Source organism: Ruthenibacterium sp., from assembly GCF_017421385.1.
Taxonomy (GTDB): Bacteria; Bacillota; Clostridia; order Oscillospirales; family Ruminococcaceae; genus Ruthenibacterium; species Ruthenibacterium lactatiformans.
The window spans coordinates 1-57671 of sequence record NZ_JAFOIN010000089.1 but is presented as its reverse complement, the minus strand read 5'-3'; the positions used below and the strand labels follow the sequence as shown (position 1 = coordinate 57671).

At 58.8% G+C, this 57671-nt stretch carries 49 protein-coding genes and 2 pseudogenes (1 of these 51 running past the window's edge); 39 read left to right on the top strand and 12 right to left on the bottom strand.

Features of this window, described 5'->3' with window-relative positions:
• The 5 genes from IIY41_RS10650 to IIY41_RS10625 all read left to right on the top strand — a co-directional run.
• Positions 1-434, top strand: the 3' portion of a protein-coding gene (locus IIY41_RS10650; RefSeq protein WP_123158451.1) for an ABC transporter ATP-binding protein. Its footprint begins 379 nt before the window's first position; the window shows 434 of its 813 coding nt (coding positions 380-813); its start codon lies off the left edge, out of view; its stop codon occupies positions 432-434.
• Positions 431-1150, top strand: coding sequence for an ABC transporter permease (locus IIY41_RS10645; RefSeq protein ID WP_318268094.1), 720 nt, complete (start codon positions 431-433; stop codon positions 1148-1150). The genes IIY41_RS10650 and IIY41_RS10645 overlap by 4 nt, the downstream gene beginning before the upstream one ends.
• A 1526-nt stretch (positions 1151-2676) precedes the next feature.
• Positions 2677-3786: a THUMP domain-containing class I SAM-dependent RNA methyltransferase gene (locus tag IIY41_RS10635; protein ID WP_009323586.1), complete on the top strand. Its 1110-nt coding sequence runs from the start codon at positions 2677-2679 to the stop codon at positions 3784-3786.
• Between the two features lie 40 nt (positions 3787-3826).
• Positions 3827-4573 (top strand): hypothetical protein, encoded by a 747-nt coding sequence (locus tag IIY41_RS10630; RefSeq protein ID WP_058723092.1) that lies wholly within the window; start codon positions 3827-3829, stop codon positions 4571-4573.
• A gap of 40 nt (positions 4574-4613) precedes the next feature.
• Positions 4614-4826, top strand: a complete 213-nt coding sequence (locus IIY41_RS10625) for a DUF6199 family natural product biosynthesis protein (RefSeq protein WP_058723091.1) — start codon at positions 4614-4616, stop codon at positions 4824-4826.
• 148 nt (positions 4827-4974) lie between these two features.
• Here IIY41_RS10625 and IIY41_RS10620 read toward each other — a convergent pair whose 3' ends face one another.
• Both IIY41_RS10620 and IIY41_RS10615 read right to left on the bottom strand, forming a co-directional pair.
• The gene (locus tag IIY41_RS10620; RefSeq protein WP_158555367.1) at positions 4975-5937 is read right to left on the bottom strand and encodes a hypothetical protein; all 963 of its coding nucleotides are present in this window, start codon (positions 5935-5937) and stop codon (positions 4975-4977) included.
• A gap of 10 nt (positions 5938-5947) precedes the next feature.
• The gene (locus IIY41_RS10615; RefSeq protein WP_287400675.1) at positions 5948-6841 is read right to left on the bottom strand and encodes a radical SAM protein; all 894 of its coding nucleotides are present in this window, start codon (positions 6839-6841) and stop codon (positions 5948-5950) included.
• A 105-nt stretch (positions 6842-6946) separates the two neighbouring features.
• On the opposite strand from IIY41_RS10615, the gene IIY41_RS10610 reads away from it, so the two are divergent.
• The 7 genes from IIY41_RS10610 (at position 6947) to IIY41_RS10580 (ending at position 14755) form a co-directional block, all read left to right on the top strand.
• Positions 6947-8932, top strand: coding sequence for a fructose-bisphosphatase class III (locus tag IIY41_RS10610; protein WP_009323591.1), 1986 nt, complete (start codon positions 6947-6949; stop codon positions 8930-8932).
• A 44-nt stretch (positions 8933-8976) separates the two neighbouring features.
• On the top strand, positions 8977-9765 hold the full coding sequence (locus IIY41_RS10605) for a tyrosine-protein phosphatase (RefSeq protein ID WP_009323592.1): 789 nt from the start codon (positions 8977-8979) through the stop codon (positions 9763-9765).
• A 36-nt stretch (positions 9766-9801) separates the two neighbouring features.
• Positions 9802-10515: a purine-nucleoside phosphorylase gene (gene deoD, locus IIY41_RS10600; RefSeq protein WP_009323593.1), complete on the top strand. Its 714-nt coding sequence runs from the start codon at positions 9802-9804 to the stop codon at positions 10513-10515.
• Positions 10516-10520: 5 nt separating this feature from the next.
• Positions 10521-10946 carry a cytidine deaminase gene (locus IIY41_RS10595; RefSeq protein ID WP_082432071.1) on the top strand — a complete coding sequence of 142 codons (426 nt, stop codon included), beginning with the start codon at positions 10521-10523 and terminating at the stop codon, positions 10944-10946.
• A gap of 326 nt (positions 10947-11272) precedes the next feature.
• Positions 11273-12367 carry a BMP family lipoprotein gene (locus tag IIY41_RS10590; RefSeq protein WP_009323595.1) on the top strand — a complete coding sequence of 365 codons (1095 nt, stop codon included), beginning with the start codon at positions 11273-11275 and terminating at the stop codon, positions 12365-12367.
• Positions 12368-12523: 156 nt separating this feature from the next.
• A complete protein-coding gene (deoC, locus tag IIY41_RS10585) occupies positions 12524-13192 on the top strand; it encodes a deoxyribose-phosphate aldolase (protein ID WP_050005155.1) in 669 nt (222 codons plus the stop codon).
• A 186-nt stretch (positions 13193-13378) separates the two neighbouring features.
• On the top strand, positions 13379-14755 hold the full coding sequence (locus IIY41_RS10580; protein ID WP_050005138.1) for a citrate/2-methylcitrate synthase: 1377 nt from the start codon (positions 13379-13381) through the stop codon (positions 14753-14755).
• A 63-nt stretch (positions 14756-14818) separates the two neighbouring features.
• Here the strand turns inward: IIY41_RS10580 and IIY41_RS10575 are convergent, their stop codons facing one another.
• Positions 14819-16039, bottom strand: a complete 1221-nt coding sequence (locus IIY41_RS10575; protein WP_119980327.1) for a GNAT family N-acetyltransferase — start codon at positions 16037-16039, stop codon at positions 14819-14821.
• A 191-nt stretch (positions 16040-16230) separates the two neighbouring features.
• Here IIY41_RS10575 and IIY41_RS10570 point away from each other — a divergent pair, with 191 nt between their 5' ends.
• From IIY41_RS10570 to IIY41_RS10555, 4 genes are all read left to right on the top strand, one after another.
• A complete protein-coding gene (locus tag IIY41_RS10570; RefSeq protein WP_009323599.1) occupies positions 16231-16407 on the top strand; it encodes a hypothetical protein in 177 nt (58 codons plus the stop codon).
• A 2-nt stretch (positions 16408-16409) separates the two neighbouring features.
• Positions 16410-16568: a hypothetical protein gene (locus IIY41_RS10565; RefSeq protein WP_287400669.1), complete on the top strand. Its 159-nt coding sequence runs from the start codon at positions 16410-16412 to the stop codon at positions 16566-16568.
• Between the two features lie 216 nt (positions 16569-16784).
• Entirely contained in the window at positions 16785-17222 is a 438-nt protein-coding gene (locus IIY41_RS10560; protein ID WP_009323601.1) for an RrF2 family transcriptional regulator, read from the top strand.
• 428 nt (positions 17223-17650) lie between these two features.
• Positions 17651-18025 (top strand): metal-dependent transcriptional regulator, encoded by a 375-nt coding sequence (locus tag IIY41_RS10555; RefSeq protein WP_050005135.1) that lies wholly within the window; start codon positions 17651-17653, stop codon positions 18023-18025.
• A 209-nt stretch (positions 18026-18234) separates the two neighbouring features.
• Here IIY41_RS10555 and IIY41_RS10550 read toward each other — a convergent pair whose 3' ends face one another.
• The 6 genes from IIY41_RS10550 to IIY41_RS10525 form a co-directional block, all read right to left on the bottom strand.
• Entirely contained in the window at positions 18235-20763 is a 2529-nt protein-coding gene (locus tag IIY41_RS10550) for a putative bifunctional diguanylate cyclase/phosphodiesterase (protein ID WP_287400665.1), read from the bottom strand.
• Positions 20764-21133: 370 nt separating this feature from the next.
• The gene (locus tag IIY41_RS10545) at positions 21134-21562 is read right to left on the bottom strand and encodes a flavodoxin (protein WP_287400663.1); all 429 of its coding nucleotides are present in this window, start codon (positions 21560-21562) and stop codon (positions 21134-21136) included.
• Between the two features lie 41 nt (positions 21563-21603).
• A complete protein-coding gene (locus IIY41_RS10540) occupies positions 21604-22173 on the bottom strand; it encodes a DUF3793 family protein (RefSeq protein WP_058723088.1) in 570 nt (189 codons plus the stop codon).
• A 222-nt stretch (positions 22174-22395) separates the two neighbouring features.
• Complete coding sequence (locus tag IIY41_RS10535) at positions 22396-23778, bottom strand: MATE family efflux transporter (RefSeq protein WP_040910016.1); 1383 nt, start codon at positions 23776-23778, stop codon at positions 22396-22398.
• A 248-nt stretch (positions 23779-24026) separates the two neighbouring features.
• The gene (locus tag IIY41_RS10530) at positions 24027-24665 is read right to left on the bottom strand and encodes a helix-turn-helix domain-containing protein (RefSeq protein WP_082432074.1); all 639 of its coding nucleotides are present in this window, start codon (positions 24663-24665) and stop codon (positions 24027-24029) included.
• A gap of 369 nt (positions 24666-25034) precedes the next feature.
• On the bottom strand, positions 25035-26210 hold the full coding sequence (locus tag IIY41_RS10525; RefSeq protein WP_158557668.1) for a GGDEF domain-containing protein: 1176 nt from the start codon (positions 26208-26210) through the stop codon (positions 25035-25037).
• A 122-nt stretch (positions 26211-26332) separates the two neighbouring features.
• Here IIY41_RS10525 and IIY41_RS10520 point away from each other — a divergent pair, with 122 nt between their 5' ends.
• From IIY41_RS10520 to IIY41_RS10510, 3 genes are all read left to right on the top strand, one after another.
• The gene (locus IIY41_RS10520) at positions 26333-26497 is read left to right on the top strand and encodes a hypothetical protein (RefSeq protein WP_167541527.1); all 165 of its coding nucleotides are present in this window, start codon (positions 26333-26335) and stop codon (positions 26495-26497) included.
• A gap of 43 nt (positions 26498-26540) precedes the next feature.
• A complete protein-coding gene (gene lacZ, locus IIY41_RS10515; protein ID WP_058723086.1) occupies positions 26541-29516 on the top strand; it encodes a beta-galactosidase, LacZ type in 2976 nt (991 codons plus the stop codon).
• 66 nt (positions 29517-29582) lie between these two features.
• Entirely contained in the window at positions 29583-30077 is a 495-nt protein-coding gene (locus IIY41_RS10510) for a hypothetical protein (RefSeq protein ID WP_278886024.1), read from the top strand.
• 249 nt (positions 30078-30326) lie between these two features.
• Here IIY41_RS10510 and IIY41_RS10505 read toward each other — a convergent pair whose 3' ends face one another.
• Positions 30327-31856: a YifB family Mg chelatase-like AAA ATPase gene (locus IIY41_RS10505; protein ID WP_117473164.1), complete on the bottom strand. Its 1530-nt coding sequence runs from the start codon at positions 31854-31856 to the stop codon at positions 30327-30329.
• A 224-nt stretch (positions 31857-32080) separates the two neighbouring features.
• Here IIY41_RS10505 and IIY41_RS10500 point away from each other — a divergent pair, with 224 nt between their 5' ends.
• The 11 genes from IIY41_RS10500 (at position 32081) to rpoC (ending at position 47920) form a co-directional block, all read left to right on the top strand.
• On the top strand, positions 32081-33793 hold the full coding sequence (locus tag IIY41_RS10500) for a phospho-sugar mutase (RefSeq protein ID WP_009323194.1): 1713 nt from the start codon (positions 32081-32083) through the stop codon (positions 33791-33793).
• A gap of 179 nt (positions 33794-33972) precedes the next feature.
• Entirely contained in the window at positions 33973-34176 is a 204-nt protein-coding gene (rpmE, locus tag IIY41_RS10495; RefSeq protein ID WP_009323193.1) for a 50S ribosomal protein L31, read from the top strand.
• Between the two features lie 68 nt (positions 34177-34244).
• Complete coding sequence (locus tag IIY41_RS10490; protein WP_050004479.1) at positions 34245-34784, top strand: P-loop NTPase family protein; 540 nt, start codon at positions 34245-34247, stop codon at positions 34782-34784.
• A complete protein-coding gene (locus IIY41_RS10485) occupies positions 34768-35391 on the top strand; it encodes an IMPACT family protein (RefSeq protein WP_009323191.1) in 624 nt (207 codons plus the stop codon). The genes IIY41_RS10490 and IIY41_RS10485 overlap by 17 nt, the downstream gene beginning before the upstream one ends.
• Before the next feature lie 135 nt (positions 35392-35526).
• Complete coding sequence (locus IIY41_RS10480) at positions 35527-36525, top strand: deoxyguanosinetriphosphate triphosphohydrolase (protein ID WP_154521914.1); 999 nt, start codon at positions 35527-35529, stop codon at positions 36523-36525.
• Positions 36526-36543: 18 nt separating this feature from the next.
• Positions 36544-36750 (top strand): DUF6440 family protein, encoded by a 207-nt coding sequence (locus IIY41_RS10475; RefSeq protein ID WP_009323189.1) that lies wholly within the window; start codon positions 36544-36546, stop codon positions 36748-36750.
• A 48-nt stretch (positions 36751-36798) separates the two neighbouring features.
• Positions 36799-38553 (top strand): DNA primase, encoded by a 1755-nt coding sequence (gene dnaG / locus IIY41_RS10470; protein WP_009323188.1) that lies wholly within the window; start codon positions 36799-36801, stop codon positions 38551-38553.
• Positions 38554-38616: 63 nt separating this feature from the next.
• A complete protein-coding gene (gene rpoD / locus IIY41_RS10465; protein ID WP_009323187.1) occupies positions 38617-39705 on the top strand; it encodes an RNA polymerase sigma factor RpoD in 1089 nt (362 codons plus the stop codon).
• Positions 39706-39913: 208 nt separating this feature from the next.
• Complete coding sequence (locus IIY41_RS10460; RefSeq protein ID WP_009323186.1) at positions 39914-40333, top strand: RrF2 family transcriptional regulator; 420 nt, start codon at positions 39914-39916, stop codon at positions 40331-40333.
• 256 nt (positions 40334-40589) lie between these two features.
• Entirely contained in the window at positions 40590-44303 is a 3714-nt protein-coding gene (gene rpoB / locus IIY41_RS10455; protein ID WP_009323185.1) for a DNA-directed RNA polymerase subunit beta, read from the top strand.
• A gap of 83 nt (positions 44304-44386) precedes the next feature.
• Complete coding sequence (gene rpoC / locus IIY41_RS10450) at positions 44387-47920, top strand: DNA-directed RNA polymerase subunit beta' (RefSeq protein ID WP_009323184.1); 3534 nt, start codon at positions 44387-44389, stop codon at positions 47918-47920.
• A gap of 125 nt (positions 47921-48045) precedes the next feature.
• On the opposite strand, the gene IIY41_RS10445 is transcribed toward rpoC, so the two are convergent.
• On the bottom strand, positions 48046-48726 hold the full coding sequence (locus IIY41_RS10445) for a pirin family protein (RefSeq protein ID WP_009323183.1): 681 nt from the start codon (positions 48724-48726) through the stop codon (positions 48046-48048).
• A 375-nt stretch (positions 48727-49101) separates the two neighbouring features.
• Between IIY41_RS10445 and rpsL the strand changes: the two genes are divergently transcribed.
• The 9 genes and pseudogenes from rpsL to guaA (IIY41_RS10405) form a co-directional block, all read left to right on the top strand.
• Positions 49102-49530, top strand: a complete 429-nt coding sequence (gene rpsL / locus IIY41_RS10440; RefSeq protein ID WP_009323182.1) for a 30S ribosomal protein S12 — start codon at positions 49102-49104, stop codon at positions 49528-49530.
• A gap of 126 nt (positions 49531-49656) precedes the next feature.
• The gene (gene rpsG / locus IIY41_RS10435) at positions 49657-50127 is read left to right on the top strand and encodes a 30S ribosomal protein S7 (RefSeq protein WP_009323181.1); all 471 of its coding nucleotides are present in this window, start codon (positions 49657-49659) and stop codon (positions 50125-50127) included.
• A 28-nt stretch (positions 50128-50155) separates the two neighbouring features.
• Entirely contained in the window at positions 50156-52282 is a 2127-nt protein-coding gene (gene fusA, locus IIY41_RS10430; RefSeq protein WP_256290363.1) for an elongation factor G, read from the top strand.
• Positions 52283-52390: 108 nt separating this feature from the next.
• Positions 52391-53593: an elongation factor Tu gene (gene tuf, locus IIY41_RS10425; protein ID WP_009323179.1), complete on the top strand. Its 1203-nt coding sequence runs from the start codon at positions 52391-52393 to the stop codon at positions 53591-53593.
• A 156-nt stretch (positions 53594-53749) separates the two neighbouring features.
• On the top strand, positions 53750-54121 hold the full coding sequence (locus IIY41_RS10420; RefSeq protein WP_009323178.1) for a DUF3796 domain-containing protein: 372 nt from the start codon (positions 53750-53752) through the stop codon (positions 54119-54121).
• Positions 54122-54124: 3 nt separating this feature from the next.
• On the top strand, positions 54125-54325 hold the full coding sequence (locus IIY41_RS10415; protein WP_009323177.1) for a helix-turn-helix transcriptional regulator: 201 nt from the start codon (positions 54125-54127) through the stop codon (positions 54323-54325).
• Between the two features lie 143 nt (positions 54326-54468).
• Positions 54469-56010 carry a glutamine-hydrolyzing GMP synthase gene (gene guaA / locus IIY41_RS10410; protein ID WP_055081064.1) on the top strand — a complete coding sequence of 514 codons (1542 nt, stop codon included), beginning with the start codon at positions 54469-54471 and terminating at the stop codon, positions 56008-56010.
• Between the two features lie 148 nt (positions 56011-56158).
• Positions 56159-56354, top strand: a pseudogene (locus tag IIY41_RS14155) (glutamine amidotransferase-related protein); the annotation flags it as partial.
• A 95-nt stretch (positions 56355-56449) separates the two neighbouring features.
• Positions 56450-57448, top strand: a pseudogene (gene guaA, locus IIY41_RS10405) (glutamine-hydrolyzing GMP synthase); the annotation flags it as partial.
• 37 nt (positions 57449-57485) lie between these two features.
• Here the strand turns inward: guaA (IIY41_RS10405) and IIY41_RS10400 are convergent.
• A partial coding sequence (locus IIY41_RS10400; RefSeq protein WP_287400638.1) for a hypothetical protein occupies positions 57486-57671 on the bottom strand: 186 nt, incomplete at its 5' end.

The window sequence follows — 57671 nt, the reverse complement described above, 5'->3', positions numbered from 1 at the left end:
ATCTTGCACTTGCGCTCACCGGAAGGCCGGACGTGGTATTTCTGGATGAACCCACAGCCGGGCTGGACGTGGAGGGGCGGGTGGCGCTCCACGCGCAGATCCGCGCACTGCAGGCGCAGGGGAAAACCATCGTCCTGGCCAGCCATGATATGGCGGAGGTGGAAAGCCTGTGCAGCCGCATCGGCATCCTGAACCGCGGAGAGTTGGTTTTTCTGGGCACTGTGACGGAACTGACCGCGCATATCGGCAGCCGATACCTTGTGTGCGTCCGGACAGCGCAGGGTGAGGAGCGTTTTGAGGCTGACGACGTAGGGGAGGCCCTGCTGCCGTTGCTGGAAGCTTACAAACGGTGCGGCGTCGCGGTTCTGGATGTTACAGTAGGACGGGGAACACTGGAGCAGCATTTTATGGATATTGCGAAGGAGGATGTATGATGGGGGCGTTTTTGTATGGCACGGCGCTGCAATGGCGTCTGGACATCCGCAGCAGGACGCTGCTCATTACCTGCTATGTGGTGCCGCTTTTGTTTTTTGCAATGATGGGAGGGATTTTTACATCGGTCAACCCGTCCGCGCGGGAAACGCTGGTTCCGTCCATGACGGTGATGGGTGTCTCCATGGGGGCGCTGATCGGCCTGCCGCCCTCGCTGGTGGAGATCTACGGCGGCGATATCAAAAAAATGTACAAAGCCAACGGTGTGCCGCTGTACTTCGGTCTCATCCCGGCGCTCTTGTCCACATTTCTGCATCTGATGCTGATGAGCGCGGTAATCTATTTGGCTGCGCCGCCTGCATTCGGCGCGGCGGCGCCTGCCGACCCGGCAGCGTATTTCGGTGCCCTGGCGGTTTTTACTGCCGCGTCGCTGAGCGTGGGCGGCGTGCTTGGGGTGGCAGTAAGGGATCAGGCGAAGCTGACCATGTTTTCCCAGCTCGTTTTTCTTCCCTCCATTCTTCTGTCGGGCATTATGTTCCCGTCGGAGCTGCTGCCCGGCGTTCTTGGTGCGGCGGGACGGATATTTCCTGCGTCATGGGGCTTTTGCCTGATGAAGGACGGCGGATTTTCCGCTGGGAACCTGTGGCCGCTGGCTCTGGTGATGGCAATGTCGTCCGTTCTCTGCATGCTGCTGCTCAAGCGCTTGGAGAAAGAGTAAGGCGGAACCGACCGGATAAAATGTTCTGGGATAAAGCGGTTCTTTTCATTGAAGCGCCGACAGCGTGAAGGAGCAAAACATCCTGCCCGCATAAATTCCGGGCAGGATGTTTTTAGACTATCGAAAAAGGCAAAGAAGGAAAAGAAGCGTCCGGGGAAAAAGCTTGAAAAAGGGATGGCGAACCCCTTTTTCATTTAAAATAATCCCGCGCCGTGCGCGGCGAACGGGGCCGCAGGCCCTGTTCGTAGGCAGCTTGGCGCAAAAGCGTAGCTTTTTCGACAAGCTGCAAAACATCCTGCCCGTATAAATTCCGGGCAGGATGTTTTTGTGCGGCCGGCGCCGGGAACAGGGCCTTCCGCAGGTGATGTATGATGGTCAAGCAGGCGGTCTATAACAAGAGCTTGTCCAATTCTATGTTCAACTGTGTCTTTAAAGCTGCCAATTCTTCTGAGGAGGGACGATATTTCTCCGACGACAATTCCTTCCCCAACTGCCAAACAGGGCCGGGGCGGGGCGTATCGCCGTTTCTTCTGGAAAATATATGCCGTGCATATGGACGCCGCCTACGCGCAGAAGTTCATAATTCAGCTTTTCCGGCTTAAACGCTTTTATAAACGGCTTCAGCTGCGATAGACATTTCTGTCAGAAAGCCATATCTGAATTCAGGTGCTAAAAGATGCAGCTCAGAGACGCATTGCTTGCATAGAAAAAGAGAATGTCTTTTTATGCGCTGATTGTCACCGATAACGACGTAACCGGTTTTTGATTCTCTGACAAAATATGGGGCCTTCTGCTTTTTGATCAACTCGATTCTTTCACAGTCGCTGCAGCTATCTGCCATTTGCCTTTTCGCCCCAAACGGCGGCTTCCTGTTGTTTCACGGACAATATACCATTTTCTAAGCTCGCACTTCGGGTGCCGCTCGTGTTCACTAAGAAACATGGTATCTATGCCGCTAAGCGCATGCTTCACCTGCGGCTTACATTCGCCAACCGGACATATTATACCATGGCGCCGCGAAGCGGCCACAACAAAACCGCATCCATTGCGGTTTTGCATGGTTCAATGTTCTCAAAGCAATGCGCGATAAGCGCATCAGCGCACGAAGTGCGCGCAGCCGCGCAAGCGGCGGGTTTGAGGTTATTATACCATATATGAAAGAACAATGCGGCGTATTTGCAGGGTGCCTTTAAGGTACGGCGCGACCGGATGGAGACATCGGTACCAAAAGCTGTTCTGTGAATTACTTTGCTCCCGAACCGGGAGGTGTTGCAGTTCATGTTCCGTCCGGCCGTCGGCTCGGTAAGGGAAGGGGGACAGGTGCCGGGCGCCGCACCGCCGGATCATTTCATTCAGAAAACAGCCGCCGCTTGTGATGCGGCCGGGCTTGTGCTATACTTAAACCGATAACACACGTTGTACGGCTGGTACGGGCTTTATCGCCCCCAAGCCGTCACGGCGGTCCCGGCCTGCGGAATGCCGGGGCGCTGCCCTGACACGATTTTAAAAAGACGAGGAAAACAATTTTGAAATATGATTTGATCGCACCCTGCTATTTTGGCACAGAGAGCGCCGCGGCGTTCGACTTTAAGCGCATCGGCGCAGAGGATGTCGCTGTCACAGATGGACGCGTGGCGTTCCGCGGCGGGCCGGACATCATCGCAGCCGCCAATCTGTGGAGCCGCTGTGCCGAGCGCGTGCTCATCCTGCTTAAGACCTACAAGGCCGTTACCTTTGACGAGCTGTTTGACGGCGTATCGGCCATTCCCTGGGAAGAGCTGCTGCCCGCGGACGCGGAGTTCCCGGTGAAGGGCAGCAGTCTGTCCAGTACGCTTTCCAGCGTTCCGGCCTGTCAAAGCATCGTGAAAAAGGCTGTGGTGGAGCGGCTCAAGCGTGGGCACCGGGTGCAGGTTCTGCCAGAGGACGGCGCGCTGTACAAAATACGTTTTTCCATCCGCAAAAATATGGTGGAGGTAATGCTGGATACCTCCGGCGACGGCCTGCACAAGCGCGGTTACCGCAAAAACAGTATGGAGGCGCCCATCAAGGAGACGCTGGCCGCGGCCATCATTGACCTGGGCCGCATCTATCCCGACACACTGGCGCAGGACCCGTTCTGCGGCAGCGGTACGCTGATGATCGAGGCCGCGATGAAGGCCATGAACATGGCCCCCGGCCTGCGGCGCCGCTTTACGGCGGAGCACTATGCGTTTCTGCCTGCCGCCGTCTGGAAAGAGCAGCGGGAGAAAGCCCTTTCGGAGATCCGGCGGGGCGTGGAATTCCAAGGCGTAGGCTTTGACATTGACCCTGCGGCGGTGGCGTTGGCTGCGGCCAATGCAAAGCTGGCGGGAGTGGAAAAGCACTGCAGGTTCTTTACGGCGGATGTGAAGGATTTTTCCCCTGCCCCCGGCGCAATGGTGTTCACCAATCCGCCTTATGGCGAGCGCCTGGGCGACCTTGCCGCCGCCGCGGAGCTGGAGCGCATGTTGGGCCGTCGGCTGGAGGAAAACCCCGTGCGCAGCGCATACATTATTACGGCGGACGCGGATTTTGAGCAGCATTTCGGCAAAAAGGCCAAACGCCGCCGCAAGCTGTACAATGGTATGATCCCCTGCCAGGTATATATGTATTTTTGACCGCAGGCCCCATGGGGTGCGCGGAAAGGAGCGTTTTGCAATGGCAAAAAACTTTTGTCCTATCTGCGGCACGGCGCTTGTGCCGGGCCTGGACGCATGCCCGAACTGCGGGCGTAGGATCGAACCCGATGAGCCGGACCGGATGGCGGAGCCGCCGCAGGTTCAAGCGCAGGACGGCACCCGCGATGCAGGGCAGTCCGGGCAGGAAAGCGGAGGCGCGCCCGCAGCCGACTTGCCGGAGTCCCCCGTGCGGGAGGCGGGAGCGGGTGAACCACGGCAGGCCGGACGGCTGGATGAGCCGCCTGTGACGGTCCCCGCGGGGGAAATCCCGACGCAGCCCGGACCGGGTGCGCCCGTGCCTCCCATCCACGGGCAGGAGGAGGCATATCCGTATCCGCCGCAGGGCGGCAGCCCTGTGGGGGCTGCGCCGCGGCCCATCTATATGCCGCCGCGGCCTGAGGGAACACCCGGTCCGGGCGTTCCGCCGCCCGCTTATGCGCAGCGGCCTGCCTATTATACGCCCGGCATGCAAAGCTACGGACAGCCGGAACTGCCCGAACCGATATCCATGGGCTCCTATCTCGGAATGTCCCTTTTGGGAATGGTGCCGGTGATCGGGCTGGTGTTCCTGCTCGTCTGGGCGCTGGACAGCCCGGGCCGCCCCAACCGCCGCAACTTTGCGCGGGGCTTTCTGGCTGCGCGTGTCATCGCATGGGCTGTGTTTTTTGTATTGACGTTTGTGCTGTTTTTGATAATGGCGGTGGCGTCCCCGGCTTTTTACTACTGAGGCAGGGAAAGAAACGCAACGGAATGGAGAGAGGCGGAGAATGGTATATTGTATGATCCTTTCGGCGGTTTGTATTGCGCTGGGGCTGCTGTGCCTGCTTCGTCCGGCGCTGGTTTGGAAATGGACCGAGCAGTGGAAATCGTACCGCGCCGGTGAGCCGTCGGAGTTATACAGGTTCGGCATCCGTTTTGGGGGCGCACTGTTCCTCGTTTTCGGCGTTGTCCTTCCGTTTCTGCCGCTGCTTTTGAAATGAGCGCGGTCCGGCGCGGAATACCCGGATGCGTACAATAAAAAGCGTCCCGCCTGCGGCAAGATGCAGACGGGACGCTTTTTGTTTCCGAAAAGAAGGAGAGAAAGCTCAGCGTGCCCGGCGGGAAAGCCGGGCTGTTTCCTGAGGATGCTTACACCTCGAAGGAATAGCGCAGAGAACTTCCACGCTGAGCATGGATGCCTGCCAGCGCCATATGTACCGCGCCGCCCTGCGCGCCGCGCAGCCAGCCGCAGGCTGCGCGTGGCTTTGTGCCGTGCGGGCCGGGGCCGCTGTCGCTCAGCGCTACGCCAACCGGTCCGGTGCATTCGATGGGCGGCAGGCCCGTTTCCATCAGCTCCGGTTCCTCGCCGGCGGGCAGGGGCGGCACGATCTCGTAGGCGATCACCGGCAGCCAGCCCTCCTCCAACTGCGGCAGGCGCGGTGTGGGGCCGCGGTGAAGGAAAGCAAGTTCATTTACATAAAGCGTGTGCTTTGCGCCTGTAACCGGGTGTGCGAAAGGCACCGCACAGGCGGCAGCGCTCACTTCGTTGACGGCGAATTCGCGGCCGACGGGCATCCACCGCGGCCCGGCGGCGACCTCCAGTGACAGGCTTTTTACAGCGGTCTGCATCCCGCGGGGCCAGGGGGCATGCACACGGTGGCACACATAGCAGTCGCCCGGCAGGCACAGGGAAGCGTAAGCGGCGCGCACGGCGTCTACGGCGGCATCGGGCCGTTCGCGCCGCACAAAGGGAACCCAGGTGAAGCTGCTGGATGCGCACGGCTCCACAGGCAGGCCGTTGATCAGGCGCGGGGAAAAGGAAGCCTCCGGGATGGGCCGTTCTCCCTCCAACATCCGCTCTTCCAAGGGCGTGAGGCGCTCGCCGTCCACCCCCGCATATTTTTTGCAGAACGTGCGCACCGCGCCGCTGTCCAGAAACAGAAGCACATCAAGCGTAAGCCCGGCGTCTGAAACATACAGCGCCGGGATGCGGCACAAATGCCCGGCCCAGGTGAACTGCCAGTCCACGGGCACGGCCTGCGCCGGTGCGCCCTGGGGCGCCGTCCAGAAATTTTTTCCGTAATAAACCGCAAGAGAATCCTTTTCCTCCATACCAGCTCCCTCACACGCCTTCCAAATTGAAAGCGGGAGTGTATTCCTCCTTTGCACTGCTTTTTTCCTGCATGAAGCCTTCCGTCAGGCCAAGCTCTACCGCATAGTCCACAGCCTTTCGGTATTCATACGTCGAAATGCGCCGCCCCAGGGCCTTGTGCTCCTTCGCCTTGTAGAACGGCGTGTACTGGCTCATCAGGCTCGTCAAAAAGCTTCCCGGCGGAAGTTCTTTGGCCATAAAGCGAAGCACGGCGCGGGTATCCGCCGCGGCGCCCGGCAGTGCCAGATGCCGCAGGATAACGCCGCTGCGCATCAGTCCCTGACCGTCCAGAACAGGCGGCCCGGCCTGCGCGATCATCGCCTTTACGGCGATGCGGGCAGCCTCGAAATAGTCCGGCGCGTTTGAATATTCGGCGGAAAGCTCCGGCGAGCAGTATTTGACGTCCGCCAGCCAGATGTCCACATAGCCGCGCAGGGCGGCCACGGCCTCGGGCGTTTCATAGCCGCCGGTATTGTATACCACCGGGATATGCAGCTCGGGCCGGGCCATATCGAGTGCCTCGCATACCCAGGGCAGGTAATGCCCCGCCGTGACAAGGTTGATGTTGTGTGCGCCTTGCTCCTGAAGCTCCAGAAAAATATCCGCCAGGCGCCGGGTGGATATCTCCCGCCCGAAATTTCCGGCGCTGATGCCGTGATTCTGGCAGTAGCAGCATTGCAGCGGGCAGCCCGAAAAGAACACCGTGCCGCTGCCCTGTGTGCCGGAGATGCAGGGCTCCTCCCAGAAATGCAGCGCCGCGCGCGCGATTTTCACCATACCGCCGCCGCCGCAAAGGCCATGCGTCCGCGTGCGGTCCGCCCCGCAGCGGCGAGGACACAACGTACAGTGGGTGGGCGTCTCCATGCCTTATCCTCCCCCGTCCCGATTTTCTCAAGGGATAGTGTACCATATTTTCTGCATTTGTGGTACAATATTCCTTAAGAAGAAATCCCGGAAAGGGGGCTGTTCATGCAAAAAATGCTTCATACGGCAGAAGAAAAGTTTCTGGTGCAGCTTGCAAAGGAGTATCCCACCGTGGCTGCGGCCTCCAGTGAGATCATCAACCTTCAGGCCATCCTGCGGCTGCCGAAGCCCACGGAGCACTTTATGAGCGACCTGCACGGTGAATCCGACGCCTTTACGCATATACTTGGAAATGCCTCCGGCGTGATCAAGGAAAAGGTGGACCGTGTGCTGGCCGGCGAGATGTCCGACGCCGAGCGCGCGGAGTTTGCAACGCTGATCTATTATCCCGCACAGAAGCTGGCCCAGCTGAAGCCGCGGCAGAGCGACCTGGGCGCATGGTACCGAAAGACGCTGTACCGGCTGATCGACGTGTGCCGCATGATGTCCTCCAAATACACCCGCAGTTTTGTGCGCAAGCGCCTGCCCGGGGATTTTGCATATATCCTGGACGAGCTGCTGCACGCCCACTTTGAGGACCACGATAAGGAATTTTACTACGGGCGTATTCTGGATTCCATCATTGACATTGGCCGTGCGGATGACTTTATCACCGCTCTGGCGCAGCTCATCCAGCGGCTGGCTGTGTACCGCCTGCACATCGTGGGTGATATCTTCGACCGCGGCCCCAGGCCGGACATCATTTTGGATGAGCTGATGCGCCACCATTCCGTGGATGTACAGTGGGGTAACCACGACGTGCAGTGGATGGGCGCGGCGGCCGGCAGCACGGTGTGCGTTGCCAGCGTCATCCATGTGACGCTCAGCTACAACAATCTGGAGACGCTGGAGGACGGCTACGGCATCAGCCTGAGGCCGCTTTCCCAATATGCCGAGGAAGTGTACCGGGACACGGACGTTTCCGGCTTTTGGCCCAAGCTGGTAGAGGAGGGCGAGTATACCCCGGCTGACCTTGCACGCACCGCACGGATGCACAAGGCCATCGCCGTAATGCTGTTCAAGCTGGAATGCGCGCTGATCGGCCGCAACCCGGATTTCGGCATGCAGGGCCGCGCCCTGCTGGAACAGGTGGATTTCGTGTCTCAGACCATCGTGATCGACGGCGTGGAATACCACATGAAAGACTGCGATTTTCCCACGGTGGACCCCGCACGCCCCGCCGCGCTGACGCCCGGCGAGCGCGACGTGCTGGATAAGCTGTGCCAGAGCTTCATGCAGAGCGAAAAACTGGCGCGGCACGTTCGCTTTCTGTATGCCAAGGGAAGCGTGTACCGCATTGAAAACAACAATCTGCTGTTTCACGGAGCCGTGCCGCTGGATGAAAACGGGGAGTTCGCCCGGGTGGAATACGGCGGGGAGACGTTTTCGGGACGTGCGTGGATGGACAAATGCGAACGCATGGCGCGCCAGGGTTATTTCGCGCCCGTGGGCAGCGATGCGCGCCGCCGCGGGCGGGATTTTCTATACTATCTGTGGTGTGGCCCGCTGTCGCCCATTTTCGGGCGGGACCGCATGGCGTCTTTTGAACATCTGTTCGTGGACGGCGAATTTCCCGAACGGAAAAACCCTTATTATGCATACATCGAAAACGAGGATGAGGCTGTGGCGCGCGGCACCGCGCGGCGAATCTTCGCGGAGTTTGGGCTGGATTTTGAAACGGGCCATATCGTGAACGGACACATTCCGGTGCGCGCGGCCAGCGGCGAGCAGCCTGTGAAGGCGGGCGGAAAGCTCATTGTCATAGACGGCGGCTTCTGTAAAGCGTACCATCAGCGCACGGGCATCGCGGGATACACGCTGGTTTCTTCATCCCGCGGGCTTTCCCTGCGCAGCCACGGCCCGTTTGAAAGCACCCAGAAGGCGATTCTGGACAATTTGGACATCCTGTCTACCAAGGACGTGTTCGAGCCCAGCGGCAAACGCGTCTATGTAGAAGATACAGACGAGGGCGCGCGGCTGAAGGACCAGATCGCGGACCTTAAAAAGCTGTTGGCCGCGTACGCGGACGGCAGCGTGAAAGAGCAGGCGTGATGCAAGGCATGCGTCTGCCATAAAAACACAGGAGGCTGAACCCCATGCAGCAAGAGAGACCCGGCGCGCCGCTGCCGTTTGAAGCGTGCGAAAATTTTCGGGAGCTGGGCGGATATACAGGCTGCGGCGGAAGGCATGTCAAATACGGCGCGTTCTACCGCAGCCCCGCGCTTGCCAATATTAAAACTCCGGCGGACCGCGCCCGTTTCGAGGCGCTGGGCGTGCGTACCGTGTTCGATTTCCGTTCGGAAAAAGAGCGGACGCTCGCGCCGGACCCGGATTTCCCCGGCGTGGTGAACATTCCGGCCAGCGCCATGCTGGCTGAGGACGGCAGCGAGGTGGATTTCGACCTGGAAAAGCTGCTTCGCAGTGAAGACGGCATCCGGATGCTGACAGAAGGCGTGCATGAGAGCTACGCACGGATGCCCTTTGGCAACCCGGCGTACCGGGCGCTGTTCGGCGCCATCCGCGCCGGGCAAACGCCCATTTTGTTCCACTGCACCGCCGGCAAGGACCGCACGGGCGTGGCGGCGGCGCTCATCCTCAAGGCGCTGGGCGTTTCCCGGGAGGATATCGTGGAGGATTATCTATTGACCAATGCCTGCCGCACCACGGGGCGGGACCAGTTCCGCGGAATGCTGGAGCGGGCGGGACTGCCCGCAGCGCAGGCGCAGCAGGTGACGGAAATCGCCACAGGCGTACGGCGGGAGAGCATTGAAAGTGCGCTGGACGCCATTGAAGAAAAATATCCGTCTTTTGAAGAATATCTGCGGGCCGAGTTTGAAATCGGCGCGGCAGAGCTTGAGGACATCCGCGCGCGTTACCTTGTATGAGGCCGCGCATCACCCGACAGTAAAGGAGAAAAAACTATGTCTACCCCACACAATGCGGCCGCCGCGGGCGATTTTGCAAAAACCGTGCTCATGCCCGGAGACCCGCTGCGCGCAAAATTCATTGCCGAGACCTTTTTGGAAAGCCCGGGGCTTGTTACCTCGGTGCGCGGCATGCTGGGCTACACCGGCACGTATAAGGGTGTGCCGGTATCCGTGATGGGAAGCGGTATGGGCATGCCGTCTATCGGCATTTATTCCTGGGAGCTGTTCACCCAATATGGCGTGGAAAACATCATCCGCATCGGTTCGGCGGGCTCGTACAGCCCGCAGGCCAAGGTGTTCGACGTGGTGCTGGCCACCAGCGCGTACAGCGAAAGCAGTTATGCCAAAACGCAGAACGGCTATGACAAGGACGTGACCTATCCCTCCGAGGCGCTGTGCGGCGCACTGCGCAAAAGCGCGGCGCGGCTGGGCATGCCGCTCATTGAGGGCGCGGTGCACTCCAGCGACGTGTTTTACCGCGACGCCGAGCCGGATTATTGGGAAAAGCTGCGGGACGAAAAGGGCTGCCTTGCCGTAGAGATGGAGAGCTTTGCGCTGTTCCACAATGCGGCCGCCACGAAAAAAAACGCCGCGTGCCTGCTCACAATTTCCGACAGCTTTGTATCCCATGAGGAGACGACGGCCGAGCAGCGCCAAACGAGCTTCACGAATATGATGGAGATCGCGCTGGGAAGCGTATTGGAGTGACGACGATGGAACAGAACATCGACCGGAAAGCGCTCATCCGAGCCGCGTTCGCCGCGCGGGAGTATGCTTACACGCCCTATTCCAATTTCAAGGTGGGCGCCGCGCTGCTGGCCAAAAACGGCAGCGTCTATACAGGCTGCAACATCGAATGCGCCACGTTCACCCCAACCAACTGTGCCGAGCGTACAGCCCTGTTTAAGGCTGTGAGCGAGGGGGTGCATGAATTTGCAGCCGTTGCCGTGGTGGGCGCAAAAGACGGCGCGCCGGACGACGCGCTTATCACATCGCCCTGCGGCGTATGCCGGCAGATGCTGTACGAGTTTGGCGGGCCGGATTTACGGGTCATCATGGCGAAAAGCGAAAACGACTGGCAGGAAATGACTTTGGGCGAATTGCTGCCTTTGGGCTTTGGCCCGGAAAAGGTGCTGTGACGTTTTTTGATAAAAAGCGGCCGTTCTGCAGCGCCCCGGTGCAGCCGGACGGCCCGTGCCCGGCCGCGCGCTTTCAAAAGCATGCTGCGGCCCTTTTGAAGCATTTGCACAGCGGCGCTGTAAAAAATTTGTAATCTGCGCCATGCCGGGCGGGCTTGAAAAACACACGGGGATTCTGTATACTGGACAAGGGAATCCATAAGAGCGGCTTTTGGGCCGCGGCCGCCGGAGGCGGCTGTAAAAAAGGAGCTGTTGCCGTTCTATGCACGGCAATGGAATCATCTGTCCGCCCCGTCCGGGACGGACGACCGAAAAGGAGAGTTGACATGAAAAAACTGCTTGCACTTGCATTGGCTGTCGTGTTGGCGCTTTCCGTGTTCGCCGGCTGTGCCGCCGGCGGCAAAAAAGCGGAACTTGCCCTCATCACCGACATTGGTACCATCGACGACAAATCTTTCAATCAGGGCGCCTGGGAGGGCCTGGTGAAGTATGCCGAGGAAAAAGGCATCTCCCACCAGTATTATCAGCCCACGGAAAAGAGCACCACCGCGTACCTGGAATCCATCGACCAGGCTGTGAAGAACGGTGCGAAGGTCATCGTGACGCCGGGCTTCCTGTTTGAGGAGCCTGTTTACATCGCGCAGGACCAGTATCCGGACGTGACGTTCATCCTCATTGACGGCAACCCGCATGATGCGGACTATAACTATAAGACCGCCGACAACTGCGTGGGTATCACCTACGCCGAGGAGCAGGTGGGCTTCCTGGCCGGCTATGCGGCCGTCAAGGACGGCATGACGAAGCTGGGTTATATGGGCGGTATGGCCGTGCCTGCCGTTGTAAAATACGGCTACGGCTTTGTGCAGGGCGCCGAGTATGCCGCGCAGGAGCTCGGCATGGCTGACGGCAGCATTGAGCTGATGTACAACTACACCGGCGGCTTTGACGCTACGCCGGAAGCCCAGAACCAGGCCGCGTCCTGGTACAACAACGGCACCGAGGTCATTTTTGCAGCGGGCGGCGCTGTCGGAAACTCCGTGATGGCGGCTGCGGAAGCGGCCGGTACCAAGGTCATCGGTGTGGACGTGGACCAGTCCGGCGAATCCGAGACGGTTATCACCTCCGCGATGAAGGGCCTGGGCACCTCCGTTTATGATATGATTGCCGCATATTACAACGGTTCTTTCCCCGGCGGCGAAAACAAGGTCTACGACGCGGCCAACAACGGTGTTGCGTTGGCCATGGACACCGCCAAGTTCGACAGCTTTGCGAAAGCGGATTATGACACGCTGTTTGCCGCGCTGCAGAACAACACAAACAACATCGCTTCCGACATCCTCAAGAATGTGGATGCGGACAACAACGAGATCGCCCTTACGGATATCCCCGTGAAGGCTGTTGTCGTCACCGAAGTGAAATAATTGCTTTCAAGCGCAAAAGGGCGGGGCGGCTGCGGCTGTCCCGCCTTTGGTTTTCTTGCGCGCCGCAGGGAAAACGGGTACAATAAAGAAAAGCGCCCGGTGCGGGCGGAACAAATAGACACAGACGGGCCGCGCGCCCGGGAAAAGAGGAGCTGTATGACAAAACAGGAGATATTGGCAAAGGTAGACCACACGCTGCTGAAAGCGGACGCAGGTTGGGAGGACATCCGCCGTATCTGCGATGAGGCGTTGGAAAACAGCACCGCATCCATCTGCATCAACCCGTGCTGGGTGGAACGTGCCGTGGAATATCTGGGCGGCCGCGTGCCTGTGTGCACGGTCATCGGGTTCCCGCTTGGAGCCACGACGACGGCGGCAAAGGTGGCTGAGGCAAAGCAGGCGTTGGCCGAGGGATGCGAGGAGTTCGATATGGTCATCAACATCGGCCGGCTGAAAATGGGGGATACCGATTACGTGCGGGATGAGATCCGCGCTCTGAAGCAGGCCGTGGGGAACAAGGTGCTGAAGGTTATCATCGAGACATGCCTGCTGACAGATGCGGAAAAGGAAACGATGTGCGGCGTGGTGTGTGAAGCGGGAGCGGATTTCATTAAAACTTCTACCGGCTTTTCCACCGGCGGGGCCACATTCGACGATATCGCGCTGTTTGCGCGGTGTGTGAAGGGCCGCTGCAGGATCAAAGCGGCAGGCGGTATCCGAAGCGTGGCGGATATGGAACGCTTCATCGCGCTTGGCGCCGACAGGCTGGGTACATCCAGTGCCATCAAAATATTCAACAACGAGGCTTCCGGCACAGAATATTGAAGCCCGCCGTCCCGGCACCGTATTTTCGCGGCGCCGGGACGTTTTTTATCGGGATATTTTTTACCGCGAGTGACAGATTGTTAACAATTATTTGCTGATTTTATGGTATAATGAACATGTTCACATTATTTTAGAAGAATTTTTCGCCGCAACGCGGCGGGAACAACGGGAAAAGGAGGAACCACTATGCCCATCGACAAATCCATCGATTACTCGGCCATTACGCCCGAGATCAAGGCGTTGACGAAGCTGTGCCTTGCGGACAATGTCATCGAGCCGGAAATGTATGTGAAGTACGCTGTCAACCGCGGCCTGCGCGACCTGAACGGCAACGGCGTGCTCACAGGCCTGACAGAGATCAGTGAAATACAGTCCAGCAAAATGGTAGACGGCGAAAAGGTGCCCTGCGAAGGCAAGCTGTTTTACCGCGGCGTGGATGTGGAGCAGATCGTATCGGGATTTATCCGCGAAAAGCGGTACGGCTTTGAGGAAACCGTTTATCTGCTTTTGTTTGGCGCGCTGCCGGATGAGGCACAGCTGGATGATTTTAAGAAGCTGCTGGCGGGCTACCGCTCGCTGCCCACGAATTTCGTGCGCGACGTCATCCTCAAGGCGCCCAACGCCGACATGATGAATACGTTGGCCCGCAGTGTGCTGACGCTGTACAGCTACGATGCCCGGGCCACGGACAACAGCACCGAGAATGTACTGCGCCAGTGCCTGCAGCTCATTGCGCTGTTCCCCATGCTCTCGGTATACGGTTATCAGGCGTACAGCCACTATGTGCTGGACAAAAGCCTGTTCATCCACAACCCCGTGCCCGAGCTTTCCACCGCTGAAAACCTGCTGCACATCCTGCGCGCGGATGGCAAATATACCGAGCTGGAGGCCCGAATCCTGGATCTGGCGCTGGTGCTGCACGCCGAGCACGGCGGCGGCAACAACTCGACCTTCACCATGCATGTGGTTACTTCTTCGGGCACCGACACCTATTCTGCCGTGGCGGCGTCTCTGGCCAGCCTGAAAGGGCCCAAGCACGGCGGTGCGAACATCAAGGTAGTTCAGATGTTCGAAGACATGAAACAGAATGTCAGGGATTGGACGGACGAAGAGGCCGTCGAGGCCTATTTGCGCGCGCTGCTGCACAGGGAAGCCTTCGACAGAGCGGGCCTGATCTACGGCATGGGCCATGCGGTATACTCCCTGAGCGACCCGCGCGCCAATGTGTTCAAACACTTTGTGGAGATGCTGTCTGAGGAGAAGGGCCGCCATGAGGAATATGCGCTGTATGCAGCAGTGGCGCGCCTTGCGCCCAAGGTCATCGGAGAAGAGCGTAAGATCTATAAGGGCGTTTCCGCCAACATCGACTTTTACAGCGGTTTCGTTTACAGCATGCTGGACCTGCCGCTGGAGCTGTATACCCCCATTTTCGCCATCAGCCGTATCGCGGGCTGGAGCGCCCACCGCATCGAGGAGCTCATCAATGCGGGCAAGATCATCCGTCCTGCATACAAGAGTGTCAAACCGCGGGTGGACTATGTGCCTTTGCACGACCGCAAATAATTTACAAAACAAGACCGGGAGCTTTCCAGGCTCCCGGTCTTGCATTGCTCTGCGTGGAATGCTTCAGATATAATCTGAAAAATATGCCTTGCCCGTGGGAATCAGCCGTTCCAGCAGCGCCGTGGTCTTGGCGTCCGCCGTCAGGCGGTCAATGCTTTTCAGGTATGCAGGGCGCTTGTAACCCATCAGCATGCAGATGGCCGTGCCGATGCTCATTTCCGCGGTGTAGGGCGACGGTTCCGCCGAAAGCGTATGTGTGCCGTCTGCATGGAACCGCACGGTAAACTCCTGTTCGTTCCAGTCCAGCACTTTGTCGTGGATGCGGAAGGTTATGGCATCGCCCGAGGAGGCTTCGGCAAAATTATAGCTCATGATGAACGCCGCAAAATCTACGATGCGCGCCATCACATAGGGCTGCACGGTCTCGCGGATATCGCTGTCCTCCAGCGTGAAAGCCAGCGAATGGTTGGTATAGTTGCAGCCGGAGACCTCGGTGACCATGGAATAGTGGGCCGTGACATAATCCCACATGCCGCGCCGGGCCTCATCGTTCAGATATACCATTTCCTTGATCTTGAAGATCTCGCGCTTGAGCAGATAGACAAGATAACCCTGCGGCTCGTCCGCGGCGTCGTAGTACATGGCCACGACCTCGTCGTCCACATCCCACCGCCAGTATTCATCCCAGGCCAGCGCGTTGCGCACAAGACAGCCGTGTGTTTTGGCGGCAAAGCGGTCATGCACCGCGGCAAGGGAGGGATCGTCCCAGGCGATGCGCCGCACTTTTCCCGGCACAGGCTGGGGCTTGGGCAGCTGATTGTCCCGAATGCGGAACGTCATTTTGTCCGACACGATCTCCCAGCCCTTGTGACGGTAAAAGGGGATGGAGTACGGGCACAGGAACGAGATGCTCTGTCCGCGCCCGCGCATATCGGTGAGCGCCTGGCGGATGAGCGTGCTCATCAGGCCGATGCCCGCGTATTCCGGATAAGTGGCCACGCCGGTGACGAACCCGGTATCCAGCAGCGCGCCTTCCACATTTACCTGCATGGGATATACGGCGATCTGCGCGGCCAGCGTTTTGCCCTCGAAGCAGCCCAGTACATGGGCTGATTCCAGAATGGGGAATTTTGACTGCTTGATTTCATCCTCCTGCCAGCCCACCTGGACCAGCTCCTCTTCCGTTACCTGGAACGCATAGCGCAGCAGTGCGTTGAATTGCTCCAGATGGGAGGCGTCCAGCTCCTGAATGGTGAACCCGTCGGGCAGTGATGTGTATTGCATAACAAGGATCCTTTCGCTTGAGCGGCGCACTGCGCCGCCAGTGGCATTTACATTGATTCCTGACCTTATCATACCACGCCCCATGCGCCAGTGCCAACCCCCAAATGGGTTTTCCCGGCCGCCGCAGGTGTTTTTTACCGTTTGAATATTTTCCCGGCCGCCGCGCATCCTAACCGCAAGAGGTGAAAAGAATGCAGAATCTTGAGGATTACACGCCGGAAATGCTCGTATTTTATCAAAACCTGCCGGCTCCCGTACAAAATGCCGTACGCCACGCGGATGTGGAGCTGGAGGATCTGGACAGCCTGGCTGTATTTGCTGAAAATCTGGCCAAGCTGTACGACGGCGGACGCAGAACGGAGGGCTGAGCATGCTTTTGGATGAATATTACCGCGCGGACCCGGAATTGCGGGATGTGTGGATCGCGCTGCCCGGAACGGTGCGCGCGCATATCCTGCAATGGGACGCGCGTGTGACGACGAAGGGCGAGCTGCAGAAGCTGGCCGAGGGCTTTGCGCATCATCTGTAAAGCGCCGGTACGCTCTGCGCCGTTTTCAGGCCGTTCCGCAGGGCTTTTCTGGAAAAGAGAGCCCGCGGGGCGGCCTGCTTTGTCTTTTTGTGGAGAAAAGCAGTAAAAAGCGTATCTATTTTGCCGGTTTTGACTTGCGGCCGCGCAATTCCCCGTTTATAATAAAAAGAAGAAATCTCTGCACCTTTTGCGGGGAACAAGAGGGATGCGTGTACCATGAAAATTTCTACCCGGGGGCGCTATGCGCTGCGCCTGATGCTGGATCTGGCACTGGCGGACCCTGAGGAGTACTGTTCGGTCAAAAGCATTGCTGCGCGTCAGCAGATCAGCGAAAAGTATATGGAGCAGATCATCTCACAGCTTGTAAAAGCGGGCTTTGTGCGCAGCGTGCGCGGCGCACAAGGCGGTTACCGATTGGCCTATGCCCCCGAGAAATACACAGCGGGGCAGATCCTGCGGCTGACGGAGGGCGACCTTGCTACGGTAGCGTGCCTTGCACAGGACGCGCCGGAATGCCCGCGGGCGGAGCAGTGCGCCACGCGCTGGCTGTGGGAACAGATGGATGACGCGGTGAACGATGTGTTGGACAGGGTGACACTGGCCATGCTTGCCGAGGTGAGCCGGCAGCGGGGCAACCCGGAATGTGTGCTGTGACGCGCCGGATAAAAACCGTAAGTTTTTTGTAAGGCTTTCGGCAGCAGGATCGTTCTTTTTCTGTGGTTTAATAGAACCATGGAATGAAGCCGCACCCGATGCGGTGAAGAGAAAGGGGCGTTCGCTGTGCCGGGGCAGAAAACCCATGCGCGCCGTCCGGTTCAATGGCTGTATTTGCTGGTTGGCTGCGCTGCATTGGCGGCAGCTTTCACACTGTGGATGACTCATTAATCTTTGACGGGAAATTCAAACAGACGGAACATCGCCCGCGCGGTATTTTTCCGCGCGGGCGACGCCATATTCTGCCGCGCTTGAGAAAGCGGCGCGGATGTGGTAAACTAAAACATAGTTTACAGCCTGTTTTTATTGCAAGGGCCTGGTTCAACGGGCCGCATGCCCCAAAACAGCACAGACAGGAGGGACGAGAAATGCGTTCGTTTGAATCGCGTGAAGATTATCTGGAGGCGATCCTGGTGCTCCAGAATGAAAAAGGGGCGGTACGCAGCATTGACATCGCCGCAAAGCTGGGGTTTACAAAGCCCAGTGTGAGCCGGGCCATGGGCCTTTTGCGCGGTGCGGAATACATCACGGTGGACCGGGACGGCTTCATCCGTCTGACAGAGACGGGCCGCGCGGCGGCGGAGAGCGTGTATGAGCGTCACCGCCTGTTGACGGACTGCCTGATTCGTTTGGGTGTCTCGCCCGAGACAGCGGCCGAGGACGCTTGCCGTGTGGAGCATGTCATCAGTGCGGAGAGCTTTGAAAAAATTAAGGAATATGCCGCGCGGATACCGGAAAAATAGCTCCGTAAGGTAAATCAAAAGCCGCTTTCCCTCGCGAGGGAAAGCGGCTTTTTCTGGCGGCTTTGCGCAGCAAAGCAATCCATGCGGCCACATGAGCCAGAACGGCACACCGCTTGGAGTCCAAGCGCCCGGAGATGCGTCAAAAACAGTAGTGCAGCGGCTGTCTTTGCACGACTTACAGGAACAACGGCGCGAAACGGGCTGCGGGCTCAGGATGTCCCAGCAAAAAACCCTGAAGATAATCCGCGCCGAAAGGCTGCAAAGCGGCAAGCTCGGCCGTAGTTTCTACGCCCTCCACACACACGGATGCCTACACTGTGGCAAAGCTCCACCATCAGGTGTACGAAAGAGTGGTCGAAAGCACTGCCGCACAGCCCCTGTACAAAGCTTCGGTCAATTTTCACGATGTCGACAGGGGCGTGCTTGAGGACGCTGAGGGAGGAATAACCCGTTCCGAAATCGTCCATGGCCACACGCAGCCCCAGGCCGCGCATCTGTGCCAGAAGTCCCGAAAGCCGTTCCAGATTCGGCGCGAGATAGCTTTCCGTCAGTTCCACGATGATATGCTCCGCGCTCACGCCCTCTTCGCGCAGCGTTTGGGCCAGATATTCCACCAGGGTCGGGTCCTCCAGCTGCAGGCAGGAGAGATTGACAGCCATGCTGAACGCCGGATACTCATCCAGAAAAACCGCGCACTGGCGCACCGCTTGCCGAAAGGCCCAGCGGCCGAAGGAAAGGATCATGCCGTTCTTTTCCAGCAGTGCGATGAACTCACCGGGCGGCACACTGCCGAACCGCGCACACTGCCAGCGGCTTAGCGCCTCTGCGCCGCAAAGGCGCCCGTCCGGCGAAAAGACAGGCTGGTAATGCAGAGAAAAACCATTGCAGCCGTTTTCGATGCTTTCCCGCAGAAGCTCCGTCAGCTCCATGGCTCGCTCAGCCGGGCCGAGAATGGCGGACGAAAATACCTCCATGCGGTTCTTCCCGTGGCGCTTGGCGTGGTCCAGCGCAGAGCTGGCGCACTTCAGCAGGCCCAGATAGGTGGTGCCGTCGTGCGGGGCAAAGGCACATCCGCAAGACAGCGTACAGAAAAATTTACTGCCGTCAAAGGTTTGCTGTGTGCTGAAGGCCTGCTGCACAGCACCGAAATAGCCTTGGACAGCGCGCAATGTGCCGCCGCGCAGGACGACCCCGAATTCATCGCCGTCCAGCCGAAAAACTGTGCCCCCCGGAGGAGCGAGCGTCTGCAGTTTTTGGCAGACAATACGGATGACCTCATCCCCCAACAACCGATTGTACAGGCCGTTGATGCGTTTAAGGCCGTCGATGCCGAACAACAGCACGCACACACCTTCGCGGGGCTGGGCGTCCAGCAGACGGCGCACCTCGTGCTCAAATTCGAATTTGTTAAATACGCCCGTCAGGTGGTCCACTTTGTTCTTTTTTCCCAAGTTGGTGATGATACCCGCAAACAATACGGGTTCGCCGCCCGCGTCGCGTTCCAGGTGCCCGCGGCAACGCATCCAAACCCATTCGCCGTGGCGGTTACAGGCGCGGTATTCGACACAATGGCTGTCGGCACGGCCGTCCGTGATTTCCTGGTTGGCTTCCAGAAACGCCTGCTTGTCGTTGGGATGCACCTTCGCACCCCAGACGGCCGCCGCGTTGGCAATGACGCGGCCGGGCAGGTCAAACTCGTCCACCATGGCCTGGGGATAACAAAAAACGCCGGTTTTCATGTTGCAGACGTAGACATAGTCGTCGGTACTCTGCACCAGAGCGTCCAGCAGGTAAATCGTATCATAGGTGAAGTCTACGCCGGGGCTGCGCTGTGGGGAATGCAGCAACGCATACTGGGCGTTGGCGATGTGGAGACGCCGCTTTTTTTCGTAGAGCTTTTCATCCACGTCGCTTAATAGCTGTGCGACGGAGCGCGCGGGACCGTTCGGCTCCGGCGTTAAAACGCCGAAGGAAAACGCGTCCGCCTGCTCGGACAGCGCCTGGACTCCATGCAGGGCTGCCAGCGCCGTATTCATACGCTGTACCGCCTGCTCCCGTGGTGCGCCGCGCATCAGCGCCAGAAATTCATCTCCGCTCAGGCGGCAGAGCACATCGCCCTTCTGCAGCACGCCGCGCACTGCCTCTGCAATGGAAACGAGCAGCTGGTCTCCGGCGGCATGCCCGAAACGGTCATTGGTCTTTTTTAGGTCGTTCACATCAAACATGCAAAGCGAGAAAGGCTCGCCTGTTCGGGCGCATGCAGCGGCCATCTCCGCCAGCGCGGCCTTTCCCGCGCGTCGGTTCAGCGCGCCCGTCAGTTCGTCGGTGGTTGCCGCAATGGAGAGCTTATGGTATTTCGTTACGTCCAGCGAATGCTGAAAGTGGACGAGCCGGCCATCGTGCCATTGAATCAGGCTGTCGAAATTTTCATAGATGCAGCCGTTGCTGGTATTATGTTCCTCCCAGCGGAGCGGTGCTGCTGAAAGGCCGTCCCGCAGCAGACGCGGCACAGGGCAGAAGGGACAGCGCCCGGTCATCCCTTTTTGAAGCACCTGCCAGCAGATTTTCCCCTCCGGCTCCACAAGGCCGAACTGCTTTTTCATGCCGCTGTTCATGAACAGGATCTCGTCCGTGTCCACATCGGTGATATAAACGCCTGCGTTCATCTGGTTCATGATCCTGTCCAGAAGCCAAACACCGGAGTCGTGAGTGGAGTTCTCGCGGGGCGTATCCATCATAAGCCAGCCTCCTTTTTGGCACAGTGTGCCATAAAATTCGGTCCATGACGGCGCACGGGGGAGTGCGGCAACTGGGGAAAAGGCATGCACAGTCATAAATAAGGTACCGTTCGTGCCATTATAACATTTTTGATGCCTTCATGTCAGCACTTTCGGGGAATTTAGCAGAAAGTTATCGGAAACAGCAGGCATGCAAAACAGGCCGTCCCCGGGACGGCCTGTTTTGCGTTGTGAGAAACACCACAAAAGAAGAATAGGATGGAATGGAGTAAGCAAAAAGGAGGGGCACGCGCCGCGCGTCACACCCGGCAGAGGGAGCGGGCGCGTGCCAGCGTTATGTCATGGCCCGGTGTTTGCGGGCCGGGCCACCTTAAAGAAGGGACAGCGCCTTGCCGAGAGCGGTGCATTCCGCCAGAGCGATGTCGTCGGGCGCCTCGTTCACTGTCAGATCCTCGCCGCACAAAACCGCCCCCGCGGCCGCGCAGCGGTCCTGCCAATCGCGCATCCACTGTCCGTCGCCCCAGCCGTAAGAGCCGAAGAGGGCGACTTTTTTGCCGGAGAGCAGAGGTTCAAGCTCGGTAAAGAACGGCTCGAACACACTTTCTTCCAGCACCTCGGCGCCCATTGCAGGACAGCCCAGCGCCAGTTTATCGTATTGCGCCGCATCTGCGGCACGAACGCTGTCTGCCGAAAAGAGCGCGGCGTCCTCGCCGGCGCCGTTCAACCCGTCCAGAACGGCCTGCGCCATTGCTTCGGTATTGCCCGTCCCGGACCAATAGATCACTGCGGATTTGCTCATAAAAACACCTCTCTGTGATTAGAATTGATAAAGCGGGGCGTTCAGCCTGCGGCGAGCATTTCGCCAAGTGTCAGCCCGCTGGACGCCATAGCCAGATACCGTTTGCGGCAGGCGGCGTATCGACGAAACAGATGCTGTGCCTGTTCTACGTCGCCGTATACCTTCCAGCAGCCGGAACAGCGATACTCCGCGCCGCCTGCTGCGATGAACCCGGTGACATCTTCCAAAGGATAACCCAGGAACAAGCCGATCTCGTGGGGGAAACCGCCTGCTTTTGCACTGCGCATCCGCCGCGAAAGCTCATCCAGCAAACGTCCCGTCCCCATTGAAACGGGATAGCCGCGCGCCTGCAAAAAAGCGCGCCGTTCCGGCTGGCGCAGGCTTTCCCGCAACAATGCAGGGCGGTAGACCATGATAACAAGATGCCGACGGCAGCCACACAAAACGCGCAGACGCAGGCCGTTGCCGGAAAACAGGCTGCGGCACGAAGAAAGCTCCGTTTGCCAGCCCGGGATGTTTTCCTTATGCAGCGTAAAGATGCAGGCAGGTTTTACGCCCGAAAGCGTTGGCGCGCAATGTGTGCACAACAACGAAAGAAATGCGTCGCTCAAAATTCCACCTCCGGGAGCATAGCTCTGGTTAGTTAAAGCTAACCGAAGCCGTGAAAAGAAGCGGCCGAAGCCGCAAATTTTCAACAGCGCAAGGTTAGCGCTAACTAACTGATGCTATAATAACATATGACAGATGACCTGTCAAGCGTTTTTTGAAAAAATTGAAAGAACGGATACCGGGAAGGATGCGCCACGGATGCCGGGAAGAAATACGCATATCCGTCAGCCGCGGGCGCCGGAGGCGTGAAGTCGTTCCCGGCGCTTGAGGTCCGGCCAAACGGTGAGCAGCATCGTAACAAAGCATGCGCCGCCGCCCAGAAAATTAGAGATAGGTTCCGCAAGAAAAACACCGTTGACACCCAGACCAAACCTTCCCGGCAGCCACAGCGTCAGAGGGATGACGATGACAGCCTTGCGAAGCAGCGAGAAAAAAACAGCCTGTCTGGCACGTCCAAGCGCCGTGTTGGTGGACTGTCCGGCAAACTGCAGTGCCATCATAAAAAATCCGAAAAAATAAACGTGCATGGAGGGAACGCCGGCGGCCAGCAAGGCGGGGTCTGAAGTAAACAGGCGGATAAATGCCTGCGGGAACAAAAACAGGCACAGCCATACGGCGGCTGTGTACCCAACGCAGACCGCACTCATGAATTGAATGCCGGAACGCACGCGTTTGTATTCGCCTGCGCCAAAATTGAAGCCGATGACGGGCTGCGCGGCATTGGTAATGCCCATGACGGGCGTTGTGGTAATCTCCCGCACCGAGTTGAGTACCGTCATCACACCCACATAAACATCGCCGCCCCAGCGCTGCAGCGTGGCGTTGCACACCACCTGCACCGCGCTGTTGGTGGCGGACATGATGAAGCCCGAAAGGCCCAGGGCGCAGATCTCGCCCACCAGCTTCCAGCGCACGCGCATGGAAGACGGACGCAGGCGCAGCAGCGCTTTTTTGCCGCAGAGAAACGCCACGGCCCACAGCGCCGAGAGAAACTGTGAGATCACCGTTGCCAGCGCGGCGCCCTGTACGCCCATGCCCAGCGCAAAAATAAACACCGGGTCCAGAATGATATTCACCACAGCGCCCAGCAGTACCGTGATCATGCCCATGCTGCCGAAGCCCTGGGCGTTGATGAAATTGTTCATGCCAAGCCCCAGCATCACGAACACAGTGCCGCACAAATAAATGGTGAGGTAGCCGTCCGCATAGGGGAAAGTGGCATCACTGGCGCCGAACAGATACAGCAGCGGTTTTTTGAACGCGAGCACCAGCGCCGTGAGCACAAGGCCTGTGCCCAGCAGCATGGTAAAGGTGTTGCCCATAATATCTGCGGCGTGGGCGTCGTCGCCCCGGCCCCGTGCGATGGAGAAAAGCGGTGCGCCCCCTGTGCCGAACAGATTGGCAAACGCAATGACGATGGACAGGATGGGGAAGGTGACGCCCACGCCCGTAAGCGCCGCTGAGGACGCGCCCGGGATGTGGCCGATGTAGATGCGGTCCACTACGTTATACAAAACGTTAATGAGCTGCGCCACTGTAAGCGGCAGCGCCAGGGAAAGAATGTTGGCCGACACCGAGCCTTTCGAAAAATCGCTTTGCTGTTTGATTCCTGCAGCCGTTTCGGACACCTGCTTTCGAAAAAATTTTGTACGCGGGCGGGGATATGCCGCGCATCGGCGCATGAAATGCGCGCGGCCGCGCAAGCGGCGGGTTTGAGGTTATTATAACACACATCAGGCTGGAGCTGTACCTGATTTCCTAAACTCCAGCCCGACTGCCACAGGAGTCCCAAAAGCTGAGGGGCAGCAAAAAACGCGCGCGGAATTGCGCGCGCGAAATAAGAAGAAAGAGAGACTTATTCCGGGCCGAAGCGCCGCGCGGCCCGCCGCAATAACAATGTGACGGCGCAGCCCGTGCACAGCCACAGCAGCAGGACGGCAGGCAGAGCCAGGAGTGAACTGTAACTTGTCATATGACCGATAAAAAAGAAAACGGCGTCCACTGCAAACGCACAGGGCACAGGCGCCAGAAGCCAGACGGCCAGAGCGTAAAAACGGCAGCGTGCAGCGGGAATGGGCGCCGCAAGAGTCTCATATACTACGCATCCGACGATCTGCAGCACAAGGCCAATGCAGACGGGCAGCAGCGCCTGGTATTCCCGCCAGCCGAGAACCGCACACAACAAACCGGCCAGCATCAGCCCAAATGCGGCGGCCCGCCCGGTTCCGGAGCCTTGGGAGACAGGGAAAGGCCTCGCAGAGCCGGTCAATTCCGGTGGAATGGATGAAAAACAGTCCAGTTCGTCTAGCAGGAGCGCGTCGGTGGAGACACCGAGCACGCGGCTTAGCTGTACGATTTTGTCCAGCTCCGGCATCGCGCCGCCTGATTCCCATTTGCTGACAGCTTGGCGTGAAACACCCAACGCTTCGCTCAATTGCTCTTGGGACAGCCCGGCGCGCTTGCGTAAAGCCGCGATTTTTTCGGATAATGGCATAAAGAAAGCACGTCCTTTCGGTTGATGTCTTTTTCAGTATACCCCTGTGTGCGGTTGCAGGCTATGGACTGAGCTTTGCACTTTGTCAACCGCAGGTTGCACAGGGCATAAAAGAAAAAGCCGGGCGTGTGCCCGGCTTTCAGACTGTCGAAAAAGGCAAAGAAGTGAAAGAAAAGTCCGGGGAACAAGCTTGAAAAGGGGGGAGCCCCCCTTTTTTCATTTAAAATAACTCCACGACGCCCCGCAGGGCCAGTGCCGAGGCGTGCAGAGCGAAGCGGCCGCCGAAGGCCGCCGTGCGCGGGGAACGGGGCCAAGGGACCTGTTGGTAGGCAACTTGGCGTGTGCCCGGCTTTAAAGTGGCACGTGCAGTCAGATATAAGCTGCTACGCAGTTTCGCCCTTCGTGTTTTGCCTCATAAAGCGCCTTGTCCGCGCGGGACAGCAGATCTTCCAGGCGGGGCGCATTTTCCGCCTCTGTGGTGGCGGCGCCGATGCTTACGGTGATGCAGCCCTGTGGCAGGTCGCCGCGGGGATATCCGCAGCGTTCCACCGCCGCGCGCAGCGTTTCCCCGGCCTCCAGTACCTGCGCGCGGCTGCAGGAGAACAAGCAAATGAAAAATTCCTCGCCGCCGAACCGAACGGCGACACCTTCGCGCCCCTCCATAAACTGCCGGATGACCGCCGCAATACGCTGCAGACATTCATCACCTGCAAGATGGCCGTATGTATCGTTGAACTGCTTGAAAAAATCGATGTCCACCATCATGGCGGAGACGGGCGGCATTTCGTTCCATCGGTCGTCCAACGGCAGGCGTTCCAGCGAACGGCGGTTTTTCATCCCCGTCAGTTCGTCCGTGTGCGCCATTTGATCCAGCTGGACATTCATACTGCGGATGTCGGCGTTCTGCTGCTCGATGATGATCTTGGCGTAACAGGACGAGACCTTACTGCGGTAAAACCAAAGAGAGATGAAAAAAGCGCCCAGTGTGACGAAGCAGCTGTTGACCGCATTGCTGTAAAAATTATCCGGTCCGGCAGGCGTATAGGGCAACAGCAGGTTTAAAAACAGGCAATTCCCGGTAAAGATAAGCGCGGACTGCCAGGGCTGCAGCACGGTGAGGGCTGCGGCAGAAAGTGTGACGTAAGTAAACACGCTCAGGCTGTTGCCGCCGAATTGGTCCAAAAGCGTGACGCACGTCCCCCACAGACACAAAAAAGCGGTGTAAAATGTCTGCAGCGGTAAAAAAAACGTGTCCAGGCACGGCCTGCGGCGGCGCATCAGAAATACGATCAGCAGCAAAAACAGCAGCGTTACCGAAAACAGTGTTACGTACAGCCACCAATATCCTTGTCGGCGGAGAGAGGCGAACGGCCCACCTTTGCGCAGCAGCGAGAGCACCATCATCACAGCTTGAAAAGCGAGGATGAGCAGTGCGCTGAAAATGCCGGGGCGCAGGCTGCTTTGTACGATATCCTGTTCAATGTGCACGCGGTATCGGTCCTCCAGCGGAAAACCGAGCCAGCGGCGCAATTTTTGTAATGTCATAGTACGCTCCCATTTCGGACAGTTGTTTGGGTATAAGGTATTCATTATCATAGCACAGCCGCAGTGCCGATGCAAGAAAGGCGCGCGGGAGAGCTTCACAGCACAGGAGACAGGAGCGCTTTTTGCCAGGCAAAGAAGAGACGGGCAACAATAATACATTAAAAAACATTGCACAGGCGTTGCCACAGCACAGGGAAAAAGGTACAATAAAAATATCGGCCCGCGCAGCAGTACAGGCCGTGAAACACACGATGCGACCGCCGGGCGGCGCTTTTGGCGCCGTGTGAGCCCCGGCGGCCGGGAATAAGAAATTTCACAAGGAGGCATCCCATGGAATTCGACCCGAAATGGCTGACAGACCCGCAGGTGTTTCAAGTGAACCGTCTGCCGGCTCATGCATCTTATATGGTGCGGGGCGCGGACGGCGCGCCGCTGGAGCAGACGCTGGACGGCGCGTGGAAGTTTTTTTATGCACAGACGCCGGGCGCCTCTCCGCAGGAATTTTACAGGGAGGGATATGACGTTTCCGGCTGGGACGAAATCGCGGTGCCGGGCTATATCCAGCTTCAGGGCGGCGGGAAGTACGGTACGCCCCATTATGTCAATACCCAATATCCCTGGGACGGCCACGAGAGACTGGAGCCTCCTGCCGTGCCGGAGCGGTATAATCCTGTGGGATGCTATGTGCGCGGTTTTGCTGTGCCCCAAAGCTGGGATGGCCCTGTTTGCGTGCGCTTCGACGGCGTGGAAACGGCGTTTGCGGTATGGTGCAACGGCGTGTTCATCGGTTACAGTGAGGACAGCTTCACACCCGCGGAATTCGACCTCACGCCAGCTGTGCACCGGGACGGCGAAAACCGCCTGGCAGTGCGCGTATACCGCTTTTCCTCCGCAAGCTGGCTGGAGGACCAGGATTTCTGGCGCATGTCCGGTATTTTCCGCAGTGTGGCGCTGTTCACGAAAGCGCAGACCCATCTGGCGGACCTGTGGGTCAAGCCGCAGCTTTCAGAAGATCTTGCTGCGGGTACGCTGCGTGCGGAGCTGAAGCTGGAGGGAATGTGCGTGGGCGAGGCGACGCTGACGCTGGACGGAAAAACGGTGCTGGCCCCTGTGACGGGCGGGCATGCGGTGTTGGAGCTGCCCGTGGAACGCCCGCGTCTGTGGAGCGCCGAGGCGCCGGAGCTTTACACCTATGAGGTAACGCTTACCGACGCGGCCGGCCATCTTCTGGAGACCGTGCGCGGAAAGGCCGGCTTCCGCAGGTTTGAGCTGCGGGACGGCCTGATGCTGCTCAACGGCAGGCGCATCGTGTTCAAGGGCGTGAACCGCCATGAGTGGAACTGCCGCACGGGCCGAGCCGTAACGATGGAGGATATGGTGAGCGATGTGCGGGCCATGAAGCAGAACAATATCAACGCCGTGCGCACCAGCCATTATCCCAACCGCACGGAATGGTATGACCTGTGCGACGAGTACGGCCTTTATGTGATCGACGAGACGAACCTGGAGACGCACGGCACGTGGCAACGGCCGGACGGAGCGGAGAGCGCGCTTCCCGGCGACAGGCCGGAGTGGCTGGGCGCTGTGCTTGACCGGGCAAACAGTATGCTCCAACGGGATAAAAACCATGCCTCTGTGCTCATCTGGAGCTGCGGCAACGAGAGCTTCGGAGGCAGGGACATCTACGAAATGAGCCGCTTTTTCCGCGAAACGGACCCCACCCGGCTGGTGCATTACGAGGGAGTGTTCCATGACAGGCGTTACCCTGATACCAGCGATATGGAGAGCCAGATGTATACCCCGGCCGCTGATGTGGCCGCTTTCCTTGAAAAACATCCGGAAAAGCCCTTTATTATGTGCGAATACATGCATGCCATGGGGAATTCCTGCGGCGCGATGGACCGTTACACCCGTATGACAGACGTCATCCCTCAATATCAGGGCGGATTTATCTGGGACTGGGTGGACCAGGGGATTGAAACGGACAACTGCCTGGGCGAACGCTGCCTCGCCTGCGGCGGAGACTTCGGAGACCGCCCGTCGGATTTTGAATTCGTGGGAAACGGCCTGCTGTTCGCCGACCGCACGCCCACGCCAAAACTTGCCCAGGCGAAGGGCTGCTACCAGGATTTCGATATCCTGCCCGACGAGACGGGCGTTACCGTGAAAAACAAATCCCTGTTCACGGATACGGCGGACTATGTGCTGCTGGTGGAGCTGACGAAGAATGGCGCGCGGGTGAAAAGCGGCGAATGCAGCCTGCAGGCTGTTCCCGGCGAGACGGCGCGCGCGGAGCTGCCCTTTGCCGTTCCGCAGGCGCCGGGCGAGTATACCGTGGATGCGTCGCTGTGCCTGCGGGAGAATGCCCGTTGGGCCGCGAAGGGCCATTGTGTGGCCTTCGGGCAGTGGCATATTTCCCGGAAGGCGCCGGAAAAGCCCTGTACGCTGCCGGTCACGCTGGTGGAGGGCGACTGCAATATCGGCGTTCACGGCAGAGATTTCAGCCTGCTGTTTACGAAGAACGCTCAGGGCAGCGTTATCTCGTATCGCTGGAAAGGCCGCGAACTGCTGCAGCGCCCCATTGCGCTCAACTTCTGGCGCGCGCCGACAGACAACGACACCGCCGCGGGTATGGAGCTTGCGCACCTGCCCTTCAAAACGGCCGGGCTGTATGCAAAACTGCGCAGGGCAAAGGCAGAGACGGACGGGACGTCCGTGCGCATCCACGCAAAGTATGCGCTTCCCGGCGGCGCGCGGGCAAATGTCACCTATACCATCACAGGGGATGGAAAGGTGGAGGCTGCGCTGAAATGGAAAGGAAAGGCCGTGGAGAGCGTGCCGGAATTCGGCCTGATGCTGACACTGCCTGCCGAGTACCGCAACGTTGCCTATTATGGTATGGGACCGGGCGAGACGTATTCGGATTTTACCAGCGGCGCACACATGGGGCTGTTCGGCTTTGACGCACACACGGCGCTGCAGCCTTATTTCAACCCGCAGGAGAGCGGCGCGCGCACAGGCGTGCAGGCTGCCGCCGTTACCGACGCCGCGGGCTTCGGGCTGTGCCTTGCCGGGAATGGCTTTATGCTCAGTGCGCTGCCGTATACTCCGCACGAAGTGGAGAACGCCCGCCGCCAGTACGAGTTGCCGCCAAAGGTCAAAACCGTGGTACGCTGTGCAAAAGGGCAGTTGGGCGTTGCGGGCGACAACACCTGGGGCGCCGGACCCCATGCCGAATACCATGTGGCGCTGGAGAAGGGCGAAACCTTCCGCTTCACTTTTGGCGGCATGGGCGGCAATGGATGAGCCGGCCGGTGGCCGGAAAGAATAAAAAAGGAGAAGGGCGGCCGCGGGCGGCCGTGAAAAAGACCAATGAAAAAACCATCCTCCCGTACGATGACATACCTATGCCTGGCGCTGTTGCTGGTGCTGGCGGGGATTTTTTATCTGGTGAACCGCAATACCGGCGTACAGGCCAGCGACGACCCGCTGAGCGCCGGTATGGTAGAGCGCTGGCACGCCGCGCTGCCCGCGGGTTTTTCCAAGGAGTCTGCGGAGCATATTGCAGACGGCAGAGGTTACAGCTTTGCGAAGCTGACCTATGAAAAAGACGTGGCGGATATCCTGGCCAAATGGGAGACGCCCGCGGCGGATATGCAGGCGCGTTTTGACGCGGTGATCGACGCGCAGCTGGCGGATGCTTCTACCACACAGGCCGACGCGGCGCTCATTGAGGCGGCGCGCCCCACGCTGGATGAGAGCTGGGTGTGTTTCTCGCTCCAGAGCGAGGACGACCCGAATGATGTGATCCTGCTGGCATATCAGAGCGCTACGCATGTGATGATCGTGGCCGAGCAGCAGAAGTAATGAAGCAAAATCAAAGCGGCGGAACGAGGAGATGCGTTCCGCCGCTTTGATTTTTTCATATGTCTATAACGCTCTGCCCGGGCAGGCCGCTTTCGAAAACGGCCTGAGGTCATTTTGGGTTTTTCTTTTCATCCTGCTCCTGCGCTTTGCAGGCCATTTTCCAGCCCAGCACAATGAAGCCTGCCGCAATGGCGGCGCCGATGAGAAAAAATGCGAGTCCGATCATATACATTGCCTCCTGCGGATGTTTTACGCCGTATACCAGTATTTGCGGTCCAGATTCCGGTACTGCACGGCCTCGCGCACATGCTCTGCTTCGATGCGTTCGCTGCCCGCAAGGTCCGCGATGGTGCGGCTCACCTTCAGCACCCTGTCGTAAGCGCGGGCGGAAAGGCCCATGCGCTCAAAGGCGCCGCGCAGCACACGGTCGGCGTCCGGCGCAAGGCGGCATACGCGGCGCAGCATCGCGCTGGGAAGGCGCGCATTGCAGGTGACGCCCGTACCTTTATAGCGGGTGTCCTGCACGGCGCGGGCTGCCAGTACGCGCCGCAGGATCGCTGCGCTGCTCTCGCCGCTCGAATCTCCGGCAAGGTCGGCGTATTCCACGGGCGCGACCTCTACATGAAGGTCGATCCGATCCAGCAGCGGACCGGAAACGCGCTGCAGATAGCGCTCAATGGCATAGGGCGTGCAGCTGCACGCGCGGGTGGGGTGCCCAAAATAGCCGCATGGGCAGGGATTCATGGCGGCGGCCAGCATGATGCTGCTGGGGAATGACGCGCTGCCCGCCACGCGGCTGACGGTGACCGTGCCGTCCTCCAGCGGCTGGCGCAGGATCTCCAGAGCGTCGCGGTGAAATTCGGGCAGCTCATCCAAAAACAGGACGCCGTTGTGTGCGAGGCTTACCTCGCCGGGACGCGGCGTGCTGCCGCCGCCCACAAGGCCCGCCGCACTTACCGAATGATGCGGCGCGCGGAACGGGCGGTGGCTCACAAGCCCGCTGCCGCGGGGCAGCATGCCCGCCACAGAATATACCTTCGTCGTCTCCACAGCCTCCGTGCGGGAGAGCGGCGGCAGAATGCCCGGCAGACGTTTGGCCAGCATGGATTTTCCCGTGCCCGGCGCGCCGATCAATAAAATATTGTGGCCGCCGGCGGCGGCGATCTCCATGGCGCGCCGGGCCTCCAGCTGGCCCCGGACATCTGCAAAGTCCGGTACGTCCCGGGGCCCGCCGGGTGCAAAGGCCGCGGGCTGTGCCGGTTCTATGGGCGCTTCGCCCGTCAAATGGCGCACTGCGTCCAGCGCCGTATGGACAGGGTAAACACAAAGCGCGCCGGCTGCCGCGGCCTCGGCCGCGTTTTCGGCGGGAACGAACAGGCGGCGCACGCCCTGCTGCACCGCGGCCAGCGCCATGGGCAGCACGCCCGTCACACTGCGCACGCCGCCGTCCAGCGAAAGCTCGCCGATGAAGGCGTCCTCCGGGCCGGGGACGGGCAGCTGCCCGGAGGCAGCCAGAATGGCAAGAAGAACAGGCAGGTCGTACACAGGGCCGGTCTTGCGGATATCGCCGGGAGCGAGATTGACGGTGATCCGGCTGACGGGCCAGACGAAGGACAGGTTTTTCAGCGCGCTGCGCACGCGGTCCGTGGCCTCACGCACAGCGCTGTCCGGCAGGCCCACGATGGTGAATTGAGGCAGTCCGCCGCTGATATCCGCCTCCACGCTCACACTGAAGCCATTCAGCGCATATACGCCCAGGCTGTTGATCCTTGCAAACATCCTTCCGCCGCCTTTCGCCGTTTTCCGCCGCACTTCGCGCCGGTACGCCCATATGGGTGTGTTTTTAGTATAACTTGCGCGTCATTTTTGTACAAGTGCGAATTGACAGGCCCAGGCCCATGGCTTATGATAAGAAGTATAAAAGGCGGCACGCCGCGCGGCGCTTCGGCCGCCTGAGACTGAAAAGGGGAAGCGCAGCTTTCCCGGAAAGCGGGGGCATATTGATGTATCAGCAGGAATATGAACGGTGGCTTGCCGCCGAACTGGAGGATAAGGACCTGAAGCCCGAGCTGCTCAGCATTCAGGGCATTGACGCAGAGATACAGGACCGTTTCGCGGTGGAGCTGGAGTTCGGCACCGCGGGCCTGCGCGGCGTGCTGGGTGCGGGCACGAACCGCATGAACATCTATATGGTGCGTAAGGCCACGCAGGGTTTGGCAAATTATCTGAACAAGCAGGGCGGCAAAAAAAGCGTTGCCATCTCCTACGACAGCCGCATCAAAAGCGACGTGTTTGCGCGGGAGGCCGCGCGCGTGCTGGCAGGCAACGGCGTCAAGGCGTATCTTTACAAGGAGCTGATGCCCGTTCCGGCGCTCAGCTTTGCCACGCGCCATCTGCACTGCGACGCCGGCATCATGGTGACGGCCAGCCACAACCCGGCCAAATACAACGGCTATAAGGCCTACGGGCCGGACGGCTGCCAGATGACCAGCGAAGCCGCCGACGCGGTCTATGCCGAGATGCAGGCCACCGATATTTTCGCGGGCATCAGGCTGGCGGATTTCGACGCGGCACTGGAGCAGGGCGGCATCGAGTACATCGGCCAGGACACCATCGAGGCGCTGTATGAGAACATCAAGGCCCAGAGCGTTCGCCCGGGTTTGTGCAAAACCGCGGGGCTGAAGCTGGTGTATTCGCCGTTGAACGGTTCGGGCCTCGTGCCTGTCACCCGCGTGCTGGGGGATATCGGCATTACGGATATCACCATTGTGCCCGAGCAGCAGTATCCGGACGGTAATTTCCCCACTTGCCCGTATCCCAACCCCGAGATTCGTGAGGCGCTGGCCCTGGGCCTTGCGCTGGCGGAAAAATCCGGCGCGGATCTGATGCTTGCCACCGACCCGGACGCCGACCGCGTGGGCATTGCCGTGCGCTGTAAGGACGGCAGCTATCAGCTGCTTTCCGGCAACGAGGTGGGCGTGCTGCTGCTGGATTATATCTGCAAGGGCCGCACCGAGAACGGCACCATGCCCAAAGCCCCGGTGTGCGTTAAATCCATCGTCTCCACGCCGCTGGCGGACGTTGTGGCCGCGCATTACGGGGTGGAATGCCGAAATGTGCTTACGGGCTTCAAATGGATCGGCGACCAGATCGCCGGGCTGGAGGCCGCAGGCGAGGTGGAGCGCTTTATCTTCGGCTTTGAGGAGAGCTACGGCTACCTGGCGGGCAGCTATGTACGTGACAAGGATGCCGTCGTAGGCTCCATGCTCATCTGCGAAATGGCGGCCTATTACCGCAGCATCGGCTCGTCCATCAAGGAGGAGCTGGAGCGCATTTACGCCGAGTATGGCCGTTACCTGAACAAAGTGAACAGCTATGAATTCCCGGGCCTGTCCGGCATGGAGACCATGGCGGGCATCATGACAAAGCTGCGGGAGAACCCGCCGGCGGAATTTGCGGGATACAAGGTCGTAACGGTGGCAGACTACAAGGCACGCACCAAAACGGACGTAGCCACGGGCAAAACGGAGCCTATCGAGCTGCCGGCGGCCAACGTGCTCATCTACACACTGGCGGGCGGCGCCAGTGTAGTGGTGCGCCCCTCGGGTACCGAACCGAAGATCAAGACCTACTTTACCACGCTGGGCAAAGACCTTGCCGAGGCCGAGGCACAGCAAAAAGCGCTGGCCGCCGCTGTGGAGCCGCTTCTGAAATAAGCGGACAAATACCGCTTGCATTTCCCTCGGGAACGTGGTAAAATATGAGGGCAATCGTTCCGATGGCTGCTCCGTGCGCACAGGATGGCGCACGCTGGTAGCCTCCTATTGAAGGTTGTGATGGGCGCATGTATTAAGCATGGCCCCCAATGTCATAAACCAGAAAGAGGTGAATACAAGTGAAAGAGGGCATCCATCCGAAGTACGAGGAAGCGGTGATCACCTGTGCCTGCGGCAACACGTTCACGACCCGCTCCACGAAGAAGGAGATCCACGTCGAGGTTTGCAACAAGTGCCATCCGTTCTACACCGGCAAGCAGAAGCTGGTTGATACCGGCGGACGCGTGGACCGCTTCAAAAAGCGTTTCAATCTGGGCGAATAATAGGTTCCTTACAAAGGGCGGTTTCAAGCGAACCGCCCTTTGTTTTGTTGCTGTTTGGGAGAAAAAGAATGGAATTGGGCGAAGCGAAACGAATCCTGATCCTGGGCTGCGGCGGCGCGGGCAAAAGCACGCTGGCGCGCCGTTTGGGGGCGGCCACGGGCCTTCCGGTGGTGCATCTGGACGGCTTGTACTGGCAGCCCGGCTGGGTGGCCATGGAGCGTGCGGCGTGGCGGCGCACGGTGGAAAACGAGATCGCGAAGGATGCGTGGATCATCGACGGGAACTTCGGAAGCTCGCTGGAACTGCGGCTCTCCCGCGCGCAGGCCGCGGTTTATTTGGACTATTCCCGGGCCGTGTGCCTGGCGGGCGTGCTGCGGCGCGTATGGACAACGCACGGCCGCGTGCGCCCGGATATGGGCGCGGGGTGCCCGGAGCGGTTCGACCTGAGCTTTCTGCGCTGGGTGTGGGACTTCCCGAAGCGGGACGGCACACATGTGAAGGCGCTGCTGGCTGCGCACCCGGAGGTGAGGTGCGTCACACTGAAAAACCGGCGGGACGCGCAAGTGCTCCTGCGGCGGCTGGAGGGGGCGGATGATGGAAGCATATAAGACGATACAGGGCACGGCGCAGGCGCGCATCGAGGAGAAAAAATCTGAATTTATCGCCCACGCGGCCTTTGCGGACACAGAGGAAAAGGCGCTGGCTTTTTTGAACGGGATACGGGCAAAGCACCGTACGGCCAACCACAATGTTTACGCATACATTCTGCGGGACGGCGCGCGCATGCGTTATTCCGACGACGGGGAGCCGGCCAAGACCTCCGGCCTGCCCACGCTGGAGGCTATCCGCCACGCGGGCCTTGTGGACTGCATCGTTGTGACGACGCGCTATTTCGGCGGTACGCTGTTGGGCACTGGCGGGCTGGTGCGCGCCTATACAGCGGCGGCAAACGCCGTTCTGGCGGCGGCAAAGCAGGTGACGGTACAGGTGTGCGTGCGGGGCGTTTTGCGGGTGGAATATCCATTGTACGAGCTGGCGCAGCGGCTGCTGGCCGACGCGGGCGCTCGGCTGGAGGAGGTGCAGTTCGCCGACAGGGTAACGCTGCCCTTTGTGATGCTGGCAGGCGGTGAAACGCAGCTTTTGCCGAAATTGCAGGAGCTTTGCCGGGGCAGCGCGGATATTATGTTTTCCAAACCCTATTTTGCCCCTTTCTGAAAATTTTCTTAAAATTTTAAAGGGAAACCGGAGCCTTTGTCGTATAGTGTATATGACGCCGAATTTTTGGAACCATGAAAGACAGCGGCGGCCGAAAGCATGTGGGGCACGCTGTGCGGAAAAGGGGGCTGGCTGATGACGGTACGGGAGCGCACGGAGGAGGTTGAGCGGATAACGCTGTCTCCGTTTGCAACATTGAGCGAGAACAGCCGGGGGCGGGCCGTACCCGAAAAACCATGCCCGCTGCGGCCCTGCTTTCAGCGGGACCGGGACCGCATCATCCATTGCAAGGCATTCCGCAGGCTGAAGCAGAAGACGCAGGTGTTCCTTTCGCCGGAGGGCGACCATTACCGCACGCGTTTGACGCACACGCTGGAAGTGAGCCAGATCGCGCGGACCATTGCACGGGCCCTGCGCCTGAACGAGGACCTCACCGAAGCCATTGCACTGGCGCATGATCTGGGCCACACGCCTTTCGGCCATGCGGGTGAGCGCGCGCTGAACCGGCTCTGCCCCGGCGGCTTCAAGCACTATGAGCAGAGTGTGCGCGTGGTGACGAAGCTGGAAAAGGATGGCAGCGGCCTCAACCTGACGTGGGAGGTGCTCAACGGCATCGTCACTCACACACGCGGTGAGTGGGCCGCTACGAGGGAGGGGCGCGTTGTCCGCTTTGCGGATCATATCGCCTATATGAACCACGATATCGAGGACGCGGTGACGGCGGGCGTTCTGCGCAACGAGGATATCCCGGCGGAGATCACCTCCGTGCTGGGGAGCACGAAATCTGAACGGATCACCTCGCTGATCATGGCCATCGTGGAGCACGGGGCCGAAGATATCGGAATGGATGCCGAGCGGGCCGCCGCTTACGAGGCGCTGCACGACTTTATGTACAGCACCGTGTATGTGGACAAGGTGGCGAAAAAGGAAGAGCAGAAAGTGGACAAGCTCATCCGTGAGCTGTACGCATATTTTAAGGATACGCCCACGCATATGCCGCAGGCTTTCCTGTATATCATGTGGCAGGAGGGCGTGGACCGCGCCGTGACGGATTATATCTCCGGGATGAGCGACGAATACGCCACCAGCACGTTCGAATCGCTGTTCGTGCCGCAGAAGTGGCAGATACTGTGATGCGGGGAAAGGAGCGTTATGGACGAAAAACGGTTTGAAGTGATCTATAAGCAGGGCAGCGGCTTTGGCGCCTATTTCCGTATCCTGCGGGACAGGGAGACAGGAGTGGAGTACCTGTTCATGGGCGAGGGCTACGGCGCAGGGCTTACGCCGCTGCTGGATGCGTCCGGCAGGCCTGTGGTTTCATCGTACACGGGTCATGGCGGCGAAGACGTGAAATATTAATGCAATGGCGCCGGCGCGGCGCAGGAGATAACGGAAGGGGGCGGCAGGATGATCCCGCGCGATTATATCACAGAACTGGTGCAGCGCAGCGATATCGTGGACGTGGTGCAGAGCTATGTACAGCTGCGGCACCGCGGCCGCACCCATACCGGGCTGTGCCCGTTCCACAATGAAAAAACGCCGTCCTTTGTCGTATATCCCGAGACGCAGTCGTTTTACTGCTTTGGCTGCGGCGCGGGCGGCGACGTCATCACCTTTATCAAAAAAATCAACAATGTTGATTACATAGAGGCCGTCAAATTCCTTGCGGGACGCGCCGGTATGGCGCTTCCGGAGGAGGATGACCAGACCGGCCGCCTGCGCAGCCGGATCATCTCCATCAACAAGGACGCGGCGCGCTTCTATTTTTCGCGTTTGAATTCGGACGCCGGGCGCGTCGGACGGGCGTACTGGCGCGGGCGCGGCCTTTCCGACGCGACCATCAAGCGCTTTGGCCTGGGATACGCGCCGGACAGCTTCCGAGAGACGCGGGATCATCTGAAAAGCCTGGGCTATACGGAGGACGAGCTTTTGGCAGCGGGCCTCATCAAACGCAGTGAAAAGGGCGGCACTTTCGATTTTTTCCGCCACCGCGTTATGATCCCTATTTTTGACCTGCGGGGCAACGTTATTGCTTTCAGCGGCCGCAAGCTGGACCCTGAGCAGCCCGGCGGCAAATATGTGAACAGCCCCGAGACGCTGGTGTACAAGAAGAGCCGCACGCTGTTTGCCCTCAACTTTGCAAAAAAATCCCAGACGCGGCGGTATATCCTGTGCGAGGGCAATCTGGATGCGATTTCCATGCATCAGGCGGGCTTTACCACAGCGGTGGCAGGCTGCGGCACGGCGCTGACAGCGGAGCAGGTGAAGATATTGTCCGAATATGCGGATGAGGTCGTGCTCTGCTACGATTCCGATGAAGCCGGGCAGAAGGCGACACGGCGAGCTATCAGCCTGCTGTCGGCCTCGCCGCTCAAAATATCGGTGCTTAATATCCCCGACGCCAAAGACCCGGACGAATTCATCAAAAAATTTGGGGCGGAACGGTTTGAGATGCTTCTGAACGGCTCCAACAACGCCATCGAGTATGAGCTTTTGCAGGCAAAGGGGAAATACGACATCGCCACACCGGATGGCCGGCTGAATTATATCAAGGACGCGATCGGCGTGCTGGCCGGCCGCATCACGCCCACGGAACGGGATGTGTACGCCGGGCGGCTGGCAGAAGAAACGGATGTGGCGAAGCCCGCAATCCTCAACCAGCTGGACGCGGCCATCCGGGCGCGCGGGCGGCGGGCGGAAAAGGAACGGGAGCGCCGCCTTTTGGAAGAAGGCGCGGGCGGGCGCATCAATGTGCCGTACAGCCAGGGCGGCCAAAAGGCGCTGGGCGTCGCGTTTGCCGAGCAGCAGCTCGTGGCGGCGATCCTCAAGAATCCGGACTATATCCGGCTGGCCGCGCCGCGGGTGAGCGGCGGCACGTTTCTGGACGCGGGCCTGGGCCGGGCATACACGCTTTTATGCGAGAAAGGCGCAAAGGGTGAATATCTGGACCTCTCGGCCCTCAGCGAAGAATTGCCGGAGGAAACGGTCTCGCTCATCAGCCGCGTTCTCGCGCAGAACTACGACATCGGGCTGAGCGCTCAAGACGTAGAGTTGTATCTGGACCGTATCGAGCACAGCCAGCCCGTCAGCAGTACGGCGGGCGGAAGAACAGCCGCCGAGCTTGCGGATTACCTGCAGGCTTTAAAGGATAAAAAAACATAGCGCGGCGCACGCAATGCGCGGCCGCACGGCCGAATCACAGGAATAGAGTAGGGAGTACACAACATGGGAGAAAAAAAGAACATCATCATGAACCTTGTGGAGCTGGGCAAGCGCAACCAGAAGGTGACGACGAAGGAAATCAACGACGCGCTGGAGGAAATCGGCTTTGAAGTGGAGCTTGTGGATAAGCTCTATGAGGCATTGGATGCGAACAACATCGAGATCGTGGACGAACCGGACGCCGACGTGGAGGAATTCACGCTGACGGAGGACACTGTGGACGTGCTGGAGAGTGCGCTGTCCGCCGAGGGAGTCAACATCGACGATCCTGTCAAGGTGTACCTGAAGGAGATCGGACGCGTGCCGCTGCTCTCTCCGGAAGAGGAGATCAATCTGGCGCTGAAGATACAGGCAGGCGGCCCTGAGGGCGAAAAGGCGAAGCAGCGCCTGTCCGAGGCGAACCTGCGTCTTGTGGTCTCCATTGCCAAACGCTATGTGGGCCGCGGCATGCAGTTTCTGGACCTTATCCAGGAGGGCAACCTGGGCCTTATCAAGGCCGTGGAAAAGTTTGACCATACCAAGGGCTTCAAATTTTCCACATACGCCACATGGTGGATCCGCCAGGCTATCACACGCGCCATTGCGGATCAGGCGCGCACCATCCGCATCCCGGTGCATATGGTGGAGACGATCAATAAGGTGAAAAAGGTGTCCAGCCAGCTGCTGCACCGCAACGGCCATGAGCCGACGGCAGACGAGATCGCGGAGGAGTTGGACATGCCCGTGGATAAGGTGCGGGAGATCATGCGCGTAGCGCAGGAGCCGGTGAGCCTGGAGACGCCCATCGGCGAGGAAGAGGACAGCCACTTGGGTGATTTTATTCCCGACGAGGATGCGCCCGTCCCCGCCGAGGCGGCCAGCCACACGCTTTTGAAGGAGCAGCTCTCCGGCGTGCTGAAAAGCCTTACGCCCCGGGAGGAAAAGGTGCTGCGCCTGCGCTTCGGCCTGGAGGACGGCCGTCCCCGTACGCTGGAGGAAGTGGGCAAGGAGTTCAACGTCACGCGCGAACGCATCCGTCAGATCGAGGCCAAGGCGCTGCGTAAGCTGCGCCACCCCAGCCGTTCCAAGAAGCTGCGCGATTTCCTGGACTGATGCGGCCCCCGCCTTTGCCGCTGTCTCAATGGCAGGACCGGGCGTACATATAGAATGGATAGAGTGGACTTTGAACAGTGCGGCCCGGCAAAACCGGAGCCGCGCTGTTTTTGCACCGCCGCTGCGGCACAGGAAACGCGCTTGACAAAAGCGCCCGGTTGCGGTATCCTTTAAATACAGTAAAACGGTATAGTTCAAGGAGCGGTTTATGCATATCACACAGGAATCCGATTACGCGGTGCGCATCGTCTACTGCCTTGCAAAGTGCGGCACGCGGCGCGACGCGCGCGGCATCAGCGAAGAAATGTGCGTGACGCTGCGCTTTTCCCTGAAGATATTGGGCAAGCTGGTGAGCAGCGGCATTGTGGAAAGCTACAAGGGCAACCGCGGCGGCTATGAGCTGGCACGCCCCGCCAGCGAGATCACACTCAAGGACGTCATTGACGCGGTGGAAGGGCCGTATAGGCTTTCCCGCTGTGTGGGCGAGGGCGGCGCGGGGGAGTGCAACCGCGGCGCGTCCGGCTGCTGTACATTCCAAAAGGTGTTTCACGATATCAGCAAAAGCATCAACGAGCAGCTCGCTGCCGTCAACTTCCAGATGCTGTTGGAGGAACCGGCCGGCAAGTAAGAAGCGAAAATCACACACGGCGCCGTGCGTGCCAAGTGTGGTTTTTTCTTTTCCTCTTTTTTCCGGGTTCCCCTTGACGGCTTGTAAAAACCGTATTATAATGCTTAAATGTATCATAATGGCTTGGTATGTCTCTGAGCGCAAAACTGTTACAATTTTTTTGTGCAAGTTGCTGAAAATCGGAGGGGTGCCAAAGCCGTTTTGCGTCATTTTTTGCAAGGCTTAATATAGATGAATTAAGGAGTGGTCGCAACTTATGGTGAAAGTCAAGCCCGTACAACTTGGCAAAACCGAACGCATGAGCTTCTCGCGCATCGACGAAGTCATCGACATGCCGAACCTGATCGAGGTGCAGAAGAACTCATACCAGTGGTTTCTCAAAGAGGGCCTGAAAGAGGTCTTCCGGGACATTTCGACGATCGAAGACTACACCGGCAACCTGGTGCTCGACTTTATCGACTACCGGCTGGATTCCGAGCCCAAGTACTCCATCAAGGAGTGCAAGGAGCGCGACGTCACCTATGCGGCCCCGCTTCGCGTGAAAGCGCGTCTGCTGAACAAGGAGACCGGCGAAGTGAAGGAGCAGGAGATCTTCATGGGCGATTTTCCGCTCATGACGGATTCCGGCACCTTCATCATCAACGGCGCCGAGCGTGTTATCGTCTCTCAGCTCGTCCGTTCCCCGGGCGTGTATTTCGGCAAGAGCTACGACAAGACGGGCAAGGAACTGTTCACCGCCACGCTGAACCCCAACCGCGGCGCGTGGCTGGAATACGAAACGGATGCCAACGACGTTTTCTATGTGCGCATCGATAAGAACCGCAAGATCCCTGTGACGGTGTTCATCCGTGCGCTGGGCCTGGGTGACGACGCGAAGATCCGTGATTTCTTCGGCGAGGACGAGCGCATTGAGGCCACCATCGCAAAAGATTCCACCAAGAGCGAGGAAGAAGGCCTGCTGGAGACGTACCGCAAGCTGCGTCCGGGCGAGCCTCCCACGGTGGAGAGCGCGTCCAGCCACATCAACGGTTTGTTTTTTGACCCGCGCCGGTATGACCTTTCCCGCTTCGGCCGCTATAAGATGAACAAGAAGCTGGCCATCGGCCGCCGCATTCAGGGCTTTGTGGCCGCCCGTGATATCGTGGCCCCCCTGACGGGCGAGCTGCTGTGCGCTGCCGGCGAAAAGATCAGTGCGGAAACTGCCATGGCCGCCGAAAAATCGGGCGTGAGCCTGGTGTATCTGGCGCTGGACGACAAGGAGATCAAGGTCATCTCCAACGGCACGGTTGCCGCCAACGATTTCCTCTCCTTTGACGCAACCGAATGCGGCATCAACGAGCGCGTCAATTTCAGCGAACTGCGCGCCATCCTGGACGAGACCAGCGATGTGGACGAGCAGAGGGAGCTGCTGGAGAAAAACCGTGACCGTCTCATCAGCAAAACAGTCACCGTGGATGATATTTTCGCATCCATCAACTACTTGAACGGCCTGGGCCACGGCGTGGGCACGGTGGACGACATCGACCATCTGGGCAACCGCCGGATCCGCAGTGTGGGCGAGCTGCTGCAGAACCAGTTCCGCATCGGCTTTTCCCGCATGGAGCGCGTCATCCGTGAGCGCATGACGCTGCAGGCCCAGGACATGGAAGTGGTGACGCCGCAGGCGCTCATCAACATCCGTCCGGTGGTGGCATCCATCAAGGAGTTCTTTGGCTCCTCGCCGCTGTCCCAGTTCATGGATCAGAACAACCCGCTGGCAGAGCTGACGCACAAACGCCGTCTGTCGGCTCTCGGCCCCGGCGGCCTGTCCCGTGACCGCGCAGGCTTCGAGGTCCGCGACGTACACTATTCCCATTACGGCCGCATGTGCCCCATCGAGACGCCGGAAGGTCCGAACATCGGCCTGATTTCCTATCTGGCCACGTTCGCCAAGATCAATGAGTACGGCTTTATCGAAGCGCCGTACCGCAAGGTGGACAAGGCCACTGGCGTTGTTACCGATGAAGTGGTCTATATGACCGCCGATGTGGAGGATGAGTTCATCGTAGCGCAGGCCAACGAGCAGTTGGACAGCGAGGGACGTTTTGTCCGTCCCCGTGTTTCCAGCCGCTGGCGCGATGAGATCCTTGAGGTCGACAAAGAGCGCGTGGACTACATGGACGTCAGCCCGAAGATGGTTGTGTCCGTAGCTACGGCTATGATCCCGTTCCTGGAGAACGACGACGCAAACCGCGCCCTCATGGGCTCGAACATGCAGCGTCAGGCGGTACCGCTGCTCGTCACCGAGCAGCCCATCGTCGCCACCGGCATGGAGTACAAGGCCGCGTGCGACTCCGGCGTGTGCGTGCTGGCGAAAAACGACGGCATTGTGGAGCGTGTGACTGCCGATAAGATCACGGTGCGCACGTCCAAGACGACGACGGACGAATACGAGCTCATCAAATTCATGCGCTCGAACCAGGGCACCTGCATCAACCAGCGCCCCATCGTCAGCAAGGGCGATAAGATCATCAAGGGCCAGGTTCTGGCCGACGGCCCCGCCACGAAGAACGGCGAGATCAGCCTGGGCAAGAACGCCTTGATCGGCTTCATGACCTGGGAGGGCTACAACTACGAGGACGCCGTCCTTATCAATGAGAAGATCGTCCGCGAGGACGTGTACACTTCCATCCACATCGAGGAATACGAGATCGAAAGCCGCGAGACGAAGCTCGGGCCCGAGGAGATCACGCGCGACATCCCCAACGTGGGCGAGGACGCGCTGAAGGACCTGGACGAGCGCGGCATCATCCGCATCGGCGCCGAGGTAGGCGCGGGTGATATCCTCGTCGGCAAGGTCACGCCCAAGGGTGAGACGGAGCTGACGGCCGAGGAGCGCCTGCTGCGCGCCATTTTCGGAGAGAAAGCGCGCGAGGTGCGCGACACTTCCCTGCGTGTGCCGCACGGTGAGTACGGAATCATCGTGGATGTGAAAGTGTTCACACCCGAGAACTGCGACGAGCTGCAGCCCGGCGTGCGCCAGGTGGTACGCTGCTACATCGCCCAGAAGCGCAAGATCAGCGTGGGCGACAAGATGGCCGGCCGCCACGGCAACAAGGGCGTTGTATCCCGCATTCTGCCGCAGGAAGATATGCCGTTCCTGGAGGACGGCACGCCGCTGGACATTGTGCTGAACCCGCTGGGCGTTCCCTCCCGTATGAACATCGGCCAGGTGCTGGAGGTCCATTTGGGCTACGCCGCCAAGGCGCTGGGCTGGAAGGTCATGACGCCGGTGTTCGACGGCGCCCACGAGGAGGACATCCGGGCGATGTTCCGTGAGACCGGTAAGCGCGAGGACGGCAAGAGCTATGTTTATGACGGACGCACCGGCGAGCGTTTTGACAATCCCGTTACCGTGGGCTATATGTATTACCTCAAGCTGCACCATCTGGTGGACGATAAGATCCACGCCCGCTCCACCGGCCCGTACAGCCTTGTAACGCAGCAGCCTCTGGGCGGCAAGGCCCAGTTCGGCGGCCAGCGCTTTGGCGAAATGGAGGTGTGGGCGCTGGAAGCTTACGGCGCCGCCTATACCCTGCAGGAGATCCTGACGGTGAAGTCCGACGACGTGGTGGGCCGTGTTAAAACCTACGAAGCCATCGTCAAGGGTCAGCCCGTGCCGAAGCCCGGCATTCCCGAGGCGTTCCGCGTGCTGATGAAGGAGCTGCAGAGCCTCGGCCTCGATATGCGCGTACAGGACGCCGACGGCAACGAGGTGGACATCAAGCAGAATTACGATGACGACGATATGGGCTTTGACAATTCCGACCTCGCGCTCGGCGACGACGTGATGGTGGAGAGCGAGCTCGCCGGCGACTACAGCATCGAAGACGCCGACGCGGACGCCGAATTTGAAGAAGAAGATGAGGAACCCAATCCGGAAGATCTGGAATCGGATGACCTGTTTGCCGATCTGCCCGAGGATATCTGATCCGCATCCGGCCCGCCGCCCGCCGCGCACCGCGAGGGGCGGCGGGGCACGCTTCAAAAATTGAGAAAGAAAGGGTTCGTTTCATGGAGTTTAACGCTTTTGATTCAATCAAGATCGGTCTTGCCTCCCCGGATCAGATCCGTGCCTGGAGCTACGGCGAGGTGAAAAAGCCCGAGACCATCAACTACCGCACCCTGAAACCGGAGCGCGACGGCCTGTTCTGTGAGCGCATTTTTGGGCCGACGAAGGACTGGGAATGCCACTGCGGCAAGTACAAGCGCATCCGCTACAAGGGTAAGATCTGCGACCGCTGCGGCGTTGAAGTGACGCGCGCCAAGGTGCGCCGCGAGCGTATGGGCCATATCGAGCTGGCCGCGCCCGTTTCGCATATCTGGTATTTCAAGGGGATCCCGTCCCGCATCGGCCTGATGCTGGATATCAGCCCTCGCCTGCTGGAAAAGGTGCTGTACTTTGCCGCATATATCGTGACCGATCCCGGCTTCACACCTCTGGAGGAAAAGCAGCTGCTCAGCGAAAAAGAGTACCGCGACATGCGTGAGCGGTACGAGGACGAGTTCAAGGCAGCAATGGGCGCAGAGGCCGTGAAGGAGCTGCTGGAGAAGATCGATTTGGAAAAGCTCAGCGAAGAGCTGCATCAGGAACTGGAGGAAGCAGGCGGCCAAAAGCGCGTGCGCCTGCTCAAGCGGCTGGAAGTCGTGGAGGCGTTCCGCATCTCCGGCAACCGTCCGGAGTGGATGATCATGGACGTCATCCCGGTCATTCCGCCCGATATCCGCCCGATGGTCCAGCTGGACGGCGGACGTTTTGCCACGTCCGACCTGAACGACCTGTACCGCCGCGTCATCAACCGCAACAACCGTCTGAAGCGTTTGCTGGAGCTGGGCGCTCCGGATATCATTGTGCGCAACGAAAAGCGTATGCTGCAGGAGGCGGTGGACGCCCTCATCGACAACGGCCGCCGCGGCCGTCCGGTGACCGGCCCCAACAACCGCCCGCTCAAGAGCCTGTCCGACATGCTCAAGGGCAAGCAGGGCCGCTTCCGCCAGAACCTGCTGGGCAAGCGCGTGGACTACTCCGGCCGTTCGGTTATCGTCGTCGGCCCGGAGCTGAAGATGTACCAGTGCGGTCTGCCCAAGGAAATGGCGCTGGAGCTGTTCAAACCCTTCGTTATGAAGGACCTAGTGGAAAAGGGCATTGCCAACAACATCAAGTCGGCCCGCAAGATGGTGGAGCGCACCCGCACCGAAGTGTGGGACTCTCTGGAAGCCGTCATCAAGGGCCATCCCGTTATGCTCAACCGTGCGCCGACACTGCACCGCCTTGGCATCCAGGCGTTCGAGCCGGTGCTGGTGGAAGGCCGCGCCATCAAGCTGCATCCGCTGGTCTGCACTGCGTTCAACGCGGACTTTGACGGCGACCAGATGGCTGTGCACGTGCCCCTTTCCGAAGAAGCGCAGCGTGAGGCCAAACGCCTGATGCTGGCTTCCGGCAACCTGCTCAAGCCGGCTGACGGCAAGCCCGTCACAGTGCCTACCCAGGATATGGTACTGGGCAGCTATTACCTCACCATGGTCAACGACGGAGACAAGGGCGAAGGTAAGGTGTTCCGCGACGAAAACGAGGCCGTCATGGCCTATCAGGAAGGCGTTATCACGCTGCAGGCCAAGATCAGGGTGCGCCGTACCATGGAGATCGACGGCACAGAGCGCAGCCGAATCATCGACACCACAGTGGGCCGCATCATTTTCAACCAGCCCATCCCCCAGGACCTTGGTTATGTGGACCGCTCCATTCCGGAGAACCGTTTCCTGTTCGAGGTGGATTTTCTCGTCAACAAAAAGAAACTGGGCCAGATCATCGACCGCTGCATCCAGGTACACGGCACGTCCGTCACTGCCGAGATGCTGGACCGTGTGAAGGCGCAGGGCTACAAATATTCCACGAAGGGCGCGGTCACCGTAGCCGTTTCGGACGCGGTGATCCCGCCCCAGAAGGCTGAATTGCTGGCATCTGCCGAGGAGCAGATCGGCAAGATCACCAAGCAGTACAACAAGGGCCTGATCTCCAACGAGGAGCGCTATAACGGCGTGATCAAGGTCTGGAGCAAGACCACCGAGGACGTGGCAAGCGCCCTGCAGGAAAACCTGGATGCCCGCAACCCCATCTTCATGATGGCAGACTCCGGCGCCCGCGGCTCCATGGCTCAGATCCGCCAGCTGGCCGGTATGCGCGGCCTGATTGCAAACACGTCCGGTAAGACCATTGAGATCCCCATCCGCGCGAACTATCGCGAGGGCCTGAATATTCTGGAATACTTCATCGCCGGCAAGGGCGCCCGAAAGGGTCTGGCAGATACCGCTCTGCGTACTGCGGACTCCGGTTATCTGACCCGCCGTCTGGTAGACGTCTCTCAGGACGTGATCATCCGCGAGGAGGACTGCGGCGCGGCACAGGGCATCATGGTTTCCGACATCCGCGAAGGCAACGAGATGATCGAAAAGCTGGAGGAACGTCTCCAGGGCCGTTTTGCGGTGAACGACATCCTTGATCCGGCCACGGGCGAAGTGCTCGTCTCCAAGGACAAGATGATGAGCGAGGACGATGCGAAGGCCGTTGTTGCCGCAGGCATCAAGGAAGTGGAGATCCGCAGCGTGCTGTGCTGCGATTCCAAGCACGGCGTATGCTCCAAGTGCTACGGCGCGAACCTGGCCAACGGCCGCTTGGTCGGTATGGGCGAGGCTGTGGGCATTATCGCTGCCCAGTCCATCGGCGAACCGGGCACCCAGCTCACCATGCGTACGTTCCATACGGGCGGCATTGCGTCGGCGGAGGATATCACGCAGGGCCTGCCGCGTGTTGAAGAGCTGTTCGAGGCGCGCCGTCCCAAGAATCTGGCTATCATGACAGAAATCGCGGGTACCGCGCACATCGACGATTCCAAGAAAAACCGGCACGTTGTGGTGGAGGGCGTGGACGAAAACGGCGCGCCCGCTGAAAAGAGCTACCTGATTCCCTTCGGTCAGCGCATCCGTATTGCGGACGGTGCGCAGCTGGAGCCGGGCGATATCCTCACCGAGGGTTTTGCCTATCCTCAGGATATCCTGGCCATCAAGGGGCCCATTGCCGTGCAGAACTACCTCATCAGCGAGGTGCAGAAGGTCTACCGCCTGCAGGGCGTGGATATCTGCGATAAGCACATTGAGGTCATCGTCCTGCAGATGATGCGTAAGGTGCGCATTGAGGACGCGGGCAGCACGAAGCTGATCGTCGGTTCGTCCATGGACAAATCCGAGTTCCGCGACGCCAACGAGGAGATCGCGGCGCGTGTTGCCGCCGGTGAGACGGACCTGAAGCCCGCCCGTGCGACCAGTATCCTGCTGGGCATCACCAAGGCGTCCCTGGCCACGGATTCCTTCCTCTCGGCCGCTTCTTTCCAGGAGACCACCCGCGTGCTTACCGATGCAGCCATCAAAGGCAAAGTGGACCCGCTCATGGGTCTTAAGGAAAATGTCATCATCGGCAAGCTTATCCCGGCCGGTACCGGTATTCCCGAAGTGGAAGCCGAGCTGGCGGCAGGGGACGAGGTGGACCTGTAAAGGCCCATTCCCAAACAGCAGAAAAGACGCCCGCCAAACGGCGGGCGTCTTTTGTGTGTGGATGACGGGCGGAAGGGAATGCGCTTCCGCGCCAGAGCGTGTGCCGCTACCGGGGAGAACCGCTCTCAATACTGCGGCGCTTCTACGAGAAGAATGTGGGCGCGGGGAAGGGCGGAAAGCTGCAGCGGTTCACCAAAAGCAGAAAGCGCGTCGCCGTCCTCCAGCACGATGCCGTTCACTTCGGCAGCACCTTCCACAACCAGCAAATATACCTGCCGCCCCGGCTCAATGGGAAAGGCGAGGCGGGCTTCGCAGGTGAGGTCTGCCGCATAGACGTTGGCATCCGCGCTGAGGAACAGTGGACCGCTGTCCGGTTCTGGAGCGGCGCAGGCCAGCAAAAGCCACCGGTTCACACGGTTTTCCCACAAAAAGCGCTGCTCTCCATAGTTGGGTGCGCCGCCCGGCCGTGCAGGCGAAAAAGCCATCCGGACCAGACGCAGCGGCGCGCTGCTCTGGTTGAGCTCACTGTGCCGCAGCCCGGTGCCCGTGTGCAGGCACAGCGCTTCGCCCCGGCGCAGGACACTGTGATTGTTCAGGCTGTCGCCGTGGGTCAGCTCACCGTTTGCAATATAATAAAGCAGTACCTCATTCTTGTCAGGATGTGTGTTGAAGCCCGTGTGCGGGCGAATGAGGCTGTCGTCCAGCGCAGTAAGGGGGCCGAAACGGGCGGCGGGCAGGTGGCGGCGGCTTTCCAGCCAGCCCTGCCGCAGGGCGTCCAGCCGCGCCCGGCTGATCTTTTTTAGCATGGGAATGCCTCCTTCTGTTTCATAGGTTGCCCAAAAAGCGGCGCGGCAAACGGAGACAGTATGTTTGGTGCGCGTTTTTTTCGGCAACACTGTCACAGAGTATTGCAGCGGGGGGACGGCATGTGGTAAAATTACCTTATCTGAGGCGCAAAAGGGGACATGCAGAAAAAACGTGTAAAAATCATGCAAAATGCTGAATTTCACCGGTGCTTTCTGTTGACAGGTCCATCCAAACCGTGTAAAATGTAAATGTTGCGCCGCAGGCGCGTTTTGTCGAGCCTGGACGCCCCGAAACCTTGGTGGTAAGCGGTTTGCCGCTTTCACATACAGGGGAAGTTTTTTCCCCGGATATTATTTTTTGAAAGGAGGAAAATCATGCCTACTTTTAACCAGCTCGTGCGCAAAGGCCGCGAGGTCTTGGTGAAGAAATCGACGGCTCCTGCCCTTCTGAAAGGCTACAACTCCCAGAAGAAGGCTTACACGGACCAGAACTCCCCGCAAAAGCGTGGCGTTTGCACCGCCGTTCGTACCATGACCCCGAAAAAGCCGAACTCTGCTCTTCGTAAGGTCGCTCGTGTTCGTCTCTCCAATGGTATCGAAGTTACTTCGTACATTCCGGGTATCGGCCACAACCTGCAGGAGCACAGCGTCGTACTGATTCGTGGCGGCCGTGTTAAGGACCTCCCGGGCGTGCGTTACCACATCATCCGCGGTACGCTCGATACCCAGGGTGTTGCCAACCGTGGCCAGGCCCGTTCCAAGTATGGCGCGAAGCGCCCCAAGGCCGGTGCCGCGAAAAAGTAAAAAACACTGAAATGTACAATGCCCCTTGAAGGCTTATTCATATAGAGTAACCTTTTCGCGGGACAGTACGGGAGTTTTATTACTTTCGAGTACCGATGATATCATTTTATGAAGGAGGGAAGAAAGATGTCCAGAAGAGGTAATATTGCAAAGCGTGACGTTTTGGCGGATCCTTTGTATAATTCCAAAATGGTGACACGTCTGATCAACAACATCATGTACGACGGCAAAAAGGGCGTCGCGCAGAAAATCGTTTACGATGCGTTCGATATCGTGAAGGAAAAGACCGGTAACGACCCGCTCGAGAGCTTTGAAAAAGCCCTGGAGAACATCATGCCGGTGCTTGAGGTCAAGGCGCGCCGTGTGGGTGGTTCCACCTACCAGGTGCCGATGGAAGTGCGCCCCGAGCGCCGCGAGACACTGGGCCTGCGCTGGCTCACCACTTATGCCCGTGCCCGCAGCGAGCGCACCATGCGTGAGCGTCTGGCCGGCGAGATCATGGATGCCGTCAACGGCAACGGCAACGCTTGCAAAAAGCGTGAGGATACCCACAAGATGGCAGAGGCCAACAAGGCGTTTGCTCATTACAGATATTAATCTGTGTCTTAACTTTTAGGAGGAAACTATGCCAAGAGACGTTTCTCTGGAAATGACCAGAAACATCGGCATTATGGCCCATATCGACGCAGGCAAGACCACGACCACCGAGCGCATCCTGTTCTATACAGGCATCAACCACAAAATCGGTGAGACGCACGACGGCGCTGCGACGATGGACTGGATGGCGCAGGAGCAGGAGCGTGGCATCACGATCACTTCCGCCGCCACCACATGCTATTGGAGCCATACCGAGTATCAGAACGACCCGGCCCTTGCCAAAAAGAACAGACACAGAATCAACATCATCGACACCCCGGGCCACGTGGACTTCACCGTTGAGGTGGAACGCTCCCTGCGTGTACTGGACGGCAGCGTTACCGTTATGTGCGCAAAAGGTGGTGTTGAGCCTCAGTCTGAGACCGTGTGGCATCAGGCCAACAAGTATCATGTCCCCCGCATGATCTACGTCAATAAGATGGACATCATGGGCGCGGATTTCTATCACGTGCTGGACATGATCAAGGACCGCCTGAAGGCGAACGCCATCCCCCTGCAGCTTCCCATCGGCAAGGAGGAGACGTTCAAGGGCATTATCGACCTGCTTGAGATGAAAGCCTACGTCTATTACGATGACCTGGGCAAGGATATCCGCGTGGAGGAGATCCCCGAGGATATGCAGGAGCTGGCTGAGAAATACCGCAGCGAACTGATCGAAGCCATCGCCGAAAACGACGAAGAGCTGATGATGAAATATCTCGACGGTGAGGAGCTCACCATCCCCGAGATGAAAGTGGCCATCCGCAAGGAGACCATCGCCAATACGATCGTTCCGGTCGTGTGCGGCACTTCCTATAAAAACAAGGGCGTGCAGAAGCTGCTCGACGCCATCGTGGACTACATGCCGGCTCCGACCGACATCGAGGACATCAAGGGCGTAAACCCCGACACCGAGGAAGAGGAGACCCGTCCTTCCGACGACAATGCTCCTTTCGCGGCGCTGGCGTTCAAGATTGCGACCGACCCGTTCGTGGGTAAGCTTTGTTTCTTCCGCGTTTACTCCGGTGTTGTCGAAGCCGGCAGCACGGTGTACAACTCCGTGAAGGATAACCGCGAGCGCATGGGCCGCATCCTTCAGATGCACGCCAACCACCGTCAGGATATCGATATCTGCTACGCCGGCGACATCGCGGCGGCTGTGGGCCTGAAGAACACGACCACGGGCGACACGCTGTGCGACGAAAAGCATCCGATTATCCTGGAGAGCATGGAGTTCCCCGAGCCCGTTATCCGTGTGGCCATTGAGCCGAAAACCAAGGCCGGCCAGGAAAAAATGGGCATCGCGCTGGCAAAGCTGGCTGAGGAGGACCCCACGTTCCGAACCTATACCGACGAAGAGACCGGCCAGACCATCATCGCGGGCATGGGCGAGCTCCATCTGGAGATCATCGTCGACCGCCTGCTGCGTGAGTTCAAGGTGGAGGCCAACGTGGGCGCCCCGCAGGTTGCCTACCGCGAGACCATCCGCCGTCCCGCCGACCAGGACACCAAGTACGCGCGTCAGTCCGGCGGTAAAGGCCAGTACGGTCACGTCAAAATCAAAATCGAGCCGAACGAAGCAGGTAAGGGCTATGAGTTCGTCAACGCCATCGTTGGCGGCGCCATCCCGAAAGAGTTCATCGGCCCCATCGACCAGGGCATCCAGGGCGCCATGCAGGCCGGCGTGCTTGCAGGCTATCCCGTTGTGGACGTCAAGGTCACGCTGTACGATGGTTCCTACCATGAGGTCGACTCCTCCGAAATGGCGTTTAAGATCGCCGGTTCCATGGCCTTCAAAGAGGCTATGCGTAAGGCGGATCCCGTTATTTTGGAGCCGATTATGAAGGTTGCCGTCATCGTGCCCGACGAGTATATGGGCGACGTTATCGGCGATATCAATGCCCGGCGCGGCCAGATCCAGGGCACCGAGTCCCGCAGCGGCACGCAGCAGATCGATGCGCTCGTTCCGCTGTCCAATATGTTCGGTTACGCCACCGACCTGCGCAGCAAAACGCAGGGCCGCGGCCAGTATTCCATGGAGCCCAGCCACTACATCGACGTGCCCAAGAGCATCGCCGAGAGCATCATGGCGGGCCGTGCAAAGAAAGAGGGCTAAGCCTTTTTCCGCCAGCCTCTGGCAAACAAATAAAACACTTGATTTTTTAGGGTGCATTTAGTACAATGGCCTTAAGAAACGGTCTCAAAACAAAGGAGGACAATAACAATGGCGAAAGCGAAATTTGAGCGTAACAAACCGCATATCAACATCGGCACCATTGGTCACGTTGACCATGGCAAGACGACCCTGACCGCTGCCATCACGAAGGTGCTGGCCATGAAGGGCGACGCCGAGTTCACCGATTATGCCAACATCGATAAGGCTCCCGAGGAGCGCGAGCGCGGCATCACGATCAACACCTCTCACGTGGAGTACGAGACGGACAACCGTCACTATGCCCATGTTGACTGCCCGGGCCACGCCGACTATGTGAAGAACATGATCACGGGCGCTGCTCAGATGGACGGCGCGATTCTGGTCGTGTCTGCTTCCGACGGCCCCATGCCCCAGACCCGTGAGCACATCCTGCTCTCCCGTCAGGTCGGCGTTCCCTATATCGTCGTGTTCATGAACAAGTGCGACCAGGTGGACGACGAAGAGCTGCTGGATCTCGTCGAGATGGAGATCCGTGAGCTGCTGACCGAGTATGAGTTCCCCGGCGACGACACGCCCATCATCCGCGGTTCTGCTCTGCAGGTTCTGGAGTCCAGCTCCACGGACATCAACGCCCCCGAGTACAAGTGCATCCTCGATTTGATGGAGGCTGTGGACAGCTATATCCCCACACCCGACCGCAAAGAGGATATGCCGTTCCTGATGCCTGTTGAGGACGTGTTCACCATCACCGGCCGCGGCACTGTTGCTACCGGTCGTGTGGAGCGTGGCGTCATCAAGGTTGGCGAGGAAGTCGAGATCGTCGGTCTCGTCGAAGAGAAGCGTAAGACCACCGTTACCGGCCTTGAGATGTTCCGCAAGCTGCTGGACTTCGCTCAGGCTGGCGACAACGTGGGTGCTCTGCTCCGCGGCATCCAGCGCAATGAGATCGAGCGCGGCCAGGTTCTGTCCAAGCCCGGTTCCATTCATCCGCACACCAAGTTTGCCGGCCAGGTCTATATCCTGAAAAAGGAAGAGGGCGGCCGTCACACTCCGTTCTTCAACAACTATCGCCCGCAGTTCTATTTCCGCACTACGGACGTGACCGGTGTCATCACGCTGCCGGAAGGCACCGAGATGTGCATGCCCGGCGACAACGTCTCCATGGACGTTGAGCTGATCACCCCGATCGCTATCGAGGAAGGCCTCCGTTTCGCTATCCGCGAAGGCGGCCGTACCGTTGGCTCCGGCGTTGTTACGAAGATCAACGAGTAATTATCTCTGAAAAAAGCGCCTGCTGAGAAGCGGGCGCTTTTTTATTGTAGAAAAACCACCGGGGAGTTTTTATTTCAGCGGCTTGCTTTTTCAATGGAAAAGTGATATATTTATCACTGAAAGGTACAAATATATCACTTTTAGGGGGAAGTTGAAATGAAAAAGGCACACCGCAATTTTCAAATCAAGCCCTGGATGGGCTGCATGGGTTTTTTGGGCTTCCTCGGCTTCTTGCCGAAGCACGGGGGCGGACGGAATTATCTGTTTTTTGTTTTCTTCGCATTTTTTGCCTGGTTTTTCTGGGGATTGCTGTATAAAGAGCCGGCAGATGAGCGCCTTGTGGAAAATGAAACGCGCGCTATGCGTATTGTGGGAGGCCTGTTTGCACTGCTCAGTTTTTTGCTTCTGTTTTTGCTGGACAGGCGGGGGATTGGCCGGGATACGGTGCTTTTGTTCGGGGCTTTGGGGTATTCGGTGTGCTCTGTGGCGGCTCCAGCTCTTACTTATTACCTGGACAGGAAGGCGTGAACCATGGACGGCTTTGTTTGTAATTTGAAAAAGTACCGCCAGCTTGCGGGAATGACGCAAGAGGAGTTGGCATTCCGTGTGCATGTCAGGAGAGAAACGATCATTCGTCTGGAAGCCGGAAAGTACAATCCATCTCTGAAGTTGGCTATTGAGATCTCGCGTGCCGTGCGTGCGCCCATTGAATCGCTTTTTGAGTTTGAATGACGGATGAAGCTGCGTGAGATTTGGTAAAATAACTAGGAATCCGGTGGGAAACGCGGTTATTTTCTGCACGCAATTTCATGCCTGATGTGCTATACTAAGAAAAAACATTGTACAGAGTGGGAAGAATTTTGGGGGAGGAATTTATGTCCGAATCAGTGATCGTCGTCGATTTTGGCGGCCAGTATAATCAGTTGATCGCGCGGCGCGTGCGCGAGTGCCATGTGTACAGCGAAATCGTCCCTTATACGAAAGCGTTGGATGTTATAAAAGCGAAGCGACCGCGGGGAATTATCTTTACAGGCGGACCCAACAGCGCCTATGAAGATGGGGCTCCTGCCATCAGCACAGAGGTGTTTGATTTGGGCATCCCTGTACTGGGTATCTGCTACGGCGCCCAGCTTATGATGCATCTGTTGGGCGGCCATGTGTGTAAAGCACCTGTGCGTGAATACGGCAAAACAGAGGTGTTTGTCGATCCTGCGTCCAAGCTCTTCGCGGATATTTCATCCAGCACAGTATGCTGGATGAGCCACACGGATTATATCGAATCGGTTGCTCCGGGCTTTGTTATCTCTGCACACAGTGCAAATTGCCCGGCCGCGGCGATGGAGCAGCCGGAAAAGCGTCTGTATGCGCTGCAGTTTCATCCCGAGGTCCTGCACACGCAGGAGGGTACAAAGATGCTCTCGAATTTCATTTATAATGTGTGCGGCTGTACGGGCGATTGGAAAATGGATTCTTTCGTGGAACAGTCCATTCGCATGTTGCGGGAAAAAATCGGAGACGGGCGCGTGCTGTGTGCACTTTCGGGCGGCGTGGATTCTTCTGTTGCGGCCGTCATGCTGGCAAAAGCTGTGGGCAAGCAGCTTACCTGTGTGTTCGTGGATCACGGCCTCATGAGAAAAAATGAAAGTGAGGAAGTGTGCGCGGTGTTCGGCCCGGAGGGACCGTACGATCTGAACTTTGTGTGTGTAAACGCGCGGCAGCGTTTTTATGACAAGCTGGCGGGCGTGGAGGAACCGGAGCAAAAACGAAAGCTCATCGGCGAAGAGTTCATCCGCGTATTTGAAGAGGAAGCGAAAAAAATCGGAACAGTGGATTTTCTGGTACAGGGAACAATCTACCCGGATGTGGTGGAAAGCGGCCTGGGCGGTGAATCCACGGTCATCAAGAGCCACCATAACGTAGGCGGTCTGCCGGACTATGTGGACTTCAAAGAGATTATCGAACCGCTGCGCGACCTGTTCAAGGACGAAGTGCGCAACGCGGGCCGCGAGCTGGGAATCCCGGAGCATTTGGTCAGCCGCCAGCCTTTCCCCGGACCAGGCCTTGCCATCCGCATCATCGGCGCGGTGACGCCGGAGAAAATCGCAATTTTGCAGGATGCGGACGCCATTTACCGCGAGGAAGTCGCAAAGGCAGGCGTGGCGCAGGGCCTTGGCCAGTATTTTGCGGCACTGACAAACATGCGCAGCGTTGGCGTGATGGGCGACGAACGTACCTATGACTATGCTGTTGCGCTGCGTGCTGTTACTACGGCAGATTTTATGACGGCAGAAGCCGCGCACTTGCCCTGGGAGGTCATCGACACGGTTACCAGCCGGATCGTGAACGAGGTGCCGCACATCAATCGTGTGCTGTACGACTGTACGGGAAAGCCGCCCGCGACGGTGGAATTCGAGTGAGAAAAGGCCGCAAAGAGCGCAGAAAAGCCCTTTGCGGCCTTTTGGCTGCAGCGCTTGGGCCAAAAGGCGCTTTTCTTCCGGGCAGGTTGCGGAAAAGCGTCGAGTCGTGGTAAAATAAAAAAAATATTGCCGGAGGAGGCTTCTATCCATGAAGCAGGACATGATCGTGATTCTGGACCTGGGCAGCGAGGAAAACCCGCGTCTTGCCCGGGAGATTCGCGCGTTGGGAGTGTACAGTGAGATCTATCCCCACGATATTACACTGGCGGAGTTGAATGCGCTGCCCAATGTAAAGGGGGTTATTCTGAACGGCGGCCCCAACCATGTGGTGGACGGTGTGGAAATCGACGCGTGCAGCGATATCTATGGCTGCGGCCTGCCGCTTTTACAGCCTGGCCACAAAGGCGGCGCGCCGTGGCCCACGGATGCGGCGCAGCGGAAAGCCGTCCTGTCCGAATTTGTATTCGATGCCTGCGGTGCGCAGCCCAACTGGAACATGGAGAACTTCATTGCAGACCAGGTCGAGCTGATCCGCCGACAGGTGGGAGATAAAAAAGTGCTTCTGGCATTGTCCGGCGGCGTGGATTCCTCGGTCGTGGCGGCGTTGCTCATCAAGGCCATCGGCAAGCAGCTGGTGTGCGTGCATGTAAACCATGGTCTGCTGCGCAAAGGAGAACCGGAGCAGGTTGTGGAGGTGTTCCGCAACCAGATGGACGCCAACCTCATTTATGTGGACGCGGTGGACCGCTTCCTGAATAAACTGTCGGGCGTTGCCGAGCCGGAGCAGAAACGCAAGATTATCGGCGCGGAGTTTATCCGTGTGTTTGAAGAAGAAGCACGCAAGCTGGACGGCATCCATTTCCTGGCGCAGGGCACGATTTATCCGGATATCATTGAGAGCGGAACGAAAACAGTGAAAGCTGTTAAGTCGCACCACAATGTGGGAGGCCTGCCGGAGGATTTGGATTTCGCGCTGGTGGAACCGCTGAAAATGTTGTTTAAGGATGAGGTGCGTGCCTGTGGTAAGGCGTTGGGCCTGCCCGACAGCATGGTATACCGTCAGCCGTTCCCCGGCCCGGGCCTTGGCGTGCGGTGTCTGGGCGCAATCACCCGCGACAGGCTGGAGGCTGTGCGGGAATCCGACGCGATCCTGCGGGAAGAATTTGCAAAGGCGGGCCTGGAGGGCAAGGTGTGGCAGTATTTCACGGTAGTGCCCGATTTCAAGTCAGTGGGTGTGCATGAGGGAGTGCGTACCTTCGACTGGCCGGTCATTTTGCGTGCGGTAAATACCGTGGATGCAATGACCGCCACGGTGGAGGATGTGCCGTTTGCGTTGCTGCAGAAAATCACACAGCGCATCACATCCGAAGTGAAAGGTGTGAACCGTGTCCTTTACGACCTGACACCGAAGCCCTCCGGGACGATTGAGTGGGAATAACTGACAAAACCCGCAAAGCCTTGAAAACACTGGAGTCTTAAAGCGTAAACGGGGCATTTGATAGCAAATTGATAGCAGATACCAAAACCGGATTTACTTTGTTCACTCCCGTATAGCGGGTGGCTTGCGGGTAAATCCTCCATATCCTAAGAAAAAGGTCTTGCTGACTTTCACCAGTCGGCAAGACCTTTTTTGCTATTTGTCTTTTCTCTGTTTCTTCAAT

Bases quoted from the DNA above. Each gene is read 5' to 3' on its own strand.
- IIY41_RS10525 (WP_158557668.1), bottom strand. From the start codon at position 26,210: ATGACATTACAAAAATTGCGCCGCTGGCTCGGTTTTCCGCTGGAGGAC.
- IIY41_RS10415 (WP_009323177.1), top strand. From the start codon at position 54,125: ATGGACGGCTTTGTTTGTAATTTGAAAAAGTACCGCCAGCTTGCGGGA.
- lacZ (WP_058723086.1), top strand. From the start codon at position 26,541: ATGGAATTCGACCCGAAATGGCTGACAGACCCGCAGGTGTTTCAAGTG.
- IIY41_RS10550 (WP_287400665.1), bottom strand. From the start codon at position 20,763: ATGATGGATACGCCCCGCGAGAACTCCACTCACGACTCCGGTGTTTGG.
- IIY41_RS10580 (WP_050005138.1), top strand. From the start codon at position 13,379: ATGCCCATCGACAAATCCATCGATTACTCGGCCATTACGCCCGAGATC.
- IIY41_RS10475 (WP_009323189.1), top strand. From the start codon at position 36,544: ATGGACGAAAAACGGTTTGAAGTGATCTATAAGCAGGGCAGCGGCTTT.
- rpoC (WP_009323184.1), top strand. From the start codon at position 44,387: ATGGAGTTTAACGCTTTTGATTCAATCAAGATCGGTCTTGCCTCCCCG.
- IIY41_RS10565 (WP_287400669.1), top strand. From the start codon at position 16,410: ATGCTTTTGGATGAATATTACCGCGCGGACCCGGAATTGCGGGATGTG.
- fusA (WP_256290363.1), top strand. From the start codon at position 50,156: ATGCCAAGAGACGTTTCTCTGGAAATGACCAGAAACATCGGCATTATG.
- rpoD (WP_009323187.1), top strand. From the start codon at position 38,617: ATGGGAGAAAAAAAGAACATCATCATGAACCTTGTGGAGCTGGGCAAG.
- rpsG (WP_009323181.1), top strand. From the start codon at position 49,657: ATGTCCAGAAGAGGTAATATTGCAAAGCGTGACGTTTTGGCGGATCCT.
- IIY41_RS10480 (WP_154521914.1), top strand. From the start codon at position 35,527: ATGACGGTACGGGAGCGCACGGAGGAGGTTGAGCGGATAACGCTGTCT.
- IIY41_RS10420 (WP_009323178.1), top strand. From the start codon at position 53,750: ATGAAAAAGGCACACCGCAATTTTCAAATCAAGCCCTGGATGGGCTGC.
- tuf (WP_009323179.1), top strand. From the start codon at position 52,391: ATGGCGAAAGCGAAATTTGAGCGTAACAAACCGCATATCAACATCGGC.
- IIY41_RS10445 (WP_009323183.1), bottom strand. From the start codon at position 48,726: ATGCTAAAAAAGATCAGCCGGGCGCGGCTGGACGCCCTGCGGCAGGGC.
- IIY41_RS10490 (WP_050004479.1), top strand. From the start codon at position 34,245: ATGGAATTGGGCGAAGCGAAACGAATCCTGATCCTGGGCTGCGGCGGC.
- deoC (WP_050005155.1), top strand. From the start codon at position 12,524: ATGACAAAACAGGAGATATTGGCAAAGGTAGACCACACGCTGCTGAAA.
- IIY41_RS10620 (WP_158555367.1), bottom strand. From the start codon at position 5,937: ATGGAGGAAAAGGATTCTCTTGCGGTTTATTACGGAAAAAATTTCTGG.
- IIY41_RS10530 (WP_082432074.1), bottom strand. From the start codon at position 24,665: ATGCCATTATCCGAAAAAATCGCGGCTTTACGCAAGCGCGCCGGGCTG.
- IIY41_RS10575 (WP_119980327.1), bottom strand. From the start codon at position 16,039: ATGCAATACACATCACTGCCCGACGGGTTCACCATTCAGGAGCTGGAC.
- IIY41_RS10595 (WP_082432071.1), top strand. From the start codon at position 10,521: ATGGAACAGAACATCGACCGGAAAGCGCTCATCCGAGCCGCGTTCGCC.
- IIY41_RS10500 (WP_009323194.1), top strand. From the start codon at position 32,081: ATGTATCAGCAGGAATATGAACGGTGGCTTGCCGCCGAACTGGAGGAT.
- dnaG (WP_009323188.1), top strand. From the start codon at position 36,799: ATGATCCCGCGCGATTATATCACAGAACTGGTGCAGCGCAGCGATATC.
- IIY41_RS10610 (WP_009323591.1), top strand. From the start codon at position 6,947: ATGCAAAAAATGCTTCATACGGCAGAAGAAAAGTTTCTGGTGCAGCTT.
- IIY41_RS10605 (WP_009323592.1), top strand. From the start codon at position 8,977: ATGCAGCAAGAGAGACCCGGCGCGCCGCTGCCGTTTGAAGCGTGCGAA.
- IIY41_RS10615 (WP_287400675.1), bottom strand. From the start codon at position 6,841: ATGGAGACGCCCACCCACTGTACGTTGTGTCCTCGCCGCTGCGGGGCG.
- IIY41_RS10590 (WP_009323595.1), top strand. From the start codon at position 11,273: ATGAAAAAACTGCTTGCACTTGCATTGGCTGTCGTGTTGGCGCTTTCC.
- guaA (WP_055081064.1), top strand. From the start codon at position 54,469: ATGTCCGAATCAGTGATCGTCGTCGATTTTGGCGGCCAGTATAATCAG.
- IIY41_RS10460 (WP_009323186.1), top strand. From the start codon at position 39,914: ATGCATATCACACAGGAATCCGATTACGCGGTGCGCATCGTCTACTGC.
- IIY41_RS10570 (WP_009323599.1), top strand. From the start codon at position 16,231: ATGCAGAATCTTGAGGATTACACGCCGGAAATGCTCGTATTTTATCAA.
- deoD (WP_009323593.1), top strand. From the start codon at position 9,802: ATGTCTACCCCACACAATGCGGCCGCCGCGGGCGATTTTGCAAAAACC.
- IIY41_RS10485 (WP_009323191.1), top strand. From the start codon at position 34,768: ATGATGGAAGCATATAAGACGATACAGGGCACGGCGCAGGCGCGCATC.
- IIY41_RS10645 (WP_318268094.1), top strand. From the start codon at position 431: ATGATGGGGGCGTTTTTGTATGGCACGGCGCTGCAATGGCGTCTGGAC.
- rpsL (WP_009323182.1), top strand. From the start codon at position 49,102: ATGCCTACTTTTAACCAGCTCGTGCGCAAAGGCCGCGAGGTCTTGGTG.
- IIY41_RS10505 (WP_117473164.1), bottom strand. From the start codon at position 31,856: ATGTTTGCAAGGATCAACAGCCTGGGCGTATATGCGCTGAATGGCTTC.
- IIY41_RS10625 (WP_058723091.1), top strand. From the start codon at position 4,614: ATGGTATATTGTATGATCCTTTCGGCGGTTTGTATTGCGCTGGGGCTG.
- IIY41_RS10510 (WP_278886024.1), top strand. From the start codon at position 29,583: ATGAAAAAACCATCCTCCCGTACGATGACATACCTATGCCTGGCGCTG.
- IIY41_RS10630 (WP_058723092.1), top strand. From the start codon at position 3,827: ATGGCAAAAAACTTTTGTCCTATCTGCGGCACGGCGCTTGTGCCGGGC.
- IIY41_RS10555 (WP_050005135.1), top strand. From the start codon at position 17,651: ATGCGTTCGTTTGAATCGCGTGAAGATTATCTGGAGGCGATCCTGGTG.
- IIY41_RS10560 (WP_009323601.1), top strand. From the start codon at position 16,785: ATGAAAATTTCTACCCGGGGGCGCTATGCGCTGCGCCTGATGCTGGAT.
- rpoB (WP_009323185.1), top strand. From the start codon at position 40,590: ATGGTGAAAGTCAAGCCCGTACAACTTGGCAAAACCGAACGCATGAGC.
- IIY41_RS10545 (WP_287400663.1), bottom strand. From the start codon at position 21,562: ATGAGCAAATCCGCAGTGATCTATTGGTCCGGGACGGGCAATACCGAA.